Source organism: Roseovarius sp., from assembly GCF_040223625.1.
Taxonomy (GTDB): Bacteria; Pseudomonadota; Alphaproteobacteria; order Rhodobacterales; family Rhodobacteraceae; genus Roseovarius.
Genome location: NZ_JAVKFX010000075.1, coordinates 1 through 55,471 on the forward strand (window position 1 = coordinate 1; position 55,471 = coordinate 55,471).

The following is a 55,471-nucleotide window of genomic DNA, read 5'->3' on the forward strand; positions in this document are numbered from 1 at the left end:
CTGCGCAGGATCGGCGCCAGAACCTTTACAGACCTCTTCGAAGTCCTCGGAGACATCTGCGATATGTTCTCACCCAACGAATGTTGGAACTTCTTCAAGGCTGCCGGATATGTCGCAGGTTAAAATCGAAACGCTTTAACACGCGGAACACTAAACACCCGGGGCGCGCGAAGGCATGGCGACAGGACACATCCTGATGGTGGGGGCCGGACTCTCCGGGGCGGTCATCGGCCGGACCTTGGCCGAGGCCGGTTTCGATATCACCGTGGTCGACGCCCGCAGCCATATCGGCGGCAACTGCCATACCGAGCGCGATGCGCAGACCGGCGTGCTGGTCCATGCCTACGGGCCGCATATCTTCCACACCGACGATGCCGAGGTCTGGGAATACGTGAACGGGTTCATCCCGTTCCGCCCCTATGTCAACCGCGTCAAGACCACCGCCCGCGGTGAGGTCTTTTCCCTGCCCGTCAACCTGCACACCATAAACCAGTTCTTCGGCACCACCCTGCGCCCGGAAGAGGCCCGCGCCTTCATCGCCGAAACGCAGGCCGACACCACCATCGACACCCCGCAGAACTTCGAGGAACAGGCCCTCAAGTTCATCGGTCGCGACCTATACGAGACCTTCTTCAAGGGCTACACGATGAAGCAATGGGGCTGTCACCCCACCGAACTGCCCGCCTCGATCCTCAAACGCTTGCCGCTGCGCTTCGACTACAACGACAACTATTACCGCCACCGCTACCAGGGCCTGCCCGAGCACGGCTATACCGAGATGATCGCCCGCATCCTCGATCATCCCGCGATCTCCGTTCATCTCGACACCCGTTTCGACCGGTCGCAGGCGGCCGGCTACGATCACGTCTTCTACTCCGGCCCGCTCGACGGGTATTTCGACTACCGGCTCGGCCACCTCGGCTATCGCACGCTCGATTTCGAGCGCTTCACCCACGAGGGCGATTACCAGGGCTGCGCGGTGATGAATTACGGCGATGCCGACATTCCCTACACCCGCATCACCGAACACAAGCATTTCGCCCCGTGGGAAAGCCACGAGGCTTCCGTCTGTTACCGCGAGTTCTCCCGCGCCTCCGGGCCGGACGACATCCCCTACTACCCCATCCGGCAGGTAAGGGAGAAAGCCCTGCTGGCCGAGTATACCGCTCTCGCCGAAACCGCCGGCAACACCACCTTCGTCGGGCGGCTCGGCACCTATCGCTACCTCGACATGGACGTGACGATCCGCGAGGCGCTGGATACCGCCCGCGGCTTCCTCGACGCCTTGGAAACCGGCCGCCCCGTCCCCACCTTCTTCAGATCGCCGCTCTGACCCCGCACCGGGCGCCCGCACGGGCACGGCTTTGACGATTGACATGAATTGCCGCGCCGGTGAAAAGTCCGCGCGCAGCAAGGGGAAAGAGGCGACATGGCGAACCATCTGTACCGCGACGACCTGCCCGACGGGCTCGATCTCGGCCCCGTGGTGGCCATCGATTGCGAAACGATGGGCCTCAACCCCCAGCGCGACCGGCTTTGCGTGGTGCAGCTCTCCGGCGGCGACGGCAACGCGCATATCGTCCAGATCGCGCAAGGTCAGACCAGCGCGCCCAACCTCGAGGCCCTGCTCCTGAACCCCGACGTGCTCAAGCTCTTCCATTTCGGCCGGTTCGACATCGCCGCCATGTACAACGCCTTCGGTGCGCTGGCAGCGCCGGTCTATTGCACCAAGATCGCCAGCAAGCTGATCCGCACCTATACCGATCGCCACGGGCTCAAGTACCTGCTTCAGGAACTGCTAGGCATCGACATCTCGAAACAGCAGCAATCCTCCGACTGGGGCGCGCCCGAACTGACCGAGGCGCAGCTCGACTATGCCGCCTCCGACGTGCTCTACCTCCACCAGCTTCGCGAGAAGCTCGACGAACGGCTCGCCCGCGAGGGCCGCACCGACCTCGCCAACGCCTGTTTCGGCTTCCTGCCGACCCGCGCCAGGCTCGATCTCGCAGGCTGGCCCGAGATCGACATATTCGCCCACTGACGATGGCGGGGCGGGACAATCTTCATTCCCGTATCGTGGCATGGATGAAGATCATTCTGCCGCTGGCCGCGCTCGGCATCCTCTCGACCCTCTTCCTGATCTCCAACAATTTCGACCCGAACGAGGCGCTGCCGATGGTCGATATCGACCTCCAGCAGCGCGCCAAGGACCAGGGCGCCACCAACGCCACCTTCGCCGGCGTCACCAGCTCCGGCGACGAGGTGATCGTCCAGACCGTCCACTCGCGCCCTTCGCCCGAGGATTCGCAGCTCTTCCTCGCCGAGGACGTGACCGCCGACTTCCTGCTCAGCTCCGGCGCCAAGGTGAACATCACCTCCGACCGAGGCGAGATGAACCAGTACAATCAGACAGCCTCGCTCGCCGGCAACGTGCATATCGAAACCACCACCGGCTATGTGATGGAGACCGAACTGCTCAAGGCCCGCTTCGACGATCTCTATGCCGAAAGCCCCGGCCCGGTCGAAGGCACCGCCCCCGCGGGCGACCTTTCGGCGGGCCGGATGGTACTTGAGAACAACGCCGAAACCGGCAATGCACATTTGCTTTTCACCGACGGGGTCAAGCTGATATACCACCCGCAAGTTTCCGAGGAATGACCCCCGTGATCGATTGGTTCAAAGCATTTGCCGCCGCCGTTTTCCTGGCCCTGCCCGGCCTCGCCGCGGCTCAGGGCGCCCAGGTCGCCTTCGGCAACATGCAGGAGAACAGCAACCTCCCCGTCGAGGTGACCTCCGACAATCTCGATGTCGACCAGGAGGACGGCACCGCCGTCTTCACCGGAAACGTCAAGATCGGCCAGGGCGACATGCGCCTGTCGGCCCCCCGCGTGCTCGTCGTCTACAAGGAGGACCAGAGCGGCATCAAAACCCTTCAGGCCACCGGCGGTGTCACGCTGGTCAGCGGGCAGGATGCCGCCGAAGCCTCGCGCGCCGACTACAATATCGAGACCGGGATGATCGAGATGCAGGGCAACGTGCTGTTGCTGCAGGGCGCGAACGCCCTATCTTCGGAAACCATGGTCGTCGATACACGCGCAGGAACCGCCCGCATGTCGGGCCGGGTCAAGACCGTCCTCAATCAGGGGGGCGACGAGGAATGACCGTGCCCGAACGCCGCCTGCACCTGGCGCATCACAACACCGGCCTGACCGTCAAGGCCATCCGGAAGAGCTACAAGAAACGCGTCGTCATCCGCGACGTCTCGCTCGAAATGGAACAGGGCGAGGTCGTGGCCCTGCTCGGCCCCAACGGCTCGGGCAAGACCACCACGTTCTACGCCATCGCCGGGCTGGTCTACCCCGAGGGCGGGCAGGTGATGATCGACGGGCGCAACGTGACCACCCTGCCGATGTACCGCCGCGCCAAGCTCGGCATCGGCTACCTCCCACAGGAAATGTCGATCTTCCGCGGCATGTCGGTCGAGGACAACATCATGTCCATCCTCGACATCTCGGAACGCGACCGCCACAAGCGCCGCGAAAAGCTCGAGGGGCTGCTGTCCGAGTTCTCCATCGAACACCTCCGTCGCGTCCACGCGCTGGCGCTATCCGGCGGGGAACGCCGGCGGGTCGAGATCGCCCGCTGCCTCGCCGCCGACCCGAAATACCTGCTGCTCGACGAACCCTTCGCCGGGGTCGACCCGATCTCGGTGGGCGATATCCGCCGCCTCGTCGCCGATCTCAAGACCCGCGGCATCGGCGTTCTGATCACCGATCACAACGTCCGCGAAACGCTCGAGATCGTCGACCGCGCCTACATCCTGCATGACGGCCAGGTGCTCATGTCCGGCAGTCCGAAGGACGTTGTCGCCAACGAGAATGTCCGCCGTGTCTATCTCGGCGACAATTTCCGGATATCCTGAACAACGTCCGGCACTTGGCCGCGTTTCCCGTCATCCGCCCGTCATACTCCATTGACAAGCGCCCCGGAAACCGCGTCAATTGTCACATGAACTTCTGGCTTACCGTCTGTCGTCGCATGGGACCCGCATCACCGGGACGGCGCAGGAACAAGCCCGAAGCATGCTGCCACGTGTTGTTTGGATCAGGCTTTTCCGGGGGCGTCACACGGCCACCGGCCGATCCGTCGCGTCACTAAAGAGGAGGCACGATGCGCTATCAGATCAGTGGAAAACATATCGACGTTGGCGACGCCCTGAAAACCCATGTGGAGCAGGAGTTGCAAGGCGTCATCGAGAAATATGCCGAACGGCCCACCGATGCGCAGATCATATTCTCCAAGAATTCGAGCGAATTCGCCTGCGAGGCGACCGTTCACCTCTCGACCGGTCTGACGGCGCAGGCCAAGGCGCAAGCCCATGAAATCTATGCCGCTTTCGACCAGTGCTGCGAGAAGATGGAGAAACAGTTGCGGCGCTACAAACGTCGCCTGAAAGATCATCATCGCGCACGCGCGGTGCCTGTTGAACTCGCTGGCGCATCGTCCTATATCCTCGCGTCTGAAAAAGAGGGCGAGGATTCGGAACCTGAAAGCCTGCAGCCGATCATCGTGGCCGAGATGGAAACCAAGATACCGTCTCTCTCGGTCGGCGAAGCGGTCATGCAGATGGAGCTTGCAGGTGTTCCCGTACTGGTCTTCAGGAACGAAGGGAAGAACGGGCTCAATGTCGTATACCGCCGTGACGATGGAAACATTGGCTGGATCGACCCCTAGAACGAGTAGCTGGGTATAGGGTAGCGGGCCGTTTCCGCGGAGCAAAAGATGGACGTTTCAATGATCCTCAAACCCGAGGCCGTGCGTGTATTGTCTGGTGTGTCGAGCAAGAAAAGGCTCTTTCACGAACTCGGCATGATCGTCGAATCTGCCTATGACGTCAGCCACACCAACGCCATCGATGCCCTGCAGGAGCGGGAAAGCCTCGGGCCCACCGGCGTGGGCCATGGCGTGGCCCTCCCCCATGCCCGGCTCGACTGCGTCGAGGAAGTGATCGGCGCCATGGTCGTACTGGAAAAGCCGATCAATTTCGACGCGGTCGATCGTCAACCGGTCGACCTCGTTTTTTCCCTCTTCGCCCCCAGCGATGCGGGGGTGGAACACCTCAAGGCGCTGGCCCTGGTCTCGCGCACCCTGCGCGACCCGGCGCTCTGCGCCAAGCTGCGGGCCAATTCCGACCCGGCCACGCTTTACACCATCCTGACGGAATCCCAGTCGGTTCAGGCCGCCTGAACGGGGCTCAACCCCAGGGCCCGAACCCGAAAAGGATGTAATCGCGCTGATAGACCTGCGCGGCCAGCGCCTCTATCTCTTCGTCGTAGATATCTGCCAGCGCGTGCGGGCTGTCCGCCTCCGCGGGCCCCGGCGCCGGGGCGTCGGGGTATCCCACCTCACCCGCCAGCCGCGTCAGCGCCGGGCGCATCTCCTCTTCCCGCAGGATGACATCCGGCAGCACGAACTGCGCCATGCCCTGCAACGTCGCCGACTGGCTGGCCCAGTGCGCGTCGACCCGGATACTGGTCTGCCCGTTCAGATTGGCCTTCAGGAATTCGAGAAACGCGACGAAGGCCGCGCGATGCGCCGCCACGTCGTATTCCTCCCCCGGCTGATCCCCGGGAATCGGCAGCTTGTGAAAGTTCCGCAGCGTCTTGCGGATATCCGCGAAGGTCCCCGGCCCGCGCGGCAGGATGCGGGAACAGAACGCCGCATGCGCCCGCGACACCGGGTGCCGCAGCACGGTAAAGCTCCGGTGCCCCGGCTTGCTCCGCTTCCACTTGCGCAGCCCTTTCTGGTTCATCTGCGTCGGCAGGGTCTCGACCGGCACGCCGTCCAGCCCCGCCAGCCACTCCAGCACCTCGGCCTCCGGCCCACCCCGCATCGGCATGTAGAGCAGCGGCGCCCGTGCACCGGTCACGAATCCCGGCACCGCCGGCCCGCGCCGTGGCTCGAAATTCGGCGTCCGTCCAAGGTTGAACCGGTCCAGCCCCGAGATCGTCCGTTCCATCGCGTCGAAATTCGACACCTTCTCGGACAGCGGGCTGGGGTTCTGCTTCTTCAGGGACTCGTCCAGCTTCTCCAGCCGCTCCTCCGACCCGAGGAACGCTGCCAGCCCGTTCATCACCTCGACATCCTGCAGGTCTTCGTAATCGACATAGAACGCCGTCTGCCCGCTCACCTGCAACCGGTTCATCAGGTAGACTTGGAACTCCTGAAGCTCGGCGACATGTGCCTCGAACTCCTTCGCGTCGAAATCGACCTTGCTGTCCTTACGCCGCTTCACGTTGGTCAGCTTCCACTGCCCCGTCGCCTGCGCGATCTTGAACGAGACATAGCTCTCGGCCGGGTTGCGGGTCAGGATGATCTTGGCACAGCGCGGATCGTCCAGACAGATATCCAGCACCCTTGGGTCATGGTCATGGAAGAACCGGAACCCGCCCATTCCCTCGGTCCCGTCCCGGATCGTCGCGATCAGCGCGCCCGGGTCGGCCTCCCGATCCGCCTGGGTCACGCCAAGGATATGCGTGGCGTTGGGGTAGCCAATGAAATGCGGGTTGAACGCCTCGCCATGACAGGTGAACCCCTCGAACGCGTTCAGGTTGGTCTCGAGGAAATTCGACCCCGTCCGCATCTCCGCGAACACCACGAAATAATCGAACCTGTCCCCCATCCCGCGTTACCGCACCAGGTAGGGTTTGCGTTTCGATTGCTGCGGCTCGTACCGGCCATGGGCCACCGGGAAATCCCCCATCAGGTAGGGGTGCATGCCCTGGTTCTTGAGGTTCTGAAGGAACTGCCCGAACCCGGTCAGGTCGGCCATCTTCGGCACCTCCGCCAAGCCGCGCTGATACTGCTTACCGATCTCGTCGATGACCGTCTGCAACGGCTCCATCGGCGCCTCGATGAACTCTGCCAGCGTCCAGATGCGGATCCGCGCCTTGGCCCATTCAGACCGCAGCACCTTCAGGTGCTCGCTCTCGATCTGCTGCAACAGCGCGGCTTCCTTGCGGATATCCGAGAAATTCTTGTTCGATTTGAACAGCGGAATGGCCCACGCCCCGGTGATCACCGAAATCTGCGCGTTCGGGTCCTTGGCGATATCCCACTCGATCTCTTCGATCATGTCGCGCGGGCCGAACTGGAAGCACTGCCGCTCGCCCCGCGTGTTCCAGATCAGGTTGGTCAGGAAGGCCCGCTTGTTGTAATCCCGCAGCTTCGCACTGTCGCTCAGCGCGCCGTTCATCACGTGCTGCCCGTCGGAATACTCCACCCGATCCTCGGCGAACAGGTGGCCATGCACCCGCGCGCCGGTGGCCTTGGCAAGCCACGGCTCGAAATTCTCGAACAGGTCGCTGAACCCCTCGAACACCGAATACTGCGCACAGGTCAGCCCGCCCTCGCGCCCCGTCGCGGGAAACCGGCTCTGCATGTAAAGCCCCGGCCGCCCCCGCGTCCGCCGCTCGACGGCCTTCGAGAAGATCCGGTCGATCTTGCCCGGGTTCGGCTCGGTCCGCTTCATCGCGCTGTCCTGGTCGGTCAGGAACGCATCGTACAGCCGGTTCGCAAACGGCCAGATCTTCCGCGCCACGAAGCAATCCGACCGCCGCAACAACTGCAGGTGGTCGTCGTAGAAGATATGCGGCTTGCCCTGGTAGTCGAACTTCGACAGCGTCAGCGACCGGCTCTCGATCTTGCGGGAATAGAGCCGCGCCAGCGTCTGGAAATAGCTCTCGTCCGGGATCCACACGCGCCGGAAATACCGGTCATAGGCCTTGCGCTCGGGATCTTCGAGGATGGCCGACAGCGTCTGCCGCGTCAGGCACCACCACTGGCTGCCCATATGCGGCACCACGCCGTTGGGAATCCGCCGCTTGTAGCCCACCGCGCGCTGGAACTGCACGTACTTGTCGAACAGGTACCGCTGCTGCCGCCACGAGAACGGAAAGCGCAGCGTGAACCGTTCCTGGTCCAGCCCGCCTATGGTCCACGGCACGTCCGCCGTCGTCGCCGACTCGATGAAATCCGTGGTCTGCCGCGCGGCGAGATAGTCGATCAGCTCCTGCACCGGCCGCAGCGGAAGACAGGCGCCCGACGCAAGGTAGACATGCCGCACATCGGCAAACTCCTCCAGCATCGTCTCGCCCGCTTCCTGCGTCGCGGCCACAAGGCCCCAGGTGCCCCATTCGCACCGGTGCCGCTTGACGAACCGGATGTCCTGCAGGTCCGACATCGACGTCACAAAGGCATTGTAGGTCTTCGCCGGCACGTTCCTGTCGACATGGAAAACGATCGGACAACCGGCCGCGGCCCAGTGCCGGGCCACCTGCTCGGCCCGGTCGAACGCCGTATGAACCAGCATGATGATGCCGACGCTCATGCCCGTGCCGCCCTTTCCCTCACGCCCAGTTACCCTTTGACATCAGTCCGAGTATCTCTAGTTGCCGCCAGTTTATATATTTTTCCGACCAATTGCACCAAAGCTCCGGATTCCGGTGAATATTTTCGGCGTAGGCCTTGTACTCCACGCTGCCGGAATAGTGCTGCCGCCGCTTCAGCTCCTCCTCGGCCTTCGCCGGCAGGGTGTCGAGGAATTTGGTATGAAGCAGCACCCCGCTCGCCTTCTCGCCGCCCCACTGGTCATAGGTCAGGTTCAGCCCCCGCGGCAAAAGCGTGTGGGTCGAGCTGACATAGGCATAGCGCCGGTCCCACTTCACCAGCGGGATCTTGTTCAGCGCCGGTGCCTTCTTGGGCCGGTCGGGGAAGAACACCCGCGCCCGCGGCCCGCCCTGAATCCACAGGTTCCAGTACCCCGGATTTCGCCGGATCATGTAATTGCCCGGGTCGAACCACGCGGCAATCTCCACCGGGTCCTGCCCGGGGCGATAGGTCACCGCGTCAATCCGGCCTTTCGGGTACATGTCCAGCAACATCGCCCCGAATGACCGGATGCCCGAACTGTCCAGCCAGTCGGTCAGCGCCCGCACCGGCCGCGTGTCGCAGAACGGGTAGACGAACAGCTCGTCCGGATCGACCACCAGCGTCCAGTGCCCGTCGCCATATTTCCGCTGCAGCCAGTTGAGCCAGTCGACGCCGAAACGAGACCGCTTGTAGCTGGCCTTGGTGGTCCACAAGGACACGTCGGGCTGCCCGGTCAGGAACTCCCGCCCGCCATCGTCGCTGTCATTATCCACCATCAGGAAATGCGACACGCCCAGCTTGCGGTAATACTGAAGGAAATAGGGCAGGCGCACGTTCTCGTTCCGGAAGGTGGAGAATAGCAGGATATCACCGGGTTTGATCTGCCCGGTCCGGTCCCGCACCGGCTTCACCGCGAAATGCTTGCGCCACGCCCGGATCTGGGCCCGCTTCCGGCGCAGCCGCATGATATATGACTGCCAAAGGCTCACTGCTTCCTGCCCTGCTTCCGCGCCAATCCGACGCCGGACATTACGCCCCGTTCGTTAACGGAAGCCTGCCTGCTGCCAAACGCCTGAAAACTGGCTGATCCCCCCGGCCCCGGCAAGGCGGCCCCCAACTCGTAGGGGTCACAATACGCAAGCATCTGAAAATGGCAACAAATCACACGGACCGGGGCGAACATGATCAAATCCAGTTGCCCCGCGACATCAGCCCCATCGCCTCAAGCTGCCGCCAGCTCGTCAGCCTGGTCGACGCCTCGCACCACAGGTCGGGATTCTCCACCAGCGCGTCATAGTAGGACTCGTAAAGCGCGCTGTTGGCGAAATGCTCGCCCCGTTCCTTCTCCTCCGCCGATTTCTCGACGATCGTGTGCAGGAATTTCGTATGCAGCAGCAGGCCCGATGTCTCCTCCCCGCCATCCTCGTCGTACACCCGGTTCAGATCCCGCGGCAAAAGCGCGTGCGTCGAGTTGATATAGACATACCGCCGGTTCCACTTCACCAGCGGCACCTTGCCCATCGTCGGGGCGCGGCGCGGCTCCTCGGCAAAGAAGCACCGCGCCCTCACCCCGCCCTGGATCCACAGGTTCTGATGCACGGGCTGTTTCTGGATCATGTAATTCCCCGCATCGAACCAGCACAGCGCCTCGAACGGGTCTTCGCCCGCGCGATACTCCTGTGCCCTGACCGGCCCCTTGGGGTACATGTCCAGCATCATCGTCCCGAAGGAACTTCGCCCGGTCCGTTCCAGCCACTCGATCAGCGCCGGCAGCGGCCGCGTGTCGTGATGCGGATAGATCAGGATCTCGTCGGCATCCAGCGTCAGGCACCAGTGCCCATGCGCATGACGGATCATCAGCCATGTCAGCCAGTCCAGCCCGAAGCGCGACAGCCGGTAACTCTCGGGCGTCGACCACAGCGAGACGTCGGGCTGCTGCGCCAGGTATTCCCGCGTGCCGTCATCGCTGGCGTTGTCGACAAACAGGAAATGCTGCACTCCCAGCTTGCGGTGATGTTCCAGGAAATAGGGCAGCCGCACCGCCTCGTTCCGAACCGTCGATGCCGCCAGGATCGCGCCGGGCGCTATCTGCGCCGTCCGGTCGATCACCGGAGAAAGCTGCCGCCGCTTGCGCAGCGCGCGGAACAACAGCCGCCGCCGCTTCCAGCGCAGCCTGTATTTCGTTGACGCCTCCGCCAGCCAGCCCATCCCGCCGATGTCCGTTCCCTGCAGCCTCGGCGCCAGAATCGGCGTTATTTGTCGTAATGTCCAGTTTGGTGCCAGCGCCACGCGTCGGCGATCATCTCGGCCAGCGTCGACCGCTTCGGCTCCCAGCCCAGCTCTGCCTTGGCCCGGGTCGAGCCCGACACCAGTTTGATGCAATCTCCGGGCCGCCTCGACCCCTCGATCACCGGCACCTCGCGCCCCGTCGTGGCACGCGCATGGTCGATCACCTCGCGCACGGTAAAGCCGCTGCCGGTGCCCAGGTTGAACACCCGGCTGCCGCGCTTGTCCTCCAGCCATTTCAGGCCAAGCACATGCGCCTCGACAAGGTCCATCACGTGCACATAGTCCCTGATGCAGGTGCCGTCGGGCGTGTCGTAATCCGTGCCGAAGATCGTCAGCGCATCGCGCTTGCCATCCACCGCGTCCAACACCAGCGGGATGAGATGCGTCTCCGGCTGGTGGAACTCGCCCACCTCCGCCTCGGGGTCGGCGCCGGCCACGTTGAAATAGCGGAAGATCACGCTCCGCATCCCGTGCGCCGCCTCGAAATTCGTCAGCATGTCCTCGATCGCCCGCTTGGACGCGCCATAGGCATTGATCGGCTGCTGCACGCACTCCTCGTCCAGCACCACGTTGTCCTGGTCGCCATAGGTGGCACAGGTCGACGAGAACACGACGTCGAGACACCCCGCATCCACCGCCGCCCGCAACAGCGCGACCGAACCGGAGACGTTGTTGTCCCAATAGATGCCCGGGTCGCGCATGCTTTCGCCCACCTGGCTCAGCGCGGCGAAATGCATCACCGCGCTGGGCTGGTAGGCCGCGAAAACCTGTGCCAGCCGGTCCCCGTCGCGCAGGTCGCCCTGCTCGAACGGCCCGAACTTCACTGCCTCTTCCCAGCCGGTGCACAGGTTGTCATATGTCACCGGCGTATAGCCCGCCGCCTTCAGGCACTTGCAGGCATGCGAGCCGATATAGCCGGCGCCGCCGGTGACGAGGATGTTGGTCAAGTCAGGTCTCCGGGTTACTGGGCGGCCTTCTCGGCGTGGACCACCTCGTTCAGGTAGGCCCAGAGATCGGCGCGCAGGTCGTCGCGGGCCAGCGCGAAGGCCACCGTCGCCTGCAGGTATCCCGCCTTCGAGCCGCAGTCGAACCGCTGCCCCTCGAAGCGGAAGCCGTAGACCTCCTCGCCGTCCTCGCGCGCGTCGGCGATGGCGTCGGTCAGCTGGATCTCGCCCCCCGCACCAGAGCGCTTCTTGTTGAGCTGCTGCAGCACCTTCGGCGTCAGGATGTAGCGCCCGATCACCGCAAGGTTCGACGGCGCCTCGCCCGGCGCCGGCTTTTCGACCAGCCCCTTTGTCGACACGATCCGGCCCATGTCCTCCTTGACGTCGAGCACACCATAGGCGCCCGCCTTGTCCTCGGGCACCTCCATCGCCGCGACGATGTTGCTCTGGGTCTCCTCGAAGGCCTCGACCATCTGCGCCAGGCAGGGCTTCTCGGCGGCGATGATGTCGTCGGGCAGCACCACGGCGAAGGGCTCGTTGCCGATCAGCCGCCGCGCGCACCACACCGCGTGGCCAAGGCCCATCGGCTTGGCCTGCCGCAGGTAGGCGACCTCGCCGCTGTCCATGTCGGTGCTCTTGAGGATCTCCAGAAGCTCGGTCTTGCCCGCCTTGCGCAGCGATTGCTCAAGCTGGGGCGCGTTGTCGAAGTAATCCTCCAGCGCGCTCTTGCCCCGCGAGGTCACGAAGATGAATTCCTTGATCCCCGCCGCCCGCGCCTCGTCGATCGCGTATTGCACCAGCGGCCGGTCGACCAGCGTCATGATTTCCTTTGGCACAGACTTCGTCGCCGGAAGAAACCGCGTTCCAAGACCCGCGACCGGAAAGATCGCCTTCGACACTTTTCTGCGCATGAGCAGCTCCTCGCTCTGATTTCGGGCTTTCTCTACACCAATTCAAAATCGCACGCACGGGTCCGAAGGAAATTCACTCTGTAATGACGGCCCTTGAGCAATATTCCTCTCAGCCTGCCGGTCGATCAGCGGATATTCTTCCGATTATGCCTGTAAATCAGGCTCAGGCAAGGTTCATCGCCTGCATCATCGTCTCGATCCTGTCCACGTCCTCGGGGTTGTTCAGCTCCCAGAACTGCCGCCCGCGCGCGTCGACCTCCACGCAGAGCACCGTGTGCCCGTTTTCCATGAACCGAAGCTGCTCCAGCCCCTCTAGGCTTTCCAGCGGCCCGGCCTCCATCTTCGGATAGGCGCGCAGCGCGTCGGGGCGATAAGCATAGACGCCGACATGATGATAAACCGGCGTCGGCGCGTCATCGGCATAGGTCCTGCCGGTATAGGGCACGACCTCCTTCGAGAAATAAAGCGCGTGCCGCTCCCGCGTGAAAACCGCCGTCGTGCCGCCCACGCGCCCCTGCGCCCGGTCCTCGAGGAAACTGCGATGCGCGCGGCCGTCACAGACCAGCACCGGCGTCGCCACGTCCGCCCCCGCGTCACCGCGCATCCCGGTGATCAGCTCTTCCACGAACCACGGCGGCGTCAGCGGCGCGTCGCCCTGCAGGTTCACGACGATATCATAGGCCCCGCCCAGCGCGTCCAGCGCCTCGGCACAGCGTTCCGTCCCGTTCCGGCAGGCCTCGGACGTCATCACCACTTCGGCGCCGAATCCCTCGGCCGCATCGCGGATGCGGCCGTCATCGGTCGCCACCACCACCCGGTCGACCGCGTCGACGGCCCGCGCCGCCAGCCAGCTCCGCTCGACGAGCGAACGTGTCTCGCCCGTCGCACCGGTCAGGCCGACCAGCGGCTTGCCCGGATACCGGGTCGAGGCATAGCGCGCCGGGATAACGATGAGCACCCCCATCAGGCGGGCTTCAGGTCCACGCCCGGCGCATAGGCGATGAAGAACGGGTTGGCATAGCCTTCCTTGCCATAGGTCAGCGGGCTGTGGTCATCGAATCGCACCACCTTGCCGCCCGCCCCCTGAAGCACGGCATGGCCGGCGGCGGTGTCCCATTCCATCGTCCGGCCCACGCGCGGATAGAGATCGGCCTCGCCCGTCGCCACGAGACAAAACTTGAGCGACGACCCCGCGCTCTTCGAATCCTTCACCGCGTACTTGTTGATGTAATCGTCGGTCGCCTGATCCCGGTGCGACTTGCTCGCCACTACCATCAGCGCGCCGTTATCGGCCTCCGACACCCGGATCGGCGACAGCGCACCGGGCGTGTCCTTGTCGAACGGGCCGGCCTCTTCCACCGCGCTGCCATCGGCCAGCGTGTAGAACATCCGCTCCTTCGCCGGGGCATACACCACGCCCCGGGTCGGCACGCCGTTCTCGACATAGGCGATGTTCACGGTGAAATCGCCGCGCCGGTGGACGAACTCCTTGGTCCCGTCCAACGGGTCGACGATCAGGAACGTGTCGGCCTTTTCGGTATGCGACCCCGCCTGTTCCTCGGTCACCAGAAGCACGTCGGGAAACGCCTTGCGCAGCCCCTCCGAAATGAGCGCATCCGCCGCCTCGTCGGCCTCGGTCACCGGGCTGTCATCCGATTTCACTTTCACGTCGAAATCGTCCGAGTTGTAAATCTCCATGATCCGGTCGCCGGCTTCCAGCGCAAGGCGGCGGGCGACGGGTACGAAGTCGGAATAATTCAATGGGCTGCTCCGAATAGGGGTGGGGCCAACTCACGGCCATGTTGCTAGATCGGTCGGCGCCCCTTATGATACGATCATAACGGGTCGGCAAGAAATCCGTGGCATATTTCGGGCAGTTCACAGGCGGCAGGACAGATGTTTCAGCAGACAAGACCGCGATCGTTCATTCAGTCCGCATTCGCCATCGGTGAACTGATCTATCACGCCACCGTCCGCAAGGTGCGCAGCACCCACAACAACGCCTTTCTCGCCATCGCCGTGAACATGCTTCAGGCGGTCGTGCTGGTCGCGGCCTTCTACGTGATGTTCACCATCCTCGGCCTGCGCGGCGCCAAGCTGCGCGGCGATTTCCTGCTCTACGTGATGTCCGGCATCTTCCTCTACATCACGCACGTGAAATCCGTGGGCGCGGTGTCGGGAGCGGAAACCTCCGCCTCGCCGATGATGCAGCACGCACCGATGAACACCATCATCTCCATCGCCGCCGGCGCGCTCAGCACGCTGTACATCCAGGCGCTGTCGCTGCTCACCATTCTCTTCGTCTATCACGTGGTCTTCAAACCCTACGAGATCGACCAGCCCGTGCTCGCCTTCTCGATGTTCCTGCTGGCATGGTTCACCGGCTGTGCCGTGGGGTTGGTGCTTCTGGCGATCAAGCCGTGGTTCCCCACATTCGTCTCGGTCTTCACCCAGGTCTACCAGCGCGCCAACATGATCGCGTCGGGCAAGATGTTCGTCGCAAACGCCCTGCCGCCAACGATGCTGATGCTGTTCGACTGGAACCCGCTCTTCCACTGCATCGACCAGGCGCGCGGCTTCGTCTTCATCAACTACTTCCCGCGCAACTCGAATATCGAGTATCCGATGATCGCCGCCATCGTCCTGATCATGCTGGGCCTGATGGGCGAGTTCTACACGCGCCAGCATGTCTCCAGCAGCTGGGGCGCACGGCGGTGAGGCGCGCGGCACTTCTCTGCCTCTGCCTCTGGCTGATGCCCGCGCTGGTGGCGGCCCAGACCCTGCCTGCCATCTACGATGTCTCCGGCGTCGCTGCCAACGACACGCTCAACGTCCGCTCCGGCCCGTCGACCGGACACGAGGTGATCGCCAAGCTGCCGCCCGACGCGGTCGAGATCGAGGTGGTCGATGCCGACAAGGCCGGCGAATGGGGTCTCATCAACGTCGGCGATACCTCCGGCTGGGTCGCCCTGCGCTACATGGCCCGCCAGCCCGGCCAGCCCGACGCCGGCCTCCCCCGCAACCTCGCCTGTTCCGGGACCGAGCCGTTCTGGTCCTTCAGCCTCACCCCCGACCGCAAGGCCGAGATGACCCGCCTCGAAACCACCGTGCCATTCGCCGACGTGCTCGTCGTGCCCTCGGCCAACCGGCCCGACCGGCACGCGCTCTTCGCCGATGGCGGCGATACCGTGGTCACCGCCATGGTCGGCCGCAACCAGTGTTCCGACGGCATGTCCGACCGCGCCTACGGCCTCGGGATCGACCTGCTGGTGACCGACAAGACCGAGGTGAAGGTCTATTCCGGCTGCTGCTCGGTCTTGCCCTAATCCACCACCCGCAGCGTCAGGTTGATCCGCCCGCCCTTGGGCAACAGGGTCGAGGTGCCGAACCGTATCTTGTCGAGCCCGTGGTAAAGCAGCCGCGCCTCGCCTCCCAGCACCACCACGTCACCCGACCGCAGCCAGACCGACTGCGTCTTGCCGCCCCGCATTTCGTTGCCGATCCGGAACAGCCCCTCGTCGCCAAGCGACACCGACAGCACCGGCCAGCCGAAATCGGCCTCGTCCCGGTCCTGGTGCATGCCCATCCGCGCGGCCTCGCCATAGTAGTTGACCAGGCAACAATCCGGCATCCGCTCGTCGCTCACCAGCGCCCGCCAGATCGCCAGCACGCTTTCCGGAACCGGCGGCCAGTCCTGCCCGTCCGGATGCCGCCGCTCGTAGCGGTATCCCGTCCGGTCCGAATACCACCCATACTTCCCGGCCGAGGTCATCTTCACCCGCATCGGCTTGCCATAGGGCGTCATCGGCGAGAACAGCGGCGCCACCTCCGCCACCCCGCGGATATCCTCGACCACCCTCTTCTGCCCCGCGCGGTCGAGGAACCCCTCGTACACATCCACGCCCCTGATCGTCTGAGTCGGTGTCATCTCACCCTCCGGTCCGAATCCGCGTCCTTCCTACCGCAGTTGTTCCAATTTTGCAGGTTACGCCGCGCAGCGGCGCTTGCAGGGGCCAACTGGCCTGCCTATATACGCCCGGAAGCGCAGGACGGGCCTCGCCCGGTCTGCCCGAGTATCGGGGCCGGATGCCATAAAGGGTCCGGTCATCGTTGAAATCGCCTTAAGAAGAAGGGATCGAAAAACATGTCCAAAGTGATTGGTATTGACCTCGGCACCACCAACAGCTGCGTCGCCCTCATGGATGGCAGCCAGGCCCGCGTGATCGAGAACTCGGAAGGGGCACGGACAACCCCCTCCATCGTCGGCTTCACCGAAGACGAACGCCTCGTCGGCCAGCCGGCCAAGCGCCAGGCGGTCACCAACCCCGAAAACACCATCTTCGGCGTCAAGCGCCTCATCGGCCGCCGGGTCGACGACTCGGATCTCGCCAAGGACAAGAAGAACATGCCGTTCTCCGTCATCGACGGCGGCAATGGCGACGCATGGGTTTCCGTGCGGAATGAGAAGTATTCGCCCTCGCAAATCTCCGCCTTCATCCTCGGCAAGATGAAGGAAACCGCCGAAAGCTACCTCGGCGAAGAGGTGACGCAGGCCGTCATCACCGTTCCCGCCTATTTCAACGACGCACAGCGTCAGGCCACGAAAGACGCCGGCAAGATCGCCGGCCTCGAAGTGCTGCGGATCATCAACGAACCGACCGCCGCCGCGCTGGCCTACGGGCTCGACAAGGAAGACACCCACACCATCGCGGTCTATGACCTCGGCGGCGGCACCTTCGACGTCACCATCCTCGAGATCGACGACGGCCTCTTCGAAGTCAAATCCACCAACGGCGACACGTTCCTCGGCGGTGAAGACTTCGACATGCGCATCGTCAACTACCTCGCGGACGAGTTCAAAAAGGAACACGGCGTCGACCTCACGCAGGACAAGATGGCGCTGCAACGCCTGAAAGAGGCGGCCGAGAAAGCCAAGATCGAGCTGTCCTCCTCCTCGCAGACCGAGATCAACCAGCCGTTCATCTCGATGAGCTCGAGCGGCCAGCCCCTGCACATGGTCATCAAGCTGACCCGCGCCAAGCTGGAAAGCCTCGTCGGCGACCTGATCCAGGCCTCGCTCAAGCCGTGCAAGGCCGCGCTGAAGGACGCCGGCATGTCGGCCAGCGAGATCGACGAGATCGTCCTCGTCGGCGGCATGACCCGCATGCCCAAGGTCGTCGAGGAAGTGACAAAGTTCTTCGGGAAAGAGCCCCACAAGGGCGTGAACCCCGACGAGGTCGTCGCCATGGGCGCCGCCATCCAGGCCGGTGTTCTGCAAGGTGACGTCAAGGACGTGGTCCTGCTCGACGTGACCCCACTGTCGCTGGGCATCGAAACGCTGGGCGGTGTCTTCACCCGCCTGATCGACCGCAACACCACGATCCCGACCAACAAGTCGCAGATCTTCTCGACCGCCGAAGACAACCAGTCGGCCGTGACGATCCGGGTCTTCCAGGGCGAGCGTGAAATGGCCGCAGACAACAAGCTGCTCGGCCAGTTCAACCTCGAGGATATCCCGCCGGCCCCGCGCGGCATGCCCCAGATCGAGGTGACCTTCGACATCGACGCCAACGGCATCGTCTCCGTCGGCGCCAAGGACAAGGGCACCAACAAGGAGCAGAAGATCACGATCCAGGCGTCGGGCGGTCTCTCCGAGGAAGACATCGACAAGATGGTCAAGGATGCCGAGGAGAACGCCGAGGCCGACAAGGCCCGCAAGGGCATGGTCGAGGCCCGCAACCAGGCCGAAAGCCTCATCCACTCGACCGAGAAGTCGATGGAAGAGCATGGCGACAAGGTCGATCCGACCACCATCGAGGCGATCGAACTGGCCATCGCGGCGCTCAAGGACGAGCTCGAGAAAGAGGATGCCACCGCCGAGAAGATCAAGGCCGGCATCCAGAACGTGACCGAGGCCGCGATGAAGCTGGGCGAGGCCATCTACAAGGCCAGCCAGGAAGAGTCGGATGACGAGCCCGCCGCGGCCGACCGCAGCGGTTCGGACGACGACGATATCGTCGACGCCGACTTCGAGGATCTCGACGACGACAAGCGCGCGTGAGCTGCGCGACGGTTGACCGGGGGCCCGCTCAGGGCCCCCGTTTGACCTTTTGAAGGAGATCCGAGATGTCCAAACGCGACTATTACGAAGTACTTGGGCTCTCAAAGGGCGCGTCGGCGGACGAGATCAAGAAAGCCTACCGGAAGAAGGCCAAGGAACTTCACCCCGACCGAAACAAGGACAACCCCAACTCCGAGAAGGCGTTCAAGGAGGCGGGCGAGGCCTATGACGTCCTGAAAGACCCCGAGAAGAAGGCGGCCTATGACCGCTTCGGCCACGCGGCCTTCGATGGCGGCATGGGCGGCGGCCCGCGCCCCGGCGGCATGGGCGGGGGCCACGGCCAGGGCGATTTCGCCTCGGCCTTTTCCGACGTGTTCGACGACCTGTTCGGCGATTTCATGGGCGGCGGCCGCGGCGGCGGACGCCAGCGCGCCTCGCGCGGGTCCGACCTGCGCTACAACCTGCGCGTTACGCTCGAAGAGGCCTATGGCGGCCTGCAAAAGACCATCAACGTGCCCAGCTCCGTTACCTGTGACGCCTGCGACGGCACCGGCGCCGAAGGCGGTGCCGAGCCCACCACCTGCCCGACCTGTTCGGGCATGGGCAAGGTCCGCGCGCAACAGGGCTTCTTCACGGTCGAGCGCACCTGCCCCACCTGTTCGGGGCTGGGCCAGATCATCAAGAACCCCTGCAAGGTCTGCCATGGCCACGGCCGCGTCGAACGCGACCGCTCGCTCAGCGTGAACATCCCCGCGGGCGTCGAGACCGGCACCCGCATCCGCCTCGCCGGCGAAGGCGAGGCCGGGATGCGCGGCGGCCCGGCGGGCGACCTCTACATCTTCATCGAGGTGGCCCCGCACGAGCTGTTCCAGCGCGAGGACAAGAACCTGTTCTGCCGCGTGCCCGTCTCGGTCAGCACCGCCGCGCTCGGCGGCGATATCGAGGTGCCCACCATCGACGGCGGCCGCAGCCGGGTGAAAATCCCCGAAGGCTCGCAGACCGGTCGCCAGATGCGCCTGCGCAACAAGGGCATGCCCTCGCTCCGCGGCGGCACCCATGGCGACATGTTCATCGAACTGGCGGTCGAAACCCCGGTCAACCTGACCTCGCGCCAGAAAGAGCTTCTGCGCGAATTCGCCGGTCTCAGCGAAGACAACAACCCCGAGAGCAAGAGCTTCTTCTCCTCGGTGAAAAGCTTCTGGGACTCGATGAAAAGCTGAGTGATCAGCCGGCGCGCCCCATGGCGCGCCGGTGTATCGTCACGCCCCGTTACACTCGTAAAACCCGCGATAGCCCACCGTCAGCCCTGCATCGAGGGTCATGACAAGGTCGGCGGCCTCTTCCGTGGCGCCCTCCACGCGGGTCACCTGCATCTCCACACCCTCGGCCGTGAACCCTTCCTCGGCATCGCCTCGCAACTCCACGAGTCGCCCGTTCACCTTCATCACCGCCGCCCCGCTGCCGTCGGTGGCAAGAACCGCCGGGCTGTCCAGCGTCCGCAGGAACCGGCAATCCGTCGCGCCTTCCAGCACGCCGCCGATCTCGTCAACGCTCATCGCCTCGGCATCCAGCGTCTCGACCCGAACCTCCGACAGCGCCTCGCCCACCGTGGCCACCGGCGCCACCTCATCGCCTGACCGCGGCGGGATCGGCTCGCCCCCTTCCTCGGGATGCGCGATCAGGTATTTCATTTCGGCGATCTCCTTGTTCTGCGCCGCGATGATACTGTCGGCCAGCTTCCGCACCCGCGGGTCGGAAATATTCGCCCGCCCCGAGGTCATGATCGCAATCGAATGGTGCGGAATCATCGCCCGCATGAAGCTCCGGTCCTCCACAGTCACCTGGCTGCGCACGAGGAACAACATCGCCGCGAACACGATCACGCTGCCCGCGAAGATGGCCGCGTTCGCCTTCCGGTTCGTATACATCGCCAGCATGAAGGACAGCATGATCACCGCCATGGTCGCGCCCATCAGGACCGCCATATAGGCCCGGGTCTCGCTGAAAAGCGCGTGCGGCCAAATGTAGGTGTTCAGGTACATCAACCCGAACATCACCAATGTCGAGGTTCCGATCATCGCGAAGAAGCGCCAGTAGGACATGGAAAACCTCCTTTGGTATCGATCTTCCCTGTCCAACCAACGGGGTTACAGCGCTGGAAGGTTCCATGATGTCCTGCGGCTTGATTTTCCGAAGCCGGGTGCGTATCTCCCCCTCAGGCAAGGACGACCTCGCCCGATCTACCGATCTTTCCACGGGACGACCCGGCACTTCATCGGAGACATCCCGTGCGCACCACCCTCGACCGTATCCGCCAGGCCCTCGCCTTCGAGATCCTCGGCATCCTCATCGTCACTCCGCTCTTCTCGTGGCTGTTCGATCACGGCATGGCCGAGATCGGCGTGCTCGCCATCATCAGCGGCACGCTGGCGACGCTGTGGAACTACCTCTTCAACCTCGGCTTCGACCACGCCCTCCTGCGCTGGCGCGGCACGACCCGCAAGACCCTGCCCCTGCGCATCGCCCACGCCACCCTGTTCGAGCTGTCCTTCATGGCGCTCCTGCTGCCGGTCGTGGCCTGGTGGCTCGGCATCTCGCTCCTCGCGGCGCTGCTGCTCGACCTCTCCTTCGCGGTCTTCTACCTCGGCTACACCTTCGTCTTTACCTGGGGCTATGACCGCCTCTACCCGCCCGACGCGCCGCAGCGGGCTTAACCCTTCGCTAACCAAATTCCCGCATCGTGAGGGGCATGAGCAACGTTCGTGCCTTCTCCGACATGTCCCTCCCGCTCTTCGACAGCGATGACTGCGCCGCGCCGACCAGCGGGCAGGCGGCGAAACAACCCTCCTACCTCCGCGACCACCGCAAGCGCCTGCGCGACCGGTTCCTCGCCGGCGGCCCCGCCGCCCTGCCCGATTACGAGATGCTGGAACTGGTCCTCTTTCGCGCCATCCCGCGGCGCGACGTCAAACCCCTCGCCCGCGCCCTGCTCGACCGGTTCGGCGACTTCAACGGCGTCCTCTCCGCCCCGCCCGACCAGCTCGATACGCTCGACGGCGTGGGCGAGGCCGTGATCTGCGAGCTCAAGGTGGTCGAGGCCGCGGCCCACCGCCTCTCGCAATCCCGCATCCGCCAGAAACAGGTGCTCTCCTCGTGGGATGCCCTGCTCGACTATTGCCGCGCCACCATGGCCCACCGCCCCACCGAGCAGTTCCGCGTCTTCTACCTCGACCGCAAGAACACCCTCATCGCCGACGAGGAACAGGCCGAGGGCACGGTCGACCACGTCCCCGTCTACCCCCGCGAGATCATGAAACGCGCGCTGCTGCTCAACGCCAGCGCCCTCATCCTCGTCCACAACCACCCCTCGGGCGATCCCACCCCGTCAGAGGCCGACATCGCCATGACCCGCCAGGTCACCCGCGCCGCCGAGGCGCTGAACCTCGTGCTGCACGACCACGTCATCATCGGCAAATCGCAGGAGCTCAGCTTCCGCGCCGAAGGCTACCTGTAACGCCTCTCAGCGCACCCAGACCTCGACCCGCCGGTTGATCTGCCGGCCCCACGCGCTGTTGTCGCAGGCCATCGGCATCGCCTCGCCGAACGCCTCCGTCTCCAGCCCGATCCGCGACAGGTTCGCCGTCTCCGCCGCCTCGACCACGGCATTGCGCACCGCGTCCGCCCGCCGCTGGGCGATCTTCAGGTTCGCCACCGCCGACCCGTCACTGTCACTGAACCCCACGAAAACAAGCCGCCGCGAATCGTACAGCCCCACCTCCATCGCCCGCGCCAGCTGTTGCACGTTCGACCGCGATTGCGCGTCCAGCCGCACCGACCCGGTCTCGAACCGGAACGTCGTGGTCAGCCGGTCGAGCGGCGTCAGGAACGCCACCATCCGCTGAAGCTCCGCCAGCGACGTCTCCTCGCCCGCCCGCGCGATGGCATTGGCAAACCGGTCCCCCTGCTGGTGGATCGGTATCTCCTCCGGCGCCTGGTCGACGAACCCGGCCCGCCGCATCACCAGCTGCGCCGACGGGTCTCGTAAATAGCCCAGGAACTCGCGCACCAGCTTGGGAAACCGCCGCGCCGGCAGGTACAGGAACATCGGCGAGGTCAGCGGGTAATCCTCGGTCTTCACCGCCTGCCGCCCGGCCCGCAGCACGAAGCCGCACTCGCCCCTTATCGCCAGCTCCCACGCCGCGTCGGTCTCCGACCGGCTGGTCACGCCGATGGCAAACGGGTCCGCCGCCACCGCCTCGGCCAGCCCCGGCCCCGCCGGGTGAAACGTCACCGCTTCCAGCAACGACTTGAACGCGGGCTTCAGCAACCGGTCCTCCGTCGCCTGCCCAAGGCCAGAGCGCGGCCCGTGCACATGCACCGCGATCGGCGCGTTCGGCCCGCCCAGCGCCTCCCAGTTGTCGATCTCGCCGGTCAGAACCCGCACCAGCTCCGGGACCGAGACAGACTGCACCGGGTTCGACGGCGCCACCACCGGCACCAGCGCATCCAGCGCGATCACCCGGCTGCCATTGCGCGACGACAGGTCGCCGATCCCCGCCTCTTCCCCGCGCTTCACCTCCTCGCGCCGCACCTCGCGCAGCGCCATGACGATATCGGCCTCGTCCGCCAGCAGGTCGGCGAACCCCTCGTCGGTGTTGTTCAGCCGAAACCTGAACTCCCCCAGCACGCGATTGTCCTGCGCCGGATCGGTGATCCGGTAAATCGCTTCCCTGTCCGAGATGATCTCGCGCACGGCCTCGAAACTGTGGCGGATCGCGAACGCCTCCAGCAGCGCGGGCATCAGCACCCGGCCCACCGTCGGCGCCCCGGAAAACGTCACCCGCGCCACGAAATCCTCGAGATCGGGACAGCCCGGCCCCTCGCACAACACGCCCGAGCCGTCGACGGTCAGCTCGCCATAAACCGTATCGACCCGGTAGAACTCGCCATCAAACCCCAGCAGGTTGCCGGAAATCTCGACATCGCCATCGCGCGAGGTCAGCGTGACATCCTGCGCCAGCCCGTAACCGGCAAGCGTGCAAAGAAGAAGTGCGGCGAAACTCGCCGCACGTACAATCGCCATGAAATGACTCCCGGCCGCAGCGTATCAGTTGCGGGCGATATTCAGGTCATCAAAGAGGTTTTTCAACACCAGATAGTCGCCAACCGCGTCACATTCCGGCATCGCCAGCACCAGCTCCTTCGCGGCCATCCGGGCATTGCCGGATTTCTGCAGGATCTGCGCCTCGATATCGGTGTTGCAGTTGTCCTCGGTCACCTCTGCCTCGAGGTTGATGACGATCATCCCTTCCTTCAACGCGGTGCCCGACGGGAAGGTATAGATTTCGGCCATCATCGGGTTGAACGCCTCCGGATCGCCCAGCCGGGTGATGAACCCGCCCTCGCCCTTCGCGGCGCTGGACAGGTCACGCGCGGCGCCGGCCCAGACATGGCCCGCACCCTCGTACCCCGCCTCGTATTCCAGCGCGTGAATCTGCAAGCCCTCCGGCCCGCTCCACTGCACGACGGCACGGTCGTAATATTCCAGCGTCCCGACCTCGGCATTGGCGACGGCACTTGCGCCGCTGGTGAAGGTCGCGATGAAGATCGCCGCCTTGTTGAGCGCGGGCACGCTGATCTCGGCCCGGCCCTCGGCATCGGTCGCGTCGGCGAACATCATGCCGTTGTGGTGCAGGGTGAACCGCTCGTTGGCCAGGCACGGGGCATTCAGCGTCAGCTTGACCATCGCCGCCGCCACCGGTTGCGCGTCGAAACCGATGTCGCAGCCAAAGCTCGGCGCCGGTTCTTCCTGCGGAAGCTCGATGATCGGCTCGTCTTCCAGCGCGGCCAGCGTCACCGGGTTGTCCGGCAGCATCTCTGGCTGCGGCGCGGCCGAGGGCGGCACCGGGATCGCGGCGGTCAGCGCGATATCCTCGAGCTGAACCTCCTCGTCCCCGTCCACCGGCGCCCCGAGCGCCTGCTCCACCATCGGAACCACGTCCTGGATGGCGCTCACCGAGGCCACCTGTACCGACCCGGGCGCCGAACGGTCCGGAGCCTGCACGTAATGCTGCATGAAAAAGCCCGTTCCCACGGCACAGAACAACGTCCCGAGGATCGTGATGATACGTCTGGCACTGATCATGGCATACTCCCGCACCGAAAAGATCAGCGGCAGGGATAGAAAGAGAAAAAGGCCGCCATGAGGCAGCCTTATGATTTGATTATGCTCAGGTTGGGGCGCCCCGGATCAGACGAACTGACCGTGGCAGTGCTTGAATTTCTTGCCCGAACCGCAGGGGCAGGGCTGGTTCCGGCCCGGATTCCCCCAGGTCTCCGGCCGCGATTCGTCGAACCCTTCCGGCGACGAGGTCTCCTGCACGATCTGGCCTTCCTTCTCGGTCTCGGCCTGCGCCGCCATCGCCGCGCGCTGCTGCTCGATATCGGCCAGCATCGACTGCTGTTCTTCCTCGGTCATCGGCCGAATCTGCGACAGCTTCTGCGTCACGTCCTGCCGCAGGCTGTCGAGCATCGTCTCGAAAAGCTGGAACGCCTCGGTCTTGTATTCGTTCAGCGGGTCGCGTTGCGCGTACCCGCGGAATCCCACCACGCTGCGCAGATGCTCCAGCGTCAGCAGGTGCTCGCGCCATTTCTGGTCGATCGTCTGAAGCAGGATCTGCTTCTCGATGCTGCGCATGTTCTCGGCCCCGAAGGCCGCGGTCTTCTGCGCCATCATCTCGTCGGCGGCCTTCTCGACCCGTTCGGCGATGTCCTCGTCGTCCACGCCTTCCTCGTCGGCCCATTCCACCACCGGAAGCTCGAGGTTCAGCTTCTCGCGCACCGCGGCGTCGAAGCCTTCCATGTCCCACTGGTCGGCATAGGTCTTGGGCGGCATGTACTGGTCGATCAGCTCGTCGATCACCTCGCCGCGCATGTCCTGCACGATCTCGCTCAGGTCCGACGCCTTCATGATGTCGAGCCGCTGCTTGAAGATCACCTTCCGCTGCTCGTTCATCACGTCGTCGAATTTCAGAAGCTGCTTCCGGATGTCGAAGGTGCGGCCCTCGACCTTGGCCTGCGCCCGCTCCAGCGACTTGTTCACCCACGGGTGAATGATCGCCTCGCCTTCCTTCATGCCGAGGCCCGACAGCACCTTCTCCAGCCGTTCCGAGCCGAAGATCCGCATCAGGTCATCGTCGAGGCTCAGGAAGAAGGCCGACCGCCCCGGGTCGCCCTGCCGGCCCGACCGGCCGCGCAGCTGATTGTCGATCCGCCGGCTCTCGTGCCGCTCAGTGGCCAGCACGAACAGACCGCCCGACTCGATCACCGCCTGCTCGTCGGCCTTGTGATCCGCCTCGATCCGCTTGCGGATCTCCTCGGGGTCCTTCTCGGGCTCCGCGGCAATCGCCTCCATCACCTTGAAGTCGACGTTGCCGCCCAGCTTGATGTCGGTACCCCGCCCGGCCATGTTCGTGGCAATCGTCACGGCACCCAGCCGGCCCGCGTCGGCGACGATCTGCGCCTCCTTCTCGTGCTGCCGCGCGTTCAGGACGTTGTGCTCGATCCCCGCCTTGGTCAGCAACTGGCTCAGCATCTCCGACTTCTCGATCGACGTGGTCCCCACCAGCACCGGCTGCTTCTTCGCATGGGCCTCGTTGATCGCCTCGATAATGGCGTTGAACTTCTCTTCCTGCGTCCGATAGACGGCATCGTCCTGGTCGATCCGGGCGATCGGCAGGTTCGTCGGCACCTCGACCACGCCCAGCCCGTAGATCTGCGCGAATTCCTCCGCCTCGGTCGCCGCCGTCCCGGTCATACCGGCCAGCTTGTCGTAAAGCCGGAAGTAGTTCTGGAACGTCACCTGCGCCAGCGTCACGTTCTCAGGCTGGATGTCACAACCCTCCTTCGCCTCGATCGCCTGGTGCAGACCCTCCGAAAGCCGCCTGCCGGGCATCATCCGCCCGGTGAATTCGTCGATCAGCACGACCTCCGTGCCGCGCACGATGTAATCCTTGTCCTTCTGGAACAGCTTGTGCGCCCGAAGCCCCTGGTTCACGTGGTGCACGATCGTCGTGCTCTCGGGGTCGTAAAGCGATTGCCCCTCTTCCAGAAGCCCGTGCTCCCGCAGCGTCGCCTCCAGAAACTCGTTCCCCTCGTCGGTGAAGGTCACGTTCCGGGTCTTCTCGTCCACCGAATAGTGATCCTCCGACAGCGACGGGATCAGCTTGTCGATGGTCACGTAAAGCTCGCTCCGGTCCTGCGCCGGGCCGGAGATGATCAGCGGCGTCCGCGCCTCGTCGATCAGGATGCTGTCCACCTCGTCGACGATGGCGAAATGGTGCCCCCGCTGGCTCATCTCCCTCAGCGACGATTTCATGTTGTCGCGCAGGTAGTCGAAGCCAAGCTCGTTGTTGGTGGCATAGATCACGTCACAGGCATAGGCCTGCTTCTTCTCGGCATCCGGCTGCTGTGGGTAAACCACCCCCGTGGTCATGCCCAGCGCGCCATAGACCTTGCCCATCCACTCGGCATCCCGCTTGGCGAGGTAATCGTTCACGGTCACGATATGCACGCCCTTGCCGCTCAGCGCGTTCAGATACGCCGGGAAGGTCGCCACCAGCGTCTTGCCCTCGCCGGTCTTCATCTCGGAAATGTTGCCCTGGTGCAGGAAGATCCCGCCCATCAGCTGCACATCGAACGCCCGAAGGCCCAGCGCCCGCCGCGCCGCCTCGCGGCAATTGGCAAAGGCTTCCGGCAGGATGGCGTCAAGGCTCTCGCCCCCGGCCACCCGCTCCCTGAGGTCCGCTGTCCGGTCGATCAGCCCCTGGTCGCTCAACGCCTCGAACTCGGGCTCCAGCGCGTTGATCTTCTCGACCAGCGGCCGTGTCGCCTTTACCTTCCGGTCGTTCGCCGTCCCGAAGATTTTCTTGGCGACAGTGTTGATACCCAGCATAGCGTGTCCGTTCCGGTGTTTCGCAAGTTCGTGAAAGGCAATTGCTTGCCCCTGCCTCTATGCGCCCCTAGAACGGGGCCAAGCGGGCGGTCCTGCCTTGATCATAAGGCGATGTAAGGGGCCGCCGAACGAGTGTCAACGTAACAGGGCGCCGCGCCCTGATCCCGACCAGAAAAGGACAGCCCATGCCCGCAACCCTCCGCCCGATCCTCGCCGCCGCCTTCGCCGCGGCGATGGTGATGAGCCCCTCGGCACAGGCACAGGAAACCGCCGACCCGAACGAGGTCGTGGCCACCGTCAACGGCACCGAGATCACCCTCGGCCACGTCATCGCCGTGCGCGCCGATCTGCCGCGGCAATACGATCAATTCCCGCCCGAACTGCTGTTCCAGGGCATCATCGACCAGCTCGTGCAACAGACCCTGCTTCAGCAATCCTTCGAGGGCGATCTGTCCCTCCAAAGCCAGATCCTGCTGGAGAACGAGGAACGCGCCGTCACCGCCGGAGAGGTCATCGCCCAGGTGATGGAAGGCGGCGTCGACGAGGCCGCCCTGAAGGCCGCCTATGAAGAGCAATACCCCGACGAGTCCGGCGAAAAGGAATACCGCGCCTCCCACATCCTCGTCGAGACCGAGGAAGAGGCCCAGGCCCTCGTGACCCAGCTCGAGGAGGAAGGCGCCGACTTCGCCGCGCTCGCGCGTGAGAACTCGACCGGCCCCTCCGCCGATGCCGGCGGCGATCTCGGCTGGTTCGGCGAGGGCGACATGGTCGAGCCCTTCTTCGAAGCCGTGGCCGCGCTCGAGCCCGGCGGCGTCTCCGGCCCGGTCGAAACCCAGTTCGGCTGGCACGTGATCACCCTCGTGGAAACCCGCGACAAGGAACGCCCCGATTTCGAGACCGTCCGCAACGAGCTCGAGAACCAGGTGCGCGAGCAGATGCTGAGCGCCCATGTCGAGAAACTGTCGGAAAATGCCAAGATCGACCGGCCCGACGTCTCGGACATCAACCCCGAAGCCATCAACGACCCGAGCGTTCTGGAGAACTGATCATGGGCGCAACCCCGCCTCTTTCCCCGCTGGCCCCCGCGGCGTTTCCGTCGCTGCCCCAAATCGGCGGGGTCAGCTTTGCCACGGCAGAGGCCGGGGTGCGCTATTCCGGACGAACCGACGTGATGCTGGCGCTGCTGGTGCCGGGCACGGCCATGGCCGGGGCCTTCACCCGGTCGGCCACCCGCTCGGCGGCGGTGCTCGACTGCCAGAAGAAGATCGCCTTCCAGTCCGAGGCGGGCGCGGCGATCATCGTCAATTCGGGCAACGCCAACGCCTTCACCGGCCGCAACGGCGAGGCGGCGGTCACCGCCGTCACCGCCGCCGTCGCCAAAACCCTCGACGTGCCCGAGGCGCGGGTCTTTTCCTCCTCCACCGGCGTGATCGGCGAACCGCTGCCCCATGACCGCATCGCCGCCAAGCTCGAGGAGCTGAAGGGCAAGCTCGATCCCACCGGCATCGAGGGTGCCGCCCGCGCCATCATGACCACCGATACCTTCCCCAAGGGCTCCGGCACCCAGGTCGAGATCGACGGCCAGCCGGTGCGCATCGCCGGCATCGCCAAGGGCTCCGGCATGATCGCCCCCGACATGGCGACGATGCTGGTCTACATCTTCACCGATGCCGCCATCGAACAGCCGATCCTGCAATCCATGGTCTCGGCCCTGAACCAGACCACCTTCAACTGCATCACCGTCGACAGCGACACCTCCACCTCCGACACGCTGCTCGTCGCCGCCACCGGCGCCTCGGGCATCCGCGTGACGGAAAACAGCATCACCTTCATGGAAGGGCTGCGCCGGGTCATGCTCGACCTCGCCCACCAGGTCGTGCGCGACGGCGAAGGCGCCACCAAGTTCGTCTCCGTCTCCGTAACCGGCGCCTCCAGCGACGCCGACGCCCGCACCCACGGGCTCGCCATCGCCAATTCGCCGCTGGTGAAAACCGCCATCGCCGGCGAAGACCCCAACTGGGGCCGCATCGTCATGGCCGTCGGCAAATCCGGCGCCCCCGCCGACCGCGACACGCTCAGCATCTGGTTCGGCGACATCCTCGTCGCCAAAGACGGCTGGGTGAACCCCGACTACTCGGAAGAGGCGGCGGCGGCCTACATGAAGAATGCCGAGCTCGACATCCATGTCGACCTCGGCCTCGGCGGCGGGCGTGCCGTGGTCTGGACCTGCGACCTGACCCACGGCTACATCGACATCAACGCCGACTACCGCTCATGAAGACCATCCTGGTCTCGGCCGTCGCGCTCATCGACGTCGACGGCCGCATCCTCCTGACGCAACGCCCCGAGGGCAAATCCATGGCCGGGCTCTGGGAATTCCCCGGCGGCAAGATCGAACCCGGCGAAACCCCCGAGGCCGCGCTGATCCGCGAACTGCACGAGGAGCTGGGCATCGAAACCTGGCAAAGCTGCCTCGCCCCCCTCACTTTCGCCAGCCACAGCTACGACGATTTCCACCTGCTCATGCCCCTCTTCGCCTGCCGCAAATGGCAGGGAACACCGCAGGGCCGCGAAGGCCAGACCCTCAAATGGGCCCGCGTGAACGAGCTGCGCAACTACCCCATGCCCCCCGCCGACATTCCCCTGATCGCCATGCTGCGCGACTGGCTCTGACCGGCGGGGCGGGCATGTCCACCACGCGGCCCGACCACGCGATTCGTTAAAAATTTCCTTCACTTACGTCCGGCCCCGCCCCGCGCGTTAACCTTTTGGCAATGCCGGCTGAGTAGTTTCGAACACGCGATTCCCACGCCGTATGACATTTTTGCGAATAATTCTTCTTTCGCTCAAATTTCATGCTACTTTTGAACTATCGCATCTTGGGGAAGAAAAATGTTCAGAACAATCTCGATCGGCACCAGCGTTCTGATCCAGGGCCTGTTCGTCAAAACGCTGCCCGATGGCCGGATTACCGTCCGCATCGGCGGCAAGACCTACAGTGGCCGGCCCGTCACCCGGGCCGCCTGACCGGAACGACCGAGTTCAAACGCGAAGGGGCGGAATGATTTCCCGCCCCTTTTCGATTCCGCTTCCCTCTGCCGGGATCAGTCGAGATTGCGCTCGACCTCTTCCCGCTCGAAGATCTCGATGACGTCGTTCGGCCGGATATCGTCGTAATTCTCGAACGCCATCCCGCATTCCTGACCCGACTGCACTTCCGACACCTCGTCCTTGAAGCGCTTCAGCGTCTTCAGCGTGCCCTCGTGGATCACGACATCATCCCGCAGCAGGCGCACCCCGGCAGACCGGCGCGCGATCCCCTCGGTGACAAGACAGCCGGCCACCTTGCCGACGCCCGACACCTTGAAGACTTCCTTGATCTGCGCGTAGCCGATGAAGTTCTCGCGGATCTCGGCGCCCAGCAGGCCGCTCGCGGCCGCCTTCACGTCATCCACGAGGTCGTAGATCACGCTGTAATAGCGGATTTCCACGCCCTTCTGGTTGGCAGAGTTCCGCGCCGGCGCGTTGGCCCGCACGTTGAACCCGATCACCGGCGCGCCCGACGCCTCGGCCAGACCGATATCCGATTCGGTGATGGCGCCGACACCCGCGTGAAGCACGCGCACGCGCACCTCCTCGTTGCCGATCTTCTCCATCGCCTGAACGATCGCCTCGGTCGAGCCCTGCACGTCGGCCTTCACCAGGATCGGCAGTTCCTTGACGTTCTCGTTCTCCTTGGCCTGCGCCAGAAGCTGTTCCAGCGTGGTCCCGGCCCCGGCGGCGGCACGTTTCTCCTTCGCCGCCTTCTGGCGGTACTCGGCGATCTCGCGCGCCTGGCCTTCCGACTGGACCACGTTCAGAACGTCGCCCGCCTCGGGCGTGCCGTTCAGGCCCAGCACCTCGACCGGCACCGACGGCCCGGCCTCCTTGACGCGCTCGCCGCGGTCGTTGATCAGCGCGCGAACCTTGCCGTACTGCTCGCCCACGACGAAGATATCGCCCTGCCGCAGCGTCCCGCGCTGCACGAGAACCGTCGCTACCGGGCCACGGCCCACGTCGAGCTGCGCCTCGATCACGGCACCCTCGGCGGCCCGGCTCGGGTTCGCCTTGAGTTCCAGGATCTCGGCCTGAAGCGCGATCGCCTCGAGCAGCTCGTCCAGGCCCTGCTTCGACACGGCCGACACTTCCACGTCCTGCACCTCGCCCGACATCGCCTCGACGATCACCTCGTGCTGCAAGAGCTCGGTGCGCACCTTGTCGGGGTTCGCGGCGGGCTTGTCGCACTTGTTAATCGCCACGATCATCGGCACGCCGGCGGCCTTGGCGTGGTTGATGGCCTCCACCGTCTGCGGCATCACCGAATCGTCGGCGGCCACCACCAGCACCACGATATCCGTCACTTGCGCACCACGGGCGCGCATGCTGGTGAACGCGGCGTGGCCCGGCGTGTCGAGGAAGCTCAGAACAGAGCCGCTCTCCGTCGTCACCTGGTAGGCGCCGATATGCTGGGTGATGCCCCCGGCCTCGCCGGCAACCACCTTGGCATCGCGGATCGCGTCCAGAAGCGAGGTCTTGCCGTGGTCGACATGGCCCATCACGGTGATGACCGGCGGCCGCGGCAGCAGGTCCTCGTCCTTGTCCTTGACGCTGTCGATCACGTCTTCCACGTCCGAATCCGACACCCGCACGACGCGGTGCCCGAATTCCTCGATGATCAGCTCGGCGGTATCTGCGTCGATGGTCTGGTTCTGCGTGACCATCATGCCGTTGTTCATCAGCGCCTTGACGACATCGCCCACGCGCTCGGCCATGCGGTTGGCCAGCTCCGACACCACGATGGCCTCGGGAAGCTGCACGTCGCGGACGACCTTTTCACGCTCCTGCGCGCCGCCCATGGCCTTCTGCCGGGCGCGCTCCTGCTTGCGCTTCATCGCGGCCAGCGATTTCTGCCGCCCGCCTTCGCCGCCCGAAAGCGCCTGGTTCAGGGTCAGCTTGCCGGAACGGCGGCCATCGTCGCGGCCCTTGCCACGACCCTTGCCACCCTTCTGGTCGCGGTCGGTCTTGGCGTCGTCCCGACGCGGCGGCACGGCCTTCGGGGCCGCGCGCGACGGCTGCGACTCGTCCGGGGCGGGCTGCGCGGCGGCCTCGGCGGCCCGCTGCGCGGCATCCGCCTCTTCCTGGCGCTTGCGCTCTTCTTCCGCGGCCTTGGCGCGGGCCTTCTCCTCGGCCTCGCGCTGTTCGCGCTCCTTGGCCTCGGCCTCTTCGCGGCGGCGCTGTTTTTCTTCCTCGCGGGCCTTTTCCTCGGCCTCGCGCTGCTGGGCTTCCTCGACCTCGCGCTCCTTCGCGGCCTGCAACGCCTTCATCCGGCGTTCCATCTCCGCATCGGAAATCCCGGCGGGCCGCTTGCTGCCATCGGCCGACGGCGACTGCGAAGACCCGGGCGCAGACCGACCGGGCGCGCCGCCGGGTTTCGCCGGCTTGACGACGCGCTTGCGCTTGGTTTCCACCACGACGTTCTTGGTGCGGCCATGGCTGAAGCTCTGCTTCACGTTCCCCGACCGGGGACCGCCACGCACACCCAGAGTTTTCTTCCCGTCGTTGTCGCTCATCTGGTCTTTCTTCCTTTCCGATGGCTCTCGTCGCCACCCGAGACGCGCAGGCCTTTCAGCCTTGCCGCTTCCTCTACAACACGTTGCGGCAAACCGCCATCCCCCAGTGCGACATGGATAACGGTTTGTCGCCCGAAGGCCCGGCCCAGCTCATCCGCCGTAAGCCAGCCTATGAAATCGCCGCCATACGGCGTGCTCAACTTCGATTTCCCCCGCTCGGACCCGTCGCTGGCCTGGATCAGGACACTGGCCTCTTCCTTCTGAAGCCAGTCCTTGACCTTCTCGTATCCACACACGGCCCCGCCGCCCTTCCGGGCAAGGCTGATCAGGTTCGTCACCCGAAGCGCAAGCTGCGCCTCGACGAAATCCGCCAGCCCCTCGGGCACCTGCACCGGCTGCTTGGCGGCACGGGCAAAGAGGTTCTTTGCCGCCGCCTTCTCCAGCGCGGCCCGCTCGGCACTGACCCAGATGCCCCGGCCCGGCAGCTTGCCCAGAAGGTCCGGCACGATCTGGCCATCGGGCCCGACCACGAACCGGATCATCCCCTCGGCCGGGCGCACCTCGCCTGTGGCAATGCACTTGCGCTCGGGGCCTTCCGACCGGTCCTTGGGTTGCCCACCGCGACCCATGAGACTACCGCGAGGCCTGAAGGATCAGGCCCCGCCCTCCTTTTCGACTTCCGCGCCCTCTTCGAGAGCTTCCTCGTCGTCCTCGTCGCCTTCCAGATCCGCGGGGTCGACCCAGCCCAGCGAAATCCGGGCGGTCATCACCAGATGCTGCGCTTCCTCGAGCGACACATCGAAAGGTTCGAGAAGGCCGTCATCCTTGACGCGCTCGCCGTCGACCGTGGTCCAGCCGCCAGCCAGTTCCCAGTCGGCGCAGGTGGCGAAGTCTTCCAGCGTTTTCACGCCATCCTCGGCAAGTGCCCTCACCATCTGGGGTGTCAGCCCCTCGAAGTCAATAAGGCTGTCCTCGGCCCCAAGCTCGCGCGCCTTGTCCAGCGCCTCGCGCGCCTGCGCCTCCAGAACGTCACGCGCCCGTGCCTGAAGCTCGTTGGCGGTGTCCTCGTCGACGCCGTCGATCACCAGCAGCTCGTCCAGCTCGACATAGGCCACCTCGTCGAGGTTGGTGAAGCCTTCCGAAACCAGCAGCTGGGCAAAGAACTCGTCGAGGTCCAGCGCGGTCATGAACAGGTTGGTCCGCTCCTCGAATTCCTTCTGACGGCGCTCGCTGTCCTCGGCCTCGGTCATGATGTCGATGTCCAGACCGGTCAGCTGGCTCGCCAGCCGCACGTTCTGACCCCGGCGCCCGATCGCCAGCGAAAGCTGGTCCTCCGGCACGACAACCTCGATCCGCTCGGCTTCCTCGTCCAGAACCACCTTGCTCACCTCGGCCGGTTGCAGCGCGTTCACCAGGAAGGTCGGCTGGTCCTCGTTCCACGGAATGATGTCGATCTTCTCGCCCTGAAGCTCGTTCACCACGGCCTGAACCCGGCTGCCGCGCATACCGACACAGGCGCCCACGGGGTCGATCGAGTTGTCATAGGAAATCACCGCGATCTTCGCCCGGCTCCCCGGATCACGCGCCACCGCCTTGATGTCGATGATGCCGTCATAGATCTCCGGCACCTCCATCTTGAATAGCTCGGCCATGAATTCCGGCGCCGTCCGGCTCAGGAAAATCTGCGGGCCCCGCGCCTCGCGCCGCACGTCCTTGATGTAACAGCGGATGCGGTCGCCATTGCGATAGCTCTCCCGCCCGATCTTCTCGTTCCGGCGCAGGATCGCCTCGCCCCGGCCCACGTCGACGATGACGTTGCCGTATTCCTCGCGCTTGACCACACCGTTGATGATGGTGCCCGCCCGATCCTTGAACTCGTCATACTGCCGGTCCCGCTCGGCCTCGCGCACCTTCTGCAGGATCACCTGCTTGGCGCTCTGCGCGGCAATCCGGCCCATGTCCACCGGCGGCACTTCCTCGACAAAGGTGTCGCCCACCTTCGGATCCTCGAGATACTGCTTCGCCTGCTCGACGGTCATCTCGGCCTGGTAATTCTCCAGCTCCTCATCCTCGACCACCGTCCGCACGCGGGTGAACGTGGCCCGGCCCGTCTTGCGGTCGATGCTCACGCGGATATCCATCTCGGCGCCGTACCGGCTCTTGGCCGCCCGGGCGAGGCTCTCTTCCATCGCCTCGACCACCAGGCCGGGGTCGATCATCTTCTCCCGCGCCACGGCCTCGGCGGTTTGCAGCAGCTCAAGCTGGTTTGCAGAGGTAATTGCCATTCTTAGTTCTCCTCCGACCCGTCGGTCTCGATATCGTCAAATTGGTCTTCGTTGAGCACGCCCGCATCCTTGCGCGCCTTCAGCATGTCGCGGATCAGCTCGTCGGTCAGCACCAGCTTGGCATCCGCCAGCCAGTCGAACTGCAGCCCCACCGTGCCCTCGTCGAGATTGATCAGCACCTCGCCGCCCTCGACACCGGCCAGCACACCCTTGAACCGCTTGCGCCCCTCGATCAGCTCATGCGTCTCGATCTTCGCCTCGTAGCCCTCGAACTCCTCGAAATCCTTCAGCCGCGTCAGAGGCCGGTCGATCCCGGGGCTCGACACTTCCAGCGTATAGGCATCGGTGATCGGGTCCTCGACATCCAGCACGGCACTCACCGCGTTCGAGATATCGGCGCAATCATCCACCTCGATCCCGCCATCGGGCTTCTCGGCCATGATCTGAAGCGTCGCAGACTTCCCCCCCATCAGCCGCACGCGCACAAGCTCATACCCCATGTCCTCGATGACGGGGGTGATGATCTCGGCCATCCTGCGGTCGATGGCGGACTTGGCGATCAGGGTGTTGCTCATCGGTCCTTCAAACACAAAAAAACGGGCGCGCGGCCCGTCGTAGCTATCCGGTGGAGCTTCCGGTGTGGACCCGAAAGCGCCGCTGTTAAAAGGGCATATACGCCCACCGGCGCGAGTCTGCAAGGGGTGTCTTTGCCCAAGTTCAACTCCCGCGCCGCGCGACACCGCTCATTTCGCTCGAAGCTAAGCGATGAGCCGCGCGATCGCCAGGCCGCGGGGTGGCGATCCAACGTGTGTGGAGGGCACTTTATGCCTGCCAAGGCCGAACAACTTCGGCCCGTCGCGCTGCCCTCTCCCAATCGCCAGCCCGTCGGAGCGGCCTGGCGATCGCGCGGCGGGCTGAAGCCCTTGATTCCGCGCGGCATCATACCTCAACCGCCCTCACCTCCCGCTCCACGGCCGCAACCGCCAGCCGGATATCCTCCTCTGTCGTCCGGTGATTGACGATCGCCGCCCGAAGGCACTCCCGCCCGTTCAGCGTGGTGGTCGAAAACACCGCCTCGCCTGAAAGCTGCAGCTTGGTGGCAACCGCTGAGGCATCCCCGCGCCCCAGGTAGAAACAGCACACATTCGCCTGCACCGGCTGCGCCAGGTCCAGCACCTCCGACGCCTCCACCAGCTCCGCCATCAGCGCCGCCTGCCGGCAATTGTCGGTGATCGTCGCCGAAAGCGCCGGCACCCCCGCCGCCTTGATCGCGGCCCAGACCTTCAGCGCCCGGAACCCCCGGCTCAGCTCCAGACCGTAATCGGTGAACCACGTCTCGCCCCCACCAAGGCCCGCCCCCTGCCCTTCGAGATAGGCGGGCCGGGTCGAGAATGTCCGCCGGTGCAGATCGCCATCGCGCATCAGCACCATGCCGCAATCATAAGGCACCCCGATCCACTTGTGAAAATCCGCCGCGATGCTGTCGGCCCGGTCGACGCCCCGGACAAGCTCGCACCACGGCGCCTCCGCCAGCACCGCCCAAAAACCGAAGGCGCCGTCGACGTGAAACCACAGCTCCTCGCGCCGGCACAGCCCGGCTATCGCATCCAGCCGGTCAAACGTCCCGGTATTGACCGAGCCCGCCGTGCCCACCACCGCCATCGGCAGGATCCGCGCGGCGCGATCCTCGGCAATCGCGGCCTCCAGCGCCTCCATATCCATCGCCCCATCCGGCCCCTGCGGGATATGCCGCACCGACCGGCTGCCATGCCCCATCACTTCCATCGCCTTCTCGATACAGGCGTGCGCGCATTGCACGGAATAGACTCTAATTCGCCCCAACCCGGCGATTCCGTCCTTGCGCACGGCATCCCCGAACAGCTTCATCCTTGCCGCGCTCAGCGCCAGGATCGTTGCCTGGCTGGTGCCGGTGGTCAGAACCCCCGACGCCCCCTCCGGTAGCCCGGCCTGCCGCCGCGACCAGTCGATCACGGCCTGCTCCACCGCCATCGCCCCGTGGTCCCGTCCGTCGAGGTTCGAGTTCATCGCAGCCGCCACCATCTCGGCAGCCACGCCCACCGGCTGGCCGGTGCCATGCACCCAACCGAAGAACCGCGGATGCGTGTTGCCCGTGGCATAGGGCATCACCTCGTCCCGCATTTTTCGAAAATCTCGGCCTCACCCAGCCCCGGCTCATCACTGCCCAGCGCGACGGTCTCGGCCATATCCTCAGGCTTCGCGATCCACGGCAACTCCCGCGCCTGCGCCACCCGGTCGAGACAGGCATCGGCCAGCTCGTGAAACGCGCGCCGAAACGCCTCCGGGTCGGCGGGGTCAATGCGGTATCCGGGCTTGGTCATGGGGGCGCTCTCGTCTCGACCCAGCCGGGCGCGGCCGGGTTTCCTTCGCTGGATAACCTGCAACGAGCAACGCGACGTCGCAATAGCAGCAAAGGCTGAGGAGCCGCGCATCGACGGGCCGCGGTGCGGCGATCCGACGGTAGTGATTGGCAATTTATGCACGCCAAGCACATCCGCGTTATCGACGTAGCGCTTGTCTCGCCAAATCGCCGTGCCGTCCGGGCGGCCCGTCGATGCGCGGCGGGCTTCGCCCTTGATTCCGCGCCAGTGACCCTACTCCGCCGTCCACCCCTCATCCCGGTGCGTCCCGTCACAATACGGCTTGTTCCCCGACAACCCGCACCGGCACAGCACGTATTTCTCCGGCGACATCCCCTCCGCCTGCGCCCCGGCGGGCGAGGTCACGTTCTGCACCCAGTAGGGCCCGTTCTTCTCCACCGTGATATCGTACCGCTCCATCATCCGGTGCTCCCGCCCGCCATCCGCGCGCTTCAACGCCAGCGCTCCCGACGGGCAGGCGGCCACAACCTCCTCCACCTCGGCCCGCGTGCCCTTGTCGGGCTGGATCCACGGCTTCTGCTCCGGGTCGAAGACATGCCCGGCGATCCGCCCGCACTCGGCGGCATGGGCACAGATGCGCGGGTTGAACGTCACCGCCACCTCCGCGCCCTCGTAGCTCAGAAGCTTGTCCTTGCCCGCCGGCTCTCCGCCGTCGCTCCTGAACCCCGCCTTCTCGTGGCTGCCGTCGCAGAACGGCTTGCTCCCGGACTGCCCGCAGCGACACAGCGCCATCGTCGCCTTCACCTCGATGTCTTCCCCGTCGGGGCCTTTCATCCGGCGGATATGCTTGGCGACGAAGGGCCCGTTCTCGCGCGCTTTGATGGCTGGTTTGTCCGACATGATGTACCTCCTTTTCACCGGGAAGTTAGCCCGCAGGTCGGTTCCGCCCACCGACGTAATACCGACAAAATACCGACGTTATACCGACGTTGGATTTCGGGGGTTTCAGTCTCGCCCCAGCGCCTGCATCACCCGCACCAGCTCGGCGCTGATTCCCGGCTCCGACAGCGCATGCCCGGCCAGCGGAATCATCCGCAGATCGGCCATTTCCCAGTCTCTCGCCAGCCGGAACGCCGATTCCGGCGGGCAGATCATGTCATATCTGCCTTGCACGATCGTGCCGGGGATATGGGAAATTTTCGGTATGTTATCAAAGATTTGCCCATCCTTCTCGAGGAAGCCGGCATGGGTGAAATAATGGTTCTCCAACCTCGCGAAGGCCCGGGCATAATCCGGCGGGCTGTCCCCGCCCACCCCGCTCGACCCCACGGTGGCCAGCGCATTCTCCCACGCCGCCCAGGCCTTGCCGAACCTCGCCTCCTCCGCCCGGTCCCCCGAGAACAGCCTCTTATGGTAGGCCGCGATCATATCCCCCCGCTCTTCCTCGGGTATAAGCCTTTGAAATTGCTCCCAGGTTTCCGGCCAGAACCGACCCGCGCCACCGCCATAGAACCAGTCCAGCTCGGCCCGGGTCATCGTGAACACCCCCCTCAACACAAGGTGCACCGCCCGCTCCGGATGGCTCTGCGCATAGATCAGCGCCAGCGTCGCCCCCCAGCTTCCGCCGAACACGATCCATCGCTCCACGCCCAGCGCTTTGCGAATTTTCTCAATGTCCGCAACAAGATGCCACGTCGTGTTGGCCTCGACGCTGGCATGCGGCTTCGACCGCCCGCACCCGCGCTGGTCGAACAGGATGATCCGAAACACCTTCGGATCGAAATACCGCCGCATCGCCGGGCTGCACCCTCCCCCGGGCCCGCCATGCAGCACGACAACTGGCTTGCCCTCAGGGTTCCCCGACTGCTCCACATAGATCGTATGCCCGTCGCCCACATCCATCATCCGCCGGTCGAACGGCTCGACCGGGGGGTACAAATACTGGACTGCGCTCTTTTGGCCTGAGTATTTATCCATGACCGTCCTATATACGAGGGCGTGACCAAAAGAGCATATGGAGAGCAGAATGCAAGCCGCTCAGACCACGATTGACGCCGCCGAAGTCGCAAAGTTCGAGGCGATGGCCGCCGAATGGTGGGATCCGAACGGGAAGTTCAAGCCGCTGCACATGCTCAACCCTTGCAGGCTTGACTATATCACCAGCCAGATCGCCGCCGAGTTTGAACGTGATCTCAACGCGACGTCACCTTTCGATGGCTTGCGGATTCTCGATATCGGCTGCGGCGGCGGCCTTCTAAGTGAACCGATGGCGCGTCTTGGCGCGGAGGTTGTGGGCGCGGACGCGGCAGAGCGGAATATCCCGGTGGCGCAGATCCATGCCGAGCAGTCCGGCCTTTCCATCGATTACCGTCACACCACGGCCGAAGCGCTGGCAACAGAGGGCGAACAGTTCGACGCGGTGCTGAACATGGAGGTGGTCGAGCACGTCTCCGATCCGCTGGCCTATTTGACTGCTTGCCAGCAGTTGCTGAAGCCGGGCGGCATCCACATTTGTTCCACCATCAACCGCAATCCGAAAAGCTTCGCCATGGCCATCGTCGGCGCGGAATACGTGATGCGCTGGCTGCCCAAGGGCACGCATGAATGGTCGAAATTCGTCACGCCGGACGAGCTTTACAAGCTGATGGAACAGGCTGGCCTCTCGCCGGTCGACCGCAAGGGGTTCGTCTTCAACCCCGTGACGTGGTCATGGTCTCTGTCGGATCGGGACCTGAGCGTGAATTACGTCACGGCCAGCCTGAAACCGGCCTGACGTTCAGCCACCGGATTCCATCTTCGTCCGCAACTCTCGCAACACCGGCAGCGTCGCGCGCACCTTGTCCTCGCCCAGCTCGTCGACAAGCTCGGAAATCAACGGTAAAATCGCGGATATCGCCGCATCGCGCGCCTGCCTGCCGGCCGGGCTGATCGTCACCATCTTGCGGCGTGCGTCGTCCCAGTCGGGGCGGATATGCACGTAACCGGCCCATTCCAGCTTGCCGAGCGTGTTGGTCATGGCGCCCCGTGTCACGTGGAACGACTTGGCCAACTGCGCCGGGCTTCTCTCGCCGCCAATCCGCGCAAGATGGTTCAGAACCGAGAAATGTGAGATTTCCATACCTTTGGGCAGCACCCGGCTCAGCTTGTTGCGGATCAGCTGTTCATTGGTCAGGATTTCGCTGAATAGCGTCACCGCGAGGGGGTTGCCGGGTTTTTCTGTCATTCGGGGTCATCGAACCGATTGGCCTGCCGCAAGGAAGGGATGCGGCGCCTCGCTTCTTCCACGTCTTTCCTGTTCAGATCAACGCATATCACACCTGGCGCTTCCCCGGCATCCGCCAGAATGTCACCCCATGGGCCGATGGCCAGGGAATGCCCGTAGGTTTGGCGCTGTTTTCCGCGTGTGGCGGGATGGGTGCCCGTCTGGGCCGGAGCCAGAACGTAGGAACCTGTCTCGATCGCCCTTGCGCGCAGCAGGGTTTCCCAATGGGCGGCGCCGGTCACGGCGGAAAAGGCGGAGGGAACCGTCAGGATTTCCGCGCCGTTCCGGGCCAATGTCCGGTAGAGGTTCGGGAACCGTATGTCGTAACAGACGGTCAGCCCGACCGTACCGAACGGCGTTTCGGTCGTCACCGCGGTGTCGCCCGGCCTGTACCCGTCAGACTCGCGGTAGACTTCGCTCTCGGAGACCTGCACGTCGAACATGTGGATCTTGTCGTAGCGGGCGGCGATGGCACCATCGGGGGAGATCAGGAAGGACCGGTTTGCAAAGCGCCCGTCCGGATCATCGGTCTTGAGGGCGACAGACCCGATAAGGCACCAGACCTGCGCATCCCGCGCTTTCGTACGAAGCGCTGCGAGCGTTTCGTCGTCCGCCTCGCGCGTCAGAACCTCTTTCTGCCGCGTCCGGCTTGTCGACAGGCAGTTGGTCACCTCGGGCGTCAGGATGAATCCGGCGCCGAGGCCCACGGCCTCGTCAAACCGCGCGCTTGTGGCTGCGATGTTCGCCGCAGGATCGTCCCCGCTGGTCAGTTGAAGCAGTGCCGCCTTCATGCGGCAAGCAGCGGATCCAGCTTCCCGGCGCGCTCGAGGGCGTAAAGCTCGTCACACCCGCCGACATGGGTGTCGCCCACGAAGATCTGCGGCACGGTGCGCCCGCCATTTGCGCGGTCGATCATCTCGGCCTTGCGCGAGGGGTTTTCCAGTACGTCGATCTCGGAGAAACTGATGCCTTTCTCGGTCAACAGCCGCTTGGCCGCGTGGCAGAAGCCGCAGAGCGGCGAGGTGTAGATTTCGACCGGTTTCATAACGTGCTCCCGAATGATTGCGCTTCAGGAGAACTTAGGGATGCTTGGCCACGCGCGCCAGTACCAGAATGCGCACATCTTCGGCACCGGCCGCGTAACAGGCCATCGTTGCCGCGGCCAATGTCGCACCGGAGGTCATCACGTCATCGACAAGAAGGACGGTTCTGCCCTGCGCGAGATTGGCTCGGGCCGGTTTGACGGAAATGGTGCCCGACAGGGTTTCGAACCGTTCATCGAATCCCTTCCCTTTTAGTGGGAGAGTCCTGACATTCCGCTGTAGAAGGTCCGGGCAGTGTTCGGCATCCAGCCGCCGGGCCAGCCCGTTGGTCAACAACGCAGACTGATTGTACCGGCGGCGGAGCATGCGGGTCCAATGCAGGGGGACCGGGGCGATGAGGGTGTTCGGCGTGGCAAGCGTTCGGGCGGCGCTGGCCAGCCACAGCGCCGCTGGCCGGACGATCTCCTGCCGGTCGCCATGCTTGAGCGCCATGACGAGTTTCCGGCCGTTGTCATGATAGAGCATTGCGGCACGGCCCGCGCTCCACGGCCGGGCAATCCTGAGACAGTCGTCGCAAGTCACGGTCTCGCCCTCATCCTCGCCGGGAAGGGGCACACCGCACAGCTGGCAGGACAGGCCGGAGATGAACGGCGTATCGCGCCAGCAAGGGCCACAAAGGCCGAATTCGCTTTCCACCTGGGTTCCGCACAGGATACAGCGGGGCGGATAAATCAACTGCAGCGCAGTTTGAAAAGAAACCAACGTCATCTTACCTTTTGCGCCATGACAACTCCGCTTACCGATCGCGCGGCCCTGATCCGCAACCGTGCCCGCGCGATGGCCGCGCCGGTCACGTTCCTGCAAGAAGCCGCCCGCGATGAAATCGAGGATCGTCTGGCTCTGGTTAAAAAATCCTTTCGCAATCCGGCAGTGATACGCGCATTCGGTGGTGTGTGGGATGATTTTTTGCCCGGAGCGCAGGTTATCGACGATCAGGAGACCCTGCCGCTGGAACAGAACGGGCATGACTTGGTGGTTCACGCCATGTGCCTGCATTGGGCCGACGACCCGGTCGGCCAGTTGATCCAGGCACGAAGGGCGCTGCGACCGGACGGGCTTTTCCTTGGCGTGATGCTGGGGGGAGAGACGCTGCACGAGTTGCGCGCATCGCTGGCCCAGGCGGAGGCGGACCTTTTTGGCGGGTTGTCTCCGCGCGTGGCCCCGATGGCCGAGATTCGGGACCTCGGCGCCCTGCTCCAGCGGGCGGGGTTTGCCCTGCCCGTGGCGGACAGCGTGCGGCTCACGGCGAGCTATGTGGCCCCTCTCCAACTCATGCAGGAACTGCGCTTCATGGGCGAGGGCAATGCGCTCCACTCGAGGCGGCGCACGCCGACTTCGAAAGCGCTCTTTCAACGTGCAAGTGAAATCTACGTCGAGAGCTTTGGCGAGGCTGACGGCCGAGTGCCTGCGACCTTCGAGTTCATCGTGTTGACCGGCTGGGCCCCGGACGCCAGCCAGCCCCAGCCATTGCGCCCCGGATCGGCCTCGAAGCGGCTGGCCGATGCGCTTGGCGCCGAGGAAACACGGCTCAAAGATTGACGGCACGGCGGAACCCGTTATGTCCACCGCTGACAGGAACGAGAGACAATACCCATGCCCGAAGCCAGCGCCCGGCCCGCTCATGCCCCGGCTGACCACCCGGCGATCCCGCAAGCGAAAACCGGCGTTCTGCTGGCCAATCTCGGTACGCCCGATCACTACAGCTATTGGCCGATGCGCCGCTACCTGGGCGAATTCCTGTCTGACAGACGGGTGATCGACTACAGCCCATGGAAATGGCAGCCCCTGCTTCAGCTTGTGATCCTGTCGAAACGGCCGTTCACCAGCGGCAAGGCCTACAAGTCGATCTGGAACGAGGAAAAGGGGGAAAGCCCCCTGATGACCATCACCCGAGACCAGACCGCCAAGCTGTCGAAAGCACTCGCGGGTCGGTATGGCGATCAGGTGATGGTGGATTCCTGCATGCGCTACGGCAATCCCTCGACGCAATCGAAGGTGCGTGCAATGGTCGAGGCAGGCTGCACCCGTATCCTCTTTTTCCCGCTTTATCCGCATTACGCCGGGGCGACCTCGGCCACCGCGAATGACCAGTTCTTCCGCGCACTGATGAAGGAAACCTGGCAACCGACGGCTCGCGTGGTCGAGCCTTATTTCGAGCATCCGCTTTATATCGAGGCGTTGGCGCAGTCAGTTGAGCGCGCCTATGGTGGACTTGAGACCAAGCCGGAGATCCTCGTGGTGTCCTATCACGGGATGCCCAAGCGCTACCTTCTTCAGGGTGATCCCTATCACTGCCAGTGCCAGAAGACGACGCGCCTGCTGCGCGAACGGCTGGGGTGGGGCGAGACGCAGGTCACCACGACGTTCCAGTCTGTCTTCGGCCCCGAGGAATGGCTCCGCCCCTACACGGTCGAAGAAGTTGCCCGGCTGGCGCGCGAAGACGGCAAGAAGCGGATCGCGGTGATTGCGCCGGCCTTTTCGGCCGATTGCATCGAGACGCTGGAAGAGATCAACGAGGAAATCCGCGAAAGTTTCGAAGAGGCGGGCGGCGAGGCGTTTACCTATATCCCCTGCCTCAACGATGACGACGCGCATATCGCGGCGCTGACCGAGGTGATCGAGGACAACCTGAAAGGCTGGGTCGCGTCGTAGGGCGGGCTTGCCCGGCTACCTGTCGTGCATTCCCAGACCGTCCATGATCCGGTCGTAGTGCTTTTCGATCCGGGCGGTGCGCGTTTTCGATTGCTTGGCACCGGAGATGTGCAGGACGTAACCACGTTGCCGTCCCGGCGTCAGCGCGTCGAACGCGGCCTTGAAATCGGCATCCTGCGCCATCTTCTCGGTCAACTCCTCCGGGTAGACCAGTTCCCGCTTTGCCTTGAAATCCACCTTCTGGCCGGACTTGTGCACCTCGATAGCACTCGTGATGATGGCGCGAAGTATGTCTTCCTGCTCGGTGATCTCCACGAGGCTGCGAAATCGCATCTGGCGGGCCGCTTGCGAGTTCTTACCCGGGGCCACCAGAACCCCGTTCGGATCGTCGATAAGCGATCCGCGCATGAAGCCAAGCCCACAATAGTCTTTCATCTCGTGGAGGATCACCACGTTCCCGCCCTCATAGGTGTAACAGGGCTGTCTCCACTTGAGCTCTTCCTTCAAGGGGTATTCGAGTAGGATCTCACGAAGGCGGTTCAACTCTTCCGGGAACCGCTTGGCCTTTCGGAAATAGGGGTCGAGTCTCATTCCGTCACCTCCTCCTCCCGGACTCGGCCAGAGGTTAGAAGCTGCGCGATTTTGTCGCAAGGACGGTTCAAAACGAAAAGGGGCAGCGCCAGGCACCACCCCTTCGATACCGGACGATACCGGTCGGTTCAGATCAGGAGGACCTGCGTACCGACCTTGGTCAGTCCGAAGAGTTCCTGGATATGCTCGTTGTAAAGCCCGATGCACCCGTTCGACGAGCGTCGCCCGATCTTGCGGGTGTCGTGTGTGCCGTGGATGCGATAGTAGGTCCAGCTCAGGTACAACGCGTGCGTCCCGAGGGGGTTATCCGGGCCCGGACCGACATAGCTCGGCCAGTCGGGGTTGCGTTCCAGCATCGAGGGCGTCGGGCGCCATTCGGGGCCGACAACCTTCTGAACCACGCTTGTCCGGCCTCGGCGTGTCAGTTCCTCGGTCATGGGAACACTGGTGGGATACAGCTTGTAGACCGATTGATCCTCGGACCAGTAATGCAGGGCCCGCGACTGGGTATCGACCAGGACCGCACCGTTGTTCAGGTTCGAAAAATAGGGCTGCCAATTCAGGGTCCGGAAGCTCGAGATATTGCGCCGGACGCTTTGCGAGATGTCATCCTCCATCTCGGTCGTCGCGGCGCTGTTCATGCTCTGGGCCAATGCGGGGGCGCCGATCACCGTTGCAGTGCCGGCGAGAAATGCTCGTCTGCTCACACCACTGGTATGTATTTTCGCCATTGCCATTTCTCCGTGAATGCTGGCTTTTACCGGCGCAGACTATAGTGCGCGAATGCCGCAGTCGCAATTCAAACTCGTAGCCTGTGGCGACGGGGCGCCCAAGCGGGTTTGAACTGCCCGGTATAGCGGGCTAAAGGGATGAGACTTTCGACTCAATAGGTGGCTGAGCTTCATGGCGCGTATCATCGGACTTATGTTTTCGGCACTTGTACTGCTTTCTGCATGCAGCAGTTCCATGACCGGTCCGCCTGCGGGAACAGATGGCAGCACGGGCGCCCGCATTCACCGTATCAGCCCAAGTGAGACATCGACGATCCAGTACCGGATGCTGGATTCGGTCAATGCCTTGCGCCAGGCTACCGGAGCGGCGCCATTGACGCTCGATTCGCGGCTGAACGCGGCTGCCGCCACCCATTCTCGAGATATGTCCCTGCAGAATCGCCCCTGGCATTTCGGCTCTGACGGCTCTTCTCCGATCGACCGGGTCCGCCGCGTGGGTTACGGCGGTGCGCTGATCGGCGAGAATATTTCCGAAACCTACGAGAACGAGTTGGAAACGCTCGCCGCGTGGATGGAAAACGAGAACACGCGCCGGACCATCCTGTCCAAGGACGCCACCGAAATGGGCTTCGCGTGGGAGCAGGAAGCCAACGGCAAGATCTGGTGGACGCTGGTCACCGGCCGCGGCACGTCCACGGCCGGCCCGACGTCCTGATCCAGTTGCCTGTCAGGGCGTCAGGATGATCGGCGTCCCGTTGTTGACCATCGCATAGACCCACTCCATGTGGCGGTTCTTCAGCGATATGCAGCCTTCCGTCCAGTCCTTGCGCTTGTCGCGAGGATTGCCATTCGGCCGCCCGTGGATGAAAATGTCGCCGCCCGGCTTCTTTTCGTTTTCCTTGGCAAAGGCCCGATCGGTCGGATTGGGATAGGAAATCCCGATCGACAGGTGGAACTTGCTGTTCGGATTGCGCCGGTCGATATAGTAATACCCTTCGGGCGTTTTGCCATCGCCCTCGAATTGCTTGTGGCCGCGCGGGGCAAAGCCCAGCTCGACCGGATAGGTCTTGAGCACGCGGTTGTGGTGCATGAGGTACAGCCGCCGCTCGTCCTTCTGCACGATGACCTGGGTCACCTCCGGCCCATTGTACTTTTTGAACTTCGATCCGCATCCAGCCAGCCCGATCGCCAGCAGGACCACGGTAACCAGTTTGATTGCCTTCATGGCTTGTCTCGATATCCTTGCCCCGATGGGCGCATTTTACAGAACTTCACCGGCTCGGGCCAAGGGAAATACGCAGGTTTACGAGGCGTTCTTTCGAAATTCCGCGACAAGTTCGACATGAACGGACCAGCGAAACTGATCCACGACCCGCAGACGGGTCAGATCATAGCCGTGGCGCACCAAGACGGCGGCATCGCGGGCGAACGTGACCGGGTTGCATGAAACGTGCGCGATCACCGGAACGCCAGATTGCGCAAGTTGCGCAATCTGCGCCTCGGCACCAGCTCGCGGCGGATCGATGATGGCCGCGTCAAAGGCCGAAAGTTCATCCGATTGAAGCGGCTGACGAAACAGGTCGCGGGTTTCCGTCGTGACTTTCCGAACGCCCTTTGCATATCGCCACCCGGCATCGAGGGCGGCGGTCATGGCTCGATCCCCTTCGACAGCGTGTACCGCCGCCTTGCGCGCGGCCGGAAGGGAGAAGGTGCCACAGCCTGCAAACAGATCGACGATGGATGACGCACCGTCGACGATGTCGAGAACGTCGGTCCGAAGTGCGTCTTCACCCTGCTTCGTGGCCTGCAGAAAGGCGCCTGGAGGCGGTACGACCGGAATACCGTCAAACCGCTGCTCCGGTGGCAGGCGCGTGGCAATCATTTCCGCATCCCAGCTCAGCCGCGCCAGGTCACGGTTCTGACAGAGCTCAGCCAATGCCATCCGCAGGGCCCCGTCCAGCGGCTTGCCATCGGTCACCGCGATGTCGAGGCCCGGCTCGGACAGCGTTGTCGCCACGCGCAATGGTGTCTTGCGGCTTGCCCCGATCGCGGCCAGCTTCTCGGCCACCGGCAGCGCTGCCATGAGGCGCGGGTGAAGGAGATGGCAATCCGGGATATCGATAATGGCCTCGGACTGCTTGCCGTGAAACCCCGCCATGGCGCCCTTCTTCGTGCGGCGCGCCGAAAACGTGGCCCTGCGCCGGGAGTTTGGTGGCGACACGTGAATGGGCAGGAATTCCGTCCCGAGGCCTTGAGCCTGCAGGGCCGTTCTGACGATATCGGTTTTCCAGTCAGCCAGCGCCGCATCAGACAGATGCTGCATCTGGCAGCCGCCACAGGACTTGAAGTGGCGGCACGGCGGCGAAACCCGGTCGGAGGACGGCGTGACGATGCGGACGTCTTTCAGGTGCTCTCCGTCGGGCATGCCGGTCACCACCTCGCCCGGAAGGGCACCCGGCACATAGATCGGGCCCTCGGCGACCCCGTCGCCAAGGTGGCCCAGCCGCTTGATCGTGTACTCCGTCAATCCTTACTCCGCCGCGGTCTCGTTGTCGGCCTCTACATCGGCGTTCAGGAACCCGCCCGACTGCCGCTCCCAGAAACGGGCGTAAAGGCCGCCCTTGGCCAGCAGCTCGGTATGGGTGCCTTCCTCGAAGATGCGACCCTGTTCCAGCACGATGATACGATCCATCTGGGCGATGGTCGACAGGCGGTGCGCAATGGCGATGACCGTCTTGCCCTCCATCATCCCGTAGAGGGTCTGCTGAATCGCCGCCTCGACCTCGCTGTCGAGCGCGCTGGTCGCCTCGTCGAGGAGCAGGATGGGCGCATCCTTCAGGATGACACGCGCCAGTGTGATCCGCTGGCGTTGCCCGCCCGAAAGTTTCACACCGCGCTCACCGACATGCGCGTCATAGCCTTTGCGACCCTGGGGATCTTCCAGGTCGAGGATGAATTCGTGCGCCTCGGCCTTGCGGGCCGCTTCCAGCATCTCTTCCTCGCTCGCGTCCGGCTTGCCGTAGAGAATGTTGTCACGCACCGAACGGTGCAGAAGCGCGCTGTCCTGCTGAACCATGCCGACATGGTCGCGAAGACTGTCCTGCTGAATGTGCGATATGTTCTGCCCGTCGATCAGGATGCGACCGTCTTCGGCGTCATAAAAGCGCAGCAACAGCTTGACGAGCGTCGATTTGCCGGCCCCCGACCGCCCGATCAGGCCGATCTTCTCGCCCGGCTCGATGGTCAGGCTCACACGGTCGAGCCCGCCTGCCCCGCGCCCGTAATGATGCGAGACCGCCTGGATTTCGATCCGGCCGTCTGTCATCTGCAGGGGCTTGGCGTTCGGGTCGTCGACAAGGTCGATGGGCTGAGCGATCGTCTCCATCCCTTCGGCGACGACACCGAGTTGGCGGAAGAAGGTCGTAAGCGCCCACATGATCCAGCCGGTCATGGCGTTGAGGCGGAGTGTCAGCGCCGTCGCCGCGGCCACGGCGCCCACCGTCGCACTGCCCTGCATCCAAAGCAGCATGGCCCACCCGACGACACCGACGATCAGCAGCCCGTTCAGGAACACGAGCGCCACATCCATGATGGTGTAGATCCGCATCTCGGCCCGGAACGTCGTCCGGGTGTTCTCGATGGCTTCCTTGGCGTATTCAAGCTCGCGTTTGTGGTGCGCGAAAAGCTTCACCGAATGGATGTTGGTATAGGCATCCACCACGCGCCCCGTCACCTGCGACCGCGCGTCTGACGCCGCCTTCGACGCCGGCCCGACGCGCCGCATGACCCAGCGAACGAGGATGGCGTAGAGCACAAGCCAGATGACCATCGGGATCGCCAGCCGCGGATCCGCATCCGACAGCATCAGCGCCGCACCGATCACGTAGGCCAGAGCGAAGGTGATGGCGTCGAACACCTGGAACACGGCTTCTCCCGCGGCGGGCGGGGTCTGCATGATCCGGTTGGCAATGCGCCCGGCGAAATCATTCTCGAACCAGCCCACCGACTGCCGCAGCACGTGCTTGTGCGAGCGCCAGCGGATCAGGGTGCCGAAGTTCGGGATGATCGTGTTGTTGAGCAGCAGCACATCGATCGCCTGCACCAGCGGTCGCAGGATCAGAATGAACAGGGCCACCACGATCAGCTCGAGACCGTATTGCTGCCACACCGTTTCCGGCTCTCCGGAAAGGCGATCGACCAGTTGACCCATGTAGTAGATCAGCCAGAGTTCGATACTGGCAACGAGCACCGAGAATATCGCGGTCACGCAGAACACCCGGCGAAACGGTTTCATGTAATCGCGCATGAACGGCCAGAGCCGGGTCGGCGGCGTGTCTGTTTCCGCATACTCACAATACGGATCGACAAGATTCTCGAAAAACTTGAACATGGAACGGCATCCTGATCGGGGGGCGCAAAGCAACGCAGCACAAGCCGCGCGCGGTATCACATAGGACGGATTATGGGCTTAGCTAAGCCAGATCCCGCGATACATCTTGCGTCCCTCCTTCGTCAGTCCTGCGAAGATGGCCCGTTTTTGATCAGATTGTCAATTGAAGTCTCTATGACAGGTCGGAACCAAGCAGGTCGTCGCGGCCGAGTGTGAAACCGGACTCGATCCATTTCGTCTCCAGTTCGGTCAGCTTTTGGCCAAGGGCCTTGCCCTGGTAGCCCGGCATCAGGTCAGCCGCGGATACGGGGAAATCAGCCGAGGCACCTTGCGCGATGCGTTCCAGCTCAGTCGCGGAGGGTTCACGGTTCTCTGCCGCTGATCTCAGAAGCAGGATATCGACACCGGCATCCTTCCCGAACCTGTACCCGATTTCGCCTGCATCGAACATGCTTTCCAGTCCATCCTGGATTCGGGAAAGCTGTTTGACTTGGGCTCGGCTCAAACGAAGGTGCTCGGCCTGATCCGAACCACCGAGAGCGGCCAGCCTGCGGATTGGATCAACCTTAACTGACAGCGATTGTTCAAGATGGACAAGCGGCCCCAGAAGGCCGTCATCCGCACCGGGCAGGATGTGCCTAAGGATGCCGGCCCCGCGCATCGAGGCCACGGCGGCCGCAGGCTCCGGCGCAGCGAGGAGCTTCAGGACCTCCGATCCGACCCGTTCCTTCGAGAGGGTCTGGATACCGTCGGCCAGCGTGGCACAGGCGGCAAGACCGTCTTCGTCAAGCCCGCCCGACCCGTACCAGGCATGGAATCGGAAAAAGCGAAGGATGCGCAGGTAGTCTTCGCGAATCCGTTGCTCGGGATCCTCGATGAAGCGGACGTGGCCCGCCTGAAGGTCCGGAAGCCCGTTGAGAGGGTCGATCAGTTTGCCATCCGAACGCGCGTAGAGGGCGTTCATCGTGAAATCGCGGCGGCGTGCGTCTTCTTCCACGTCGTCGGAAAAGGCGACCGTGGCGCGACGGCCATCGGTTTCGACATCCTTGCGGAACGTCGTAACCTCGTGGGGGAGACCACTTGCAATGACGGTGATCGTGCCATGTTCGATGCCGGTCGGCACCGCCTTCAGGCCGGCCGCGTCCGCCAAGGTAATTACATGTTCCGGACGGGCATCGGTGGCGATGTCGATGTCGCGCACCGGCATTCCGAGAAGATCGTCCCGTACACAGCCACCGACGAAGAGCGCCTGATAGCCAGCGCTTTCAAGCGCGCGGCAAACGGCCTGGGTGGGCGCGTTCCTGATCCAGTCGCCGGTAAGTCTCATCTGCTCTCGAGCGCGTCAGCCATGGATCGCAGGATACGCGCCGTCGCCCCCCAGATATAGTAGGGACCGAAAGGGACCGTATAGTAGTGCCTGCGGCTTCCCCGCCAACGGCGTGACTGCACGCTGAAGTGAGCCGGCGTCAGGATATGTTCGAGCGGTACATCGAACACCTCCTCCACTTCGCCAAGCTCCGGAACCGGCGTGAACGGCTCTCGTACCAGGGCGATAACCGGGGTAACCCAAAAACCGGTCACCGTCTCGTGTGCCGGCATGAGACCGAGAACCTCGACATTCTCCGGTGCGAGGCCGATCTCCTCGTGTGCCTCGCGCAGCGCAGCCGCCGTGATATCGGCGTCGCCCTCGTCCTGCTTGCCACCGGGAAACGCGATCTGCCCGGGGTGATGCTTGAGCGCCGACGACCGCTTCGTGAGGTATAATCGCGACGTTTCCCCCTGGGCCAGCACAGGCACGAGCACGCCTGCCGGTCGAAGCTTTCGCCCCTCCGGCAGCACGGTATCCGGATTCAGGTCATAATCGGAAGACGGCGCGCGAGCCTGAGAGACGGCCGTTCGCAGGCGGCCGGCGGCGTCACCGGTCATCATCGGGCGTGTCGGGCGCATCGAACCCGAGGGTCGCCGGGTCGAGCCGGTAATGGGCGCCACAGAACTGACAATCTGCGGTCACGACGCCTTCCTCGGTCGTCATGGTTTCGATATCGCGGGCGGAATAGATCGACAGGCTTTGCCGCACGCGGTCTTCCGAACAGGTACAGCCGAAGCGAACCGGCTGAAACTCGTAGGCGCGCGGCACTTCCTCGTGGAACAGCCGCACGAGAAGATCGGCCGGTGCGACCGACGGACCGATCAGCTCCAGCGCCTCGACGGTATCGAGCAGGATGTTGACCCGGTTCCAGTTTTCCTCGCCCTCTTCGCCGACCACGTCATCCGCGACCAATAGGCCTCCTTCCCCGGTGCCGCCATCCATTATGCCGGGAGAAGCCTTGGGCATATGCTGAACCATGATGCCCCCGGCACGCCAGTGTTCGGCTTCCCCACGCTCGGTCGATTTCCCGAAGCTCAGCTCGAAACGTGTAGGCAATTGTTCCGACTGGGCGAAATATGCCTCGGCACAGGCGCTCAGGCTGCCGCCAGCGATCGGGGTGATGCCCTGATACGGATCGGACCCCGGGCCCTGATCGATCACGACAGAGAAGTATCCCTTGCCAAGCTGGTCGAAGGGCCGTTCGTGGGTCACGCGGTCTCTGTCAAAGCTGGCATAGGCGCGAATTCGGGCCATCTCGCCCTCATCCTGCGGTGCATAGTAGTCGGTTGCGATCATGCGCACCGGACCGTCCGTCTGGACCTGAAGAGAGAGCTTCCAGCGCAGCTTGATCGTCTGACCGATAAGAGCGGTCAGCAGGGCCATTTCGGCCACAAGGGCTTCGACGGCCGGAGGATAATCATGCTGGCGCAGAATGCCATCAAGCACGCCGTCCAACCGGGCGAGGCGGCCGCGCATGTCGGAGGCATCGAGCTGGAACGGCAGGATCGTATCATCCCACGCGATTTTCTGACCAAGTGTCATGGAGTTTCCTTAAGCCGCGGAAATTGGCATACCGCGACTATATATGAACCGCCAGTGATGATCCAAGAGAGGCTGCATGATCCCCAGATTCGGCCCGGTGCCCCGCCGTGACATCGCCTATTCGCACCGCATGGGTGCATATGCCATCCTCGCGCGGCAAGGTCAGCTGCTGCTTACGTTGCAACACGAGCCTGAACCGGAACTGCAATTGCCCGGTGGGGGTATCGATCCCGGCGAATCGCCACTCAGGGCTTTACATCGCGAGGTCTACGAAGAAACCGGATGGGTCATCGGCGAGCCAAGAAGGTTGGGGGCATTTCGGCGTTTCGTGTACATGCCGGAATACGACAAATGGGCGGAAAAGCTTTGTCTGATCTACACGGCGTTTCCCGTTCGCCCTCATGGCCCCCCGGCCGAAGCCGGGCATACCGCATTGTGGGCCAGCCCGGAAATTGCCGCCAGGTCTCTCGGCAATTCGGGCGACAGGCATTTCGTGCGGGCCTATGTCAGCGCCCGTTGAATTCAAGCAGGACGGCCGAAACGTCATCGTCGAACTGATCTGTTTCCGTGATGTCGGCGAGATGCCAGACCAGCGATTCAAGGCAATCAGCCCCGCGTGACCGCCGTAGCCCTGTCACTACTTCCGCAAGGCCGGTCTCGCCCAGCATGTCGCCGCGGCGGTCGCGGCATTCTATCATGCCGTCTGAGTAGATCAGCAGCCGATCGCCTGGAGACAGGTGCACCTTGCGCGTTTGATACGTCGCCTGACCCAGCAAACCGACAGGCAACCCGCCGTCGCCGGCATATTCGATCTGGCCACAGGCACGCTGAACCAGAGGCGCCGGATGCCCGGCCTGGACAAAGGCGACTTCCCCGGTTTCGAGATCAAGTACCGCCAGAAGCAAGGTAAGGTAATGCTCGGTCTCGATCTCTCCCAGAATGAGTTCGTTCAGTATCGAGGCGGTTTGGCCGGGGCAACGCCCTTGGAAGCTGCCGTGCTCATTAGTGACGAGCGCGATATTCTGCTCGGGGGTCGTCGCTGAAAGGTATCCGGCAAGCCGGGCTGTCATCAGTGCCGAGCTGATTCCGTGGCCCGAGACATCCATGCCGTACACGCCAATCTGCGTTTCGCTGATCTGGAACATTCCGACCAGATCGCCTCCGACATGTCCGCAGGAATGCAACATCAGGGACACTTCCGCACTGCCGAAATCCCGATACCGCTCGCGAACGAGGGACTGTTGCAGCTTTCGGGCCTCCACGAGATCGCCGTTGATGGCATCGTGAATCTGTTGGAGTTCATCCAGCGTCGTCCGCACCAGCCGATTTTTTTCTGTAAGTTCCCTTTCCATCCGCACGACCCGTTCGGCCGCAGTGATACGTGCGCGAAGGTCGGCAGCGTTGACCGGCTTTGTCAGGAAGTCGTCGGCGCCGGCGTCGAAACCGCGCGCCATGTCCTGCCTGTCACTCTTTGAAGTCAGCAATATGAAGTACCCATACCCCTCTCGCTGCATCTGGCGAAATTGATTGCAGAATGCCAGCCCGTTCATGCCCGGCATCATCCAGTCACTGAATACGAGGTCCGGAGGATCGGTCCGGCACGAAAGCAGGGCTTCCTGGCCGGAGGCAGCTTCGCGTACCGAATACCCGGCCTGACGCAACATTCGCGACAACGTGAGCCTCTGCGAAGGGCTGTCATCCACGACAAGCACCTTGCGCACCGCCTTGGATGAGTCCTCCGGCCCAGCCTGATGTTTTGAAACCTGCGCCACCTGCCACCGCCTCTAGCCTTGTGACATCCGACTAGCGCCCGCGGTTTAACCAACGATGAAGTGCGAAATTTGCCTCTAAACGGAGCTAAACCCTCAACCTTTGATTAACTCATCAGGCCTAACCTCGGGAACAAGAAGGAATTCCGGGGTAACGTGATGATCGATTGGAACCGTGTAAGCGAACTGCGCGAGGAAGTCGGGGAAGACAACTTTGACG

Annotated in this window: 57 protein-coding genes and 1 pseudogene (1 of these 58 cut by a window edge); 24 read left to right on the top strand and 34 right to left on the bottom strand. The window is 64.0% G+C overall.

All coding sequences use genetic code 11. From position 1 onward, the window contains the following. From RLN94_RS21660 to RLN94_RS21695, 8 genes and pseudogenes are all read left to right on the top strand, one after another. Positions 1–123: pseudogene (locus tag RLN94_RS21660) on the top strand (IS630-like element ISSpo6 family transposase); the annotation flags it as partial. Positions 124–175: 52 nt separating this feature from the next. Continuing rightward, positions 176–1,333, top strand: coding sequence for a UDP-galactopyranose mutase (gene glf / locus RLN94_RS21665; RefSeq protein ID WP_350132840.1), 1,158 nt, complete (start codon positions 176–178; stop codon positions 1,331–1,333). Positions 1,334–1,429: 96 nt separating this feature from the next. Beyond that, positions 1,430–2,041, top strand: a complete 612-nt coding sequence (locus RLN94_RS21670) for a ribonuclease D (protein ID WP_350132842.1) — start codon at positions 1,430–1,432, stop codon at positions 2,039–2,041. A gap of 44 nt (positions 2,042–2,085) precedes the next feature. Continuing rightward, positions 2,086–2,658, top strand: coding sequence for an LPS export ABC transporter periplasmic protein LptC (gene lptC / locus RLN94_RS21675; RefSeq protein WP_350132844.1), 573 nt, complete (start codon positions 2,086–2,088; stop codon positions 2,656–2,658). Further along, positions 2,655–3,161, top strand: coding sequence for an LptA/OstA family protein (locus tag RLN94_RS21680; protein WP_350132846.1), 507 nt, complete (start codon positions 2,655–2,657; stop codon positions 3,159–3,161). The genes lptC and RLN94_RS21680 overlap by 4 nt, the downstream gene beginning before the upstream one ends. Further along, positions 3,158–3,922 carry an LPS export ABC transporter ATP-binding protein gene (gene lptB, locus RLN94_RS21685; protein ID WP_350132848.1) on the top strand — a complete coding sequence of 255 codons (765 nt, stop codon included), beginning with the start codon at positions 3,158–3,160 and terminating at the stop codon, positions 3,920–3,922. Before RLN94_RS21680 ends, lptB begins: the two co-directional genes overlap by 4 nt. Positions 3,923–4,170: 248 nt before the next feature. Next, positions 4,171–4,734, top strand: coding sequence for a ribosome hibernation-promoting factor, HPF/YfiA family (gene hpf, locus RLN94_RS21690; protein ID WP_350132850.1), 564 nt, complete (start codon positions 4,171–4,173; stop codon positions 4,732–4,734). A gap of 48 nt (positions 4,735–4,782) precedes the next feature. Continuing rightward, positions 4,783–5,247, top strand: a complete 465-nt coding sequence (locus RLN94_RS21695; RefSeq protein WP_300893406.1) for a PTS sugar transporter subunit IIA — start codon at positions 4,783–4,785, stop codon at positions 5,245–5,247. Positions 5,248–5,254: 7 nt separating this feature from the next. Here the strand turns inward: RLN94_RS21695 and RLN94_RS21700 are convergent, their stop codons facing one another. The 8 genes from RLN94_RS21700 to cysQ form a co-directional block, all read right to left on the bottom strand. Continuing rightward, complete coding sequence (locus RLN94_RS21700; RefSeq protein ID WP_350132852.1) at positions 5,255–6,682, bottom strand: sulfotransferase family 2 domain-containing protein; 1,428 nt, start codon at positions 6,680–6,682, stop codon at positions 5,255–5,257. A gap of 6 nt (positions 6,683–6,688) precedes the next feature. Next, the gene (locus RLN94_RS21705; protein ID WP_350132854.1) at positions 6,689–8,389 is read right to left on the bottom strand and encodes a DUF5927 domain-containing protein; all 1,701 of its coding nucleotides are present in this window, start codon (positions 8,387–8,389) and stop codon (positions 6,689–6,691) included. A gap of 19 nt (positions 8,390–8,408) precedes the next feature. Next, positions 8,409–9,395, bottom strand: coding sequence for a glycosyltransferase family 2 protein (locus RLN94_RS21710; RefSeq protein WP_350132856.1), 987 nt, complete (start codon positions 9,393–9,395; stop codon positions 8,409–8,411). 220 nt (positions 9,396–9,615) lie between these two features. Beyond that, positions 9,616–10,638, bottom strand: coding sequence for a glycosyltransferase family 2 protein (locus RLN94_RS21715; protein WP_350132858.1), 1,023 nt, complete (start codon positions 10,636–10,638; stop codon positions 9,616–9,618). Positions 10,639–10,682: 44 nt separating this feature from the next. After that, a complete protein-coding gene (galE, locus tag RLN94_RS21720; protein ID WP_350132860.1) occupies positions 10,683–11,666 on the bottom strand; it encodes a UDP-glucose 4-epimerase GalE in 984 nt (327 codons plus the stop codon). Positions 11,667–11,680: 14 nt separating this feature from the next. After that, positions 11,681–12,574, bottom strand: coding sequence for a UTP--glucose-1-phosphate uridylyltransferase GalU (gene galU / locus RLN94_RS21725; RefSeq protein ID WP_350132862.1), 894 nt, complete (start codon positions 12,572–12,574; stop codon positions 11,681–11,683). Positions 12,575–12,737: 163 nt separating this feature from the next. Further along, on the bottom strand, positions 12,738–13,538 hold the full coding sequence (locus RLN94_RS21730; RefSeq protein WP_350132864.1) for a 3-deoxy-manno-octulosonate cytidylyltransferase: 801 nt from the start codon (positions 13,536–13,538) through the stop codon (positions 12,738–12,740). Then, on the bottom strand, positions 13,538–14,335 hold the full coding sequence (gene cysQ, locus RLN94_RS21735; protein WP_350132866.1) for a 3'(2'),5'-bisphosphate nucleotidase CysQ: 798 nt from the start codon (positions 14,333–14,335) through the stop codon (positions 13,538–13,540). The genes RLN94_RS21730 and cysQ overlap by 1 nt, the downstream gene beginning before the upstream one ends. Before the next feature lie 135 nt (positions 14,336–14,470). Here cysQ and RLN94_RS21740 point away from each other — a divergent pair, with 135 nt between their 5' ends. Then, positions 14,471–15,292, top strand: coding sequence for an ABC transporter permease (locus tag RLN94_RS21740; protein WP_350132868.1), 822 nt, complete (start codon positions 14,471–14,473; stop codon positions 15,290–15,292). Further along, positions 15,289–15,900 (top strand): SH3 domain-containing protein, encoded by a 612-nt coding sequence (locus RLN94_RS21745; RefSeq protein WP_350132870.1) that lies wholly within the window; start codon positions 15,289–15,291, stop codon positions 15,898–15,900. Before RLN94_RS21740 ends, RLN94_RS21745 begins: the two co-directional genes overlap by 4 nt. On the opposite strand, the gene RLN94_RS21750 is transcribed toward RLN94_RS21745, so the two are convergent. Further along, entirely contained in the window at positions 15,897–16,502 is a 606-nt protein-coding gene (locus RLN94_RS21750; RefSeq protein WP_350132872.1) for an alpha-ketoglutarate-dependent dioxygenase AlkB family protein, read from the bottom strand. The two genes, RLN94_RS21745 and RLN94_RS21750, sit on opposite strands and share 4 nt — an antisense overlap. Positions 16,503–16,718: 216 nt before the next feature. On the opposite strand from RLN94_RS21750, the gene dnaK reads away from it, so the two are divergent. Further along, entirely contained in the window at positions 16,719–18,635 is a 1,917-nt protein-coding gene (gene dnaK, locus RLN94_RS21755; RefSeq protein ID WP_350132874.1) for a molecular chaperone DnaK, read from the top strand. Between the two features lie 65 nt (positions 18,636–18,700). Further along, on the top strand, positions 18,701–19,855 hold the full coding sequence (dnaJ, locus tag RLN94_RS21760; RefSeq protein WP_350132876.1) for a molecular chaperone DnaJ: 1,155 nt from the start codon (positions 18,701–18,703) through the stop codon (positions 19,853–19,855). 39 nt (positions 19,856–19,894) lie between these two features. On the opposite strand, the gene RLN94_RS21765 is transcribed toward dnaJ, so the two are convergent. Beyond that, positions 19,895–20,737 (bottom strand): DUF305 domain-containing protein, encoded by an 843-nt coding sequence (locus tag RLN94_RS21765; protein WP_350132878.1) that lies wholly within the window; start codon positions 20,735–20,737, stop codon positions 19,895–19,897. Positions 20,738–20,923: 186 nt separating this feature from the next. Between RLN94_RS21765 and RLN94_RS21770 the strand changes: the two genes are divergently transcribed. After that, a complete protein-coding gene (locus tag RLN94_RS21770) occupies positions 20,924–21,349 on the top strand; it encodes a PACE efflux transporter (RefSeq protein ID WP_350132880.1) in 426 nt (141 codons plus the stop codon). A gap of 35 nt (positions 21,350–21,384) precedes the next feature. Then, a complete protein-coding gene (gene radC, locus RLN94_RS21775) occupies positions 21,385–22,149 on the top strand; it encodes a RadC family protein (RefSeq protein ID WP_350132882.1) in 765 nt (254 codons plus the stop codon). A gap of 6 nt (positions 22,150–22,155) precedes the next feature. Here the strand turns inward: radC and RLN94_RS21780 are convergent, their stop codons facing one another. From RLN94_RS21780 to secA, 3 genes are all read right to left on the bottom strand, one after another. Then, complete coding sequence (locus RLN94_RS21780) at positions 22,156–23,718, bottom strand: phosphate ABC transporter substrate-binding/OmpA family protein (protein ID WP_350132884.1); 1,563 nt, start codon at positions 23,716–23,718, stop codon at positions 22,156–22,158. Between the two features lie 24 nt (positions 23,719–23,742). Continuing rightward, positions 23,743–24,780, bottom strand: a complete 1,038-nt coding sequence (locus RLN94_RS21785) for a hypothetical protein (protein WP_350132886.1) — start codon at positions 24,778–24,780, stop codon at positions 23,743–23,745. 105 nt (positions 24,781–24,885) lie between these two features. Beyond that, a complete protein-coding gene (secA, locus tag RLN94_RS21790) occupies positions 24,886–27,588 on the bottom strand; it encodes a preprotein translocase subunit SecA (RefSeq protein WP_350169604.1) in 2,703 nt (900 codons plus the stop codon). 185 nt (positions 27,589–27,773) lie between these two features. On the opposite strand from secA, the gene RLN94_RS21795 reads away from it, so the two are divergent. From RLN94_RS21795 to RLN94_RS21810, 4 genes are all read left to right on the top strand, one after another. Next, positions 27,774–28,634: a peptidylprolyl isomerase gene (locus RLN94_RS21795; RefSeq protein WP_350130960.1), complete on the top strand. Its 861-nt coding sequence runs from the start codon at positions 27,774–27,776 to the stop codon at positions 28,632–28,634. 2 nt (positions 28,635–28,636) lie between these two features. Then, positions 28,637–29,866 (top strand): bifunctional glutamate N-acetyltransferase/amino-acid acetyltransferase ArgJ, encoded by a 1,230-nt coding sequence (gene argJ, locus RLN94_RS21800; RefSeq protein ID WP_350130961.1) that lies wholly within the window; start codon positions 28,637–28,639, stop codon positions 29,864–29,866. Beyond that, the gene (gene mutT, locus RLN94_RS21805) at positions 29,863–30,261 is read left to right on the top strand and encodes an 8-oxo-dGTP diphosphatase MutT (RefSeq protein WP_350130962.1); all 399 of its coding nucleotides are present in this window, start codon (positions 29,863–29,865) and stop codon (positions 30,259–30,261) included. The genes argJ and mutT overlap by 4 nt, the downstream gene beginning before the upstream one ends. A gap of 219 nt (positions 30,262–30,480) precedes the next feature. Next, on the top strand, positions 30,481–30,615 hold the full coding sequence (locus RLN94_RS21810) for a hypothetical protein (RefSeq protein ID WP_350130963.1): 135 nt from the start codon (positions 30,481–30,483) through the stop codon (positions 30,613–30,615). Positions 30,616–30,692: 77 nt separating this feature from the next. Here the strand turns inward: RLN94_RS21810 and infB are convergent, their stop codons facing one another. From infB to pip, 8 genes are all read right to left on the bottom strand, one after another. Next, complete coding sequence (gene infB / locus RLN94_RS21815) at positions 30,693–33,197, bottom strand: translation initiation factor IF-2 (RefSeq protein WP_350158633.1); 2,505 nt, start codon at positions 33,195–33,197, stop codon at positions 30,693–30,695. Continuing rightward, entirely contained in the window at positions 33,194–33,826 is a 633-nt protein-coding gene (locus RLN94_RS21820; RefSeq protein ID WP_350131685.1) for an RNA-binding protein, read from the bottom strand. Before RLN94_RS21820 ends, infB begins: the two co-directional genes overlap by 4 nt. A 24-nt stretch (positions 33,827–33,850) precedes the next feature. Continuing rightward, the gene (gene nusA / locus RLN94_RS21825; protein ID WP_350131682.1) at positions 33,851–35,482 is read right to left on the bottom strand and encodes a transcription termination factor NusA; all 1,632 of its coding nucleotides are present in this window, start codon (positions 35,480–35,482) and stop codon (positions 33,851–33,853) included. A 2-nt stretch (positions 35,483–35,484) separates the two neighbouring features. Beyond that, positions 35,485–36,057: a ribosome maturation factor RimP gene (rimP, locus tag RLN94_RS21830; RefSeq protein ID WP_350158634.1), complete on the bottom strand. Its 573-nt coding sequence runs from the start codon at positions 36,055–36,057 to the stop codon at positions 35,485–35,487. 364 nt (positions 36,058–36,421) lie between these two features. Further along, positions 36,422–37,642 (bottom strand): pyridoxal phosphate-dependent decarboxylase family protein, encoded by a 1,221-nt coding sequence (locus tag RLN94_RS21835; RefSeq protein WP_350158635.1) that lies wholly within the window; start codon positions 37,640–37,642, stop codon positions 36,422–36,424. Continuing rightward, positions 37,627–37,842 carry a hypothetical protein gene (locus tag RLN94_RS21840; protein WP_350130837.1) on the bottom strand — a complete coding sequence of 72 codons (216 nt, stop codon included), beginning with the start codon at positions 37,840–37,842 and terminating at the stop codon, positions 37,627–37,629. The genes RLN94_RS21835 and RLN94_RS21840 overlap by 16 nt, the downstream gene beginning before the upstream one ends. A gap of 273 nt (positions 37,843–38,115) precedes the next feature. After that, complete coding sequence (locus RLN94_RS21845; protein WP_350130836.1) at positions 38,116–38,742, bottom strand: CDGSH iron-sulfur domain-containing protein; 627 nt, start codon at positions 38,740–38,742, stop codon at positions 38,116–38,118. 105 nt (positions 38,743–38,847) lie between these two features. Then, positions 38,848–39,819 carry a prolyl aminopeptidase gene (pip, locus tag RLN94_RS21850; protein ID WP_350130835.1) on the bottom strand — a complete coding sequence of 324 codons (972 nt, stop codon included), beginning with the start codon at positions 39,817–39,819 and terminating at the stop codon, positions 38,848–38,850. A 49-nt stretch (positions 39,820–39,868) separates the two neighbouring features. Here pip and ubiG point away from each other — a divergent pair, with 49 nt between their 5' ends. Continuing rightward, positions 39,869–40,615, top strand: coding sequence for a bifunctional 2-polyprenyl-6-hydroxyphenol methylase/3-demethylubiquinol 3-O-methyltransferase UbiG (ubiG, locus tag RLN94_RS21855; protein ID WP_350130834.1), 747 nt, complete (start codon positions 39,869–39,871; stop codon positions 40,613–40,615). A 3-nt stretch (positions 40,616–40,618) separates the two neighbouring features. Here the strand turns inward: ubiG and RLN94_RS21860 are convergent, their stop codons facing one another. From RLN94_RS21860 to RLN94_RS21875, 4 genes are read right to left on the bottom strand one after another with little or no spacing between them, the layout of a single operon-like run. Then, on the bottom strand, positions 40,619–41,065 hold the full coding sequence (locus RLN94_RS21860) for a MarR family winged helix-turn-helix transcriptional regulator (protein ID WP_350130833.1): 447 nt from the start codon (positions 41,063–41,065) through the stop codon (positions 40,619–40,621). Further along, on the bottom strand, positions 41,062–41,895 hold the full coding sequence (locus RLN94_RS21865) for a carbon-nitrogen hydrolase family protein (RefSeq protein WP_350130832.1): 834 nt from the start codon (positions 41,893–41,895) through the stop codon (positions 41,062–41,064). Before RLN94_RS21865 ends, RLN94_RS21860 begins: the two co-directional genes overlap by 4 nt. Next, positions 41,892–42,149 carry a glutaredoxin 3 gene (grxC, locus tag RLN94_RS21870; protein WP_350130831.1) on the bottom strand — a complete coding sequence of 86 codons (258 nt, stop codon included), beginning with the start codon at positions 42,147–42,149 and terminating at the stop codon, positions 41,892–41,894. Before grxC ends, RLN94_RS21865 begins: the two co-directional genes overlap by 4 nt. Before the next feature lie 34 nt (positions 42,150–42,183). Further along, positions 42,184–42,915: a double zinc ribbon domain-containing protein gene (locus tag RLN94_RS21875; RefSeq protein WP_350130830.1), complete on the bottom strand. Its 732-nt coding sequence runs from the start codon at positions 42,913–42,915 to the stop codon at positions 42,184–42,186. A gap of 15 nt (positions 42,916–42,930) precedes the next feature. On the opposite strand from RLN94_RS21875, the gene RLN94_RS21880 reads away from it, so the two are divergent. Beyond that, a complete protein-coding gene (locus RLN94_RS21880) occupies positions 42,931–43,746 on the top strand; it encodes a methyltransferase domain-containing protein (protein ID WP_350130829.1) in 816 nt (271 codons plus the stop codon). 54 nt (positions 43,747–43,800) lie between these two features. Then, on the top strand, positions 43,801–44,859 hold the full coding sequence (hemH, locus tag RLN94_RS21885; protein ID WP_350130828.1) for a ferrochelatase: 1,059 nt from the start codon (positions 43,801–43,803) through the stop codon (positions 44,857–44,859). 15 nt (positions 44,860–44,874) lie between these two features. On the opposite strand, the gene RLN94_RS21890 is transcribed toward hemH, so the two are convergent. Together RLN94_RS21890 and RLN94_RS21895 are read right to left on the bottom strand one after the other, a co-directional pair. After that, positions 44,875–45,450 (bottom strand): YdeI/OmpD-associated family protein, encoded by a 576-nt coding sequence (locus tag RLN94_RS21890; RefSeq protein WP_350130827.1) that lies wholly within the window; start codon positions 45,448–45,450, stop codon positions 44,875–44,877. A 128-nt stretch (positions 45,451–45,578) separates the two neighbouring features. Further along, a complete protein-coding gene (locus RLN94_RS21895; protein ID WP_350130826.1) occupies positions 45,579–46,181 on the bottom strand; it encodes a L,D-transpeptidase in 603 nt (200 codons plus the stop codon). 172 nt (positions 46,182–46,353) lie between these two features. Between RLN94_RS21895 and dalA the strand changes: the two genes are divergently transcribed. Then, on the top strand, positions 46,354–46,896 hold the full coding sequence (gene dalA / locus RLN94_RS21900) for a divisome-associated lipoprotein DalA (protein ID WP_350130825.1): 543 nt from the start codon (positions 46,354–46,356) through the stop codon (positions 46,894–46,896). A gap of 12 nt (positions 46,897–46,908) precedes the next feature. Here dalA and RLN94_RS21905 read toward each other — a convergent pair whose 3' ends face one another. From RLN94_RS21905 to hslO, 6 genes are all read right to left on the bottom strand, one after another. Next, entirely contained in the window at positions 46,909–47,406 is a 498-nt protein-coding gene (locus RLN94_RS21905; RefSeq protein WP_350130824.1) for a L,D-transpeptidase family protein, read from the bottom strand. Between the two features lie 78 nt (positions 47,407–47,484). Further along, the gene (locus RLN94_RS21910; RefSeq protein ID WP_350130823.1) at positions 47,485–48,708 is read right to left on the bottom strand and encodes a class I SAM-dependent RNA methyltransferase; all 1,224 of its coding nucleotides are present in this window, start codon (positions 48,706–48,708) and stop codon (positions 47,485–47,487) included. A gap of 3 nt (positions 48,709–48,711) precedes the next feature. Beyond that, positions 48,712–50,571 carry an ABC transporter ATP-binding protein gene (locus RLN94_RS21915; RefSeq protein ID WP_350130822.1) on the bottom strand — a complete coding sequence of 620 codons (1,860 nt, stop codon included), beginning with the start codon at positions 50,569–50,571 and terminating at the stop codon, positions 48,712–48,714. Positions 50,572–50,743: 172 nt separating this feature from the next. Further along, complete coding sequence (locus tag RLN94_RS21920; RefSeq protein WP_350130821.1) at positions 50,744–51,898, bottom strand: CCA tRNA nucleotidyltransferase; 1,155 nt, start codon at positions 51,896–51,898, stop codon at positions 50,744–50,746. Then, positions 51,895–52,497: a CoA pyrophosphatase gene (locus RLN94_RS21925; RefSeq protein ID WP_502949471.1), complete on the bottom strand. Its 603-nt coding sequence runs from the start codon at positions 52,495–52,497 to the stop codon at positions 51,895–51,897. The genes RLN94_RS21920 and RLN94_RS21925 overlap by 4 nt, the downstream gene beginning before the upstream one ends. Further along, positions 52,487–53,482 (bottom strand): Hsp33 family molecular chaperone HslO, encoded by a 996-nt coding sequence (hslO, locus tag RLN94_RS21930; protein ID WP_350130819.1) that lies wholly within the window; start codon positions 53,480–53,482, stop codon positions 52,487–52,489. Before hslO ends, RLN94_RS21925 begins: the two co-directional genes overlap by 11 nt. Positions 53,483–53,558: 76 nt before the next feature. Between hslO and RLN94_RS21935 the strand changes: the two genes are divergently transcribed. Beyond that, a complete protein-coding gene (locus tag RLN94_RS21935) occupies positions 53,559–54,002 on the top strand; it encodes an NUDIX domain-containing protein (protein ID WP_350130818.1) in 444 nt (147 codons plus the stop codon). Here RLN94_RS21935 and RLN94_RS21940 read toward each other — a convergent pair. Beyond that, complete coding sequence (locus RLN94_RS21940) at positions 53,989–55,254, bottom strand: PP2C family protein-serine/threonine phosphatase (protein WP_350130817.1); 1,266 nt, start codon at positions 55,252–55,254, stop codon at positions 53,989–53,991. The genes RLN94_RS21935 and RLN94_RS21940 overlap by 14 nt on opposite strands. 156 nt (positions 55,255–55,410) lie before the next feature. On the opposite strand from RLN94_RS21940, the gene RLN94_RS21945 reads away from it, so the two are divergent. After that, positions 55,411–55,471 carry the beginning of an Hpt domain-containing protein gene (locus tag RLN94_RS21945; RefSeq protein WP_350130816.1) on the top strand. It continues 272 nt past the right edge of the window, so 61 of the gene's 333 nt are visible here — the first part of the coding sequence; its start codon is at positions 55,411–55,413; the stop codon falls past the right edge of the window.

Bases quoted from the DNA above. Each gene is read 5' to 3' on its own strand.
- mutT (WP_350130962.1), top strand. From the start codon at position 29,863: ATGAAGACCATCCTGGTCTCGGCCGTCGCGCTCATCGACGTCGACGGC.
- RLN94_RS21670 (WP_350132842.1), top strand. From the start codon at position 1,430: ATGGCGAACCATCTGTACCGCGACGACCTGCCCGACGGGCTCGATCTC.
- RLN94_RS21890 (WP_350130827.1), bottom strand. From the start codon at position 45,450: ATGAGACTCGACCCCTATTTCCGAAAGGCCAAGCGGTTCCCGGAAGAG.
- RLN94_RS21880 (WP_350130829.1), top strand. From the start codon at position 42,931: ATGACAACTCCGCTTACCGATCGCGCGGCCCTGATCCGCAACCGTGCC.
- dnaJ (WP_350132876.1), top strand. From the start codon at position 18,701: ATGTCCAAACGCGACTATTACGAAGTACTTGGGCTCTCAAAGGGCGCG.
- RLN94_RS21765 (WP_350132878.1), bottom strand. From the start codon at position 20,737: ATGTCCTACTGGCGCTTCTTCGCGATGATCGGAACCTCGACATTGGTG.
- hslO (WP_350130819.1), bottom strand. From the start codon at position 53,482: ATGACACTTGGTCAGAAAATCGCGTGGGATGATACGATCCTGCCGTTC.
- RLN94_RS21730 (WP_350132864.1), bottom strand. From the start codon at position 13,538: ATGGGGGTGCTCATCGTTATCCCGGCGCGCTATGCCTCGACCCGGTAT.
- RLN94_RS21935 (WP_350130818.1), top strand. From the start codon at position 53,559: ATGATCCCCAGATTCGGCCCGGTGCCCCGCCGTGACATCGCCTATTCG.
- RLN94_RS21780 (WP_350132884.1), bottom strand. From the start codon at position 23,718: ATGGCGATTGTACGTGCGGCGAGTTTCGCCGCACTTCTTCTTTGCACG.
- dalA (WP_350130825.1), top strand. From the start codon at position 46,354: ATGGCGCGTATCATCGGACTTATGTTTTCGGCACTTGTACTGCTTTCT.
- lptB (WP_350132848.1), top strand. From the start codon at position 3,158: ATGACCGTGCCCGAACGCCGCCTGCACCTGGCGCATCACAACACCGGC.
- nusA (WP_350131682.1), bottom strand. From the start codon at position 35,482: ATGGCAATTACCTCTGCAAACCAGCTTGAGCTGCTGCAAACCGCCGAG.
- RLN94_RS21840 (WP_350130837.1), bottom strand. From the start codon at position 37,842: ATGACCAAGCCCGGATACCGCATTGACCCCGCCGACCCGGAGGCGTTT.
- secA (WP_350169604.1), bottom strand. From the start codon at position 27,588: ATGCTGGGTATCAACACTGTCGCCAAGAAAATCTTCGGGACGGCGAAC.
- grxC (WP_350130831.1), bottom strand. From the start codon at position 42,149: ATGAAACCGGTCGAAATCTACACCTCGCCGCTCTGCGGCTTCTGCCAC.
- infB (WP_350158633.1), bottom strand. From the start codon at position 33,197: ATGAGCGACAACGACGGGAAGAAAACTCTGGGTGTGCGTGGCGGTCCC.
- RLN94_RS21715 (WP_350132858.1), bottom strand. From the start codon at position 10,638: ATGGGCTGGCTGGCGGAGGCGTCAACGAAATACAGGCTGCGCTGGAAG.
- hemH (WP_350130828.1), top strand. From the start codon at position 43,801: ATGCCCGAAGCCAGCGCCCGGCCCGCTCATGCCCCGGCTGACCACCCG.
- glf (WP_350132840.1), top strand. From the start codon at position 176: ATGGCGACAGGACACATCCTGATGGTGGGGGCCGGACTCTCCGGGGCG.
- ubiG (WP_350130834.1), top strand. From the start codon at position 39,869: ATGCAAGCCGCTCAGACCACGATTGACGCCGCCGAAGTCGCAAAGTTC.
- RLN94_RS21795 (WP_350130960.1), top strand. From the start codon at position 27,774: ATGCCCGCAACCCTCCGCCCGATCCTCGCCGCCGCCTTCGCCGCGGCG.
- RLN94_RS21710 (WP_350132856.1), bottom strand. From the start codon at position 9,395: ATGCGGCTGCGCCGGAAGCGGGCCCAGATCCGGGCGTGGCGCAAGCAT.
- hpf (WP_350132850.1), top strand. From the start codon at position 4,171: ATGCGCTATCAGATCAGTGGAAAACATATCGACGTTGGCGACGCCCTG.
- RLN94_RS21820 (WP_350131685.1), bottom strand. From the start codon at position 33,826: ATGGGTCGCGGTGGGCAACCCAAGGACCGGTCGGAAGGCCCCGAGCGC.
- radC (WP_350132882.1), top strand. From the start codon at position 21,385: ATGAGCAACGTTCGTGCCTTCTCCGACATGTCCCTCCCGCTCTTCGAC.
- RLN94_RS21875 (WP_350130830.1), bottom strand. From the start codon at position 42,915: ATGACGTTGGTTTCTTTTCAAACTGCGCTGCAGTTGATTTATCCGCCC.
- galU (WP_350132862.1), bottom strand. From the start codon at position 12,574: ATGCGCAGAAAAGTGTCGAAGGCGATCTTTCCGGTCGCGGGTCTTGGA.
- lptC (WP_350132844.1), top strand. From the start codon at position 2,086: ATGAAGATCATTCTGCCGCTGGCCGCGCTCGGCATCCTCTCGACCCTC.
- argJ (WP_350130961.1), top strand. From the start codon at position 28,637: ATGGGCGCAACCCCGCCTCTTTCCCCGCTGGCCCCCGCGGCGTTTCCG.
- RLN94_RS21905 (WP_350130824.1), bottom strand. From the start codon at position 47,406: ATGAAGGCAATCAAACTGGTTACCGTGGTCCTGCTGGCGATCGGGCTG.
- pip (WP_350130835.1), bottom strand. From the start codon at position 39,819: ATGGATAAATACTCAGGCCAAAAGAGCGCAGTCCAGTATTTGTACCCC.
- RLN94_RS21865 (WP_350130832.1), bottom strand. From the start codon at position 41,895: ATGAAGGCGGCACTGCTTCAACTGACCAGCGGGGACGATCCTGCGGCG.
- RLN94_RS21750 (WP_350132872.1), bottom strand. From the start codon at position 16,502: ATGACACCGACTCAGACGATCAGGGGCGTGGATGTGTACGAGGGGTTC.
- RLN94_RS21835 (WP_350158635.1), bottom strand. From the start codon at position 37,642: ATGCGGGACGAGGTGATGCCCTATGCCACGGGCAACACGCATCCGCGG.
- dnaK (WP_350132874.1), top strand. From the start codon at position 16,719: ATGTCCAAAGTGATTGGTATTGACCTCGGCACCACCAACAGCTGCGTC.
- RLN94_RS21695 (WP_300893406.1), top strand. From the start codon at position 4,783: ATGGACGTTTCAATGATCCTCAAACCCGAGGCCGTGCGTGTATTGTCT.
- RLN94_RS21700 (WP_350132852.1), bottom strand. From the start codon at position 6,682: ATGGGGGACAGGTTCGATTATTTCGTGGTGTTCGCGGAGATGCGGACG.
- RLN94_RS21705 (WP_350132854.1), bottom strand. From the start codon at position 8,389: ATGAGCGTCGGCATCATCATGCTGGTTCATACGGCGTTCGACCGGGCC.
- RLN94_RS21845 (WP_350130836.1), bottom strand. From the start codon at position 38,742: ATGTCGGACAAACCAGCCATCAAAGCGCGCGAGAACGGGCCCTTCGTC.
- RLN94_RS21925 (WP_502949471.1), bottom strand. From the start codon at position 52,497: ATGACCGGTGACGCCGCCGGCCGCCTGCGAACGGCCGTCTCTCAGGCT.
- RLN94_RS21895 (WP_350130826.1), bottom strand. From the start codon at position 46,181: ATGGCGAAAATACATACCAGTGGTGTGAGCAGACGAGCATTTCTCGCC.
- RLN94_RS21915 (WP_350130822.1), bottom strand. From the start codon at position 50,571: ATGTTCAAGTTTTTCGAGAATCTTGTCGATCCGTATTGTGAGTATGCG.
- RLN94_RS21785 (WP_350132886.1), bottom strand. From the start codon at position 24,780: ATGATCAGTGCCAGACGTATCATCACGATCCTCGGGACGTTGTTCTGT.
- RLN94_RS21740 (WP_350132868.1), top strand. From the start codon at position 14,471: ATGTTTCAGCAGACAAGACCGCGATCGTTCATTCAGTCCGCATTCGCC.
- RLN94_RS21860 (WP_350130833.1), bottom strand. From the start codon at position 41,065: ATGACAGAAAAACCCGGCAACCCCCTCGCGGTGACGCTATTCAGCGAA.
- rimP (WP_350158634.1), bottom strand. From the start codon at position 36,057: ATGAGCAACACCCTGATCGCCAAGTCCGCCATCGACCGCAGGATGGCC.
- RLN94_RS21680 (WP_350132846.1), top strand. From the start codon at position 2,655: ATGACCCCCGTGATCGATTGGTTCAAAGCATTTGCCGCCGCCGTTTTC.
- RLN94_RS21920 (WP_350130821.1), bottom strand. From the start codon at position 51,898: ATGAGACTTACCGGCGACTGGATCAGGAACGCGCCCACCCAGGCCGTT.
- RLN94_RS21810 (WP_350130963.1), top strand. From the start codon at position 30,481: ATGTTCAGAACAATCTCGATCGGCACCAGCGTTCTGATCCAGGGCCTG.